This is a genomic window from Streptomyces sp. NPDC007896 (genome assembly GCF_042959425.1).
Classification (GTDB): domain Bacteria; phylum Actinomycetota; class Actinomycetes; order Streptomycetales; family Streptomycetaceae; genus Streptomyces.
Genome location: NZ_JBIBKX010000019.1, coordinates 170,733 through 215,915 on the forward strand (window position 1 = coordinate 170,733; position 45,183 = coordinate 215,915).

At 70.7% G+C, this 45,183-nt stretch carries 38 protein-coding genes and 4 pseudogenes (1 of these 42 cut by a window edge); 27 read left to right on the forward strand and 15 right to left on the reverse strand.

Features of this window, described 5'->3' with window-relative positions; all coding sequences use genetic code 11:
* The 3 genes from ACFZDJ_RS43975 to ACFZDJ_RS43985 all read left to right on the forward strand — a co-directional run.
* Nucleotides 1-1,030, forward strand: partial view of an EAL domain-containing protein gene (locus ACFZDJ_RS43975; protein WP_391067746.1) — the final stretch only. The gene continues 1,106 nt to the left of window position 1, outside the view; only the last 1,030 of its 2,136 coding nucleotides appear in the window; its start codon lies off the left edge, out of view; it ends in the stop codon at nucleotides 1,028-1,030.
* A gap of 102 nt (nucleotides 1,031-1,132) precedes the next feature.
* Nucleotides 1,133-2,371 carry an ATP-binding protein gene (locus ACFZDJ_RS43980; RefSeq protein ID WP_391067749.1) on the forward strand — a complete coding sequence of 413 codons (1,239 nt, stop codon included), beginning with the start codon at nucleotides 1,133-1,135 and terminating at the stop codon, nucleotides 2,369-2,371.
* Nucleotides 2,372-2,540: 169 nt separating this feature from the next.
* Nucleotides 2,541-3,032 carry a hypothetical protein gene (locus ACFZDJ_RS43985; RefSeq protein ID WP_391067752.1) on the forward strand — a complete coding sequence of 164 codons (492 nt, stop codon included), beginning with the start codon at nucleotides 2,541-2,543 and terminating at the stop codon, nucleotides 3,030-3,032.
* A 741-nt stretch (nucleotides 3,033-3,773) separates the two neighbouring features.
* On the opposite strand, the gene ACFZDJ_RS43990 is transcribed toward ACFZDJ_RS43985, so the two are convergent.
* A complete protein-coding gene (locus ACFZDJ_RS43990) occupies nucleotides 3,774-3,998 on the reverse strand; it encodes a cytochrome P450 (RefSeq protein ID WP_390937041.1) in 225 nt (74 codons plus the stop codon).
* Between the two features lie 144 nt (nucleotides 3,999-4,142).
* Between ACFZDJ_RS43990 and ACFZDJ_RS43995 the strand changes: the two genes are divergently transcribed.
* From ACFZDJ_RS43995 to tpg, 9 genes and pseudogenes are all read left to right on the forward strand, one after another.
* Nucleotides 4,143-5,849 carry an MFS transporter gene (locus tag ACFZDJ_RS43995; RefSeq protein ID WP_390936957.1) on the forward strand — a complete coding sequence of 569 codons (1,707 nt, stop codon included), beginning with the start codon at nucleotides 4,143-4,145 and terminating at the stop codon, nucleotides 5,847-5,849.
* Nucleotides 5,850-5,954: 105 nt separating this feature from the next.
* Entirely contained in the window at nucleotides 5,955-6,398 is a 444-nt protein-coding gene (locus ACFZDJ_RS44000; RefSeq protein WP_390936959.1) for an HAD hydrolase-like protein, read from the forward strand.
* Nucleotides 6,399-6,637: 239 nt separating this feature from the next.
* Nucleotides 6,638-7,573, forward strand: coding sequence for a phosphotransferase (locus ACFZDJ_RS44005; protein WP_390936961.1), 936 nt, complete (start codon nucleotides 6,638-6,640; stop codon nucleotides 7,571-7,573).
* A 121-nt stretch (nucleotides 7,574-7,694) separates the two neighbouring features.
* Entirely contained in the window at nucleotides 7,695-9,410 is a 1,716-nt protein-coding gene (locus ACFZDJ_RS44010; protein ID WP_391067755.1) for an AAA family ATPase, read from the forward strand.
* A 249-nt stretch (nucleotides 9,411-9,659) separates the two neighbouring features.
* Nucleotides 9,660-9,851, forward strand: a pseudogene (locus ACFZDJ_RS44015) (transposase); the annotation flags it as partial.
* Nucleotides 9,815-9,982, forward strand: a pseudogene (locus ACFZDJ_RS44020) (histidine kinase); the annotation flags it as partial. The pseudogenes ACFZDJ_RS44015 and ACFZDJ_RS44020, both read left to right, overlap by 37 nt.
* 106 nt (nucleotides 9,983-10,088) lie before the next feature.
* Nucleotides 10,089-10,472 (forward strand): hypothetical protein, encoded by a 384-nt coding sequence (locus tag ACFZDJ_RS44025; protein WP_391067757.1) that lies wholly within the window; start codon nucleotides 10,089-10,091, stop codon nucleotides 10,470-10,472.
* A gap of 18 nt (nucleotides 10,473-10,490) precedes the next feature.
* Nucleotides 10,491-12,701: a telomere-associated protein Tap gene (gene tap, locus ACFZDJ_RS44030; RefSeq protein WP_391067760.1), complete on the forward strand. Its 2,211-nt coding sequence runs from the start codon at nucleotides 10,491-10,493 to the stop codon at nucleotides 12,699-12,701.
* Nucleotides 12,702-12,707: 6 nt separating this feature from the next.
* On the forward strand, nucleotides 12,708-13,265 hold the full coding sequence (gene tpg, locus ACFZDJ_RS44035; protein WP_391067763.1) for a telomere-protecting terminal protein Tpg: 558 nt from the start codon (nucleotides 12,708-12,710) through the stop codon (nucleotides 13,263-13,265).
* Nucleotides 13,266-13,405: 140 nt separating this feature from the next.
* Here the strand turns inward: tpg and ACFZDJ_RS44040 are convergent, their stop codons facing one another.
* Nucleotides 13,406-13,657 carry a hypothetical protein gene (locus ACFZDJ_RS44040; protein ID WP_390936970.1) on the reverse strand — a complete coding sequence of 84 codons (252 nt, stop codon included), beginning with the start codon at nucleotides 13,655-13,657 and terminating at the stop codon, nucleotides 13,406-13,408.
* A 5-nt stretch (nucleotides 13,658-13,662) separates the two neighbouring features.
* On the opposite strand from ACFZDJ_RS44040, the gene ACFZDJ_RS44045 reads away from it, so the two are divergent.
* From ACFZDJ_RS44045 to ACFZDJ_RS44060, 4 genes are all read left to right on the forward strand, one after another.
* A complete protein-coding gene (locus ACFZDJ_RS44045; protein WP_391067766.1) occupies nucleotides 13,663-14,301 on the forward strand; it encodes a hypothetical protein in 639 nt (212 codons plus the stop codon).
* Complete coding sequence (locus ACFZDJ_RS44050; RefSeq protein WP_391067835.1) at nucleotides 14,298-14,450, forward strand: LuxR C-terminal-related transcriptional regulator; 153 nt, start codon at nucleotides 14,298-14,300, stop codon at nucleotides 14,448-14,450. The genes ACFZDJ_RS44045 and ACFZDJ_RS44050 overlap by 4 nt, the downstream gene beginning before the upstream one ends.
* Nucleotides 14,451-14,584: 134 nt before the next feature.
* Nucleotides 14,585-15,409, forward strand: coding sequence for an alpha/beta fold hydrolase (locus ACFZDJ_RS44055; protein ID WP_391067768.1), 825 nt, complete (start codon nucleotides 14,585-14,587; stop codon nucleotides 15,407-15,409).
* Nucleotides 15,410-15,518: 109 nt separating this feature from the next.
* Nucleotides 15,519-16,298 carry an oxidoreductase gene (locus tag ACFZDJ_RS44060; protein WP_391067769.1) on the forward strand — a complete coding sequence of 260 codons (780 nt, stop codon included), beginning with the start codon at nucleotides 15,519-15,521 and terminating at the stop codon, nucleotides 16,296-16,298.
* A 34-nt stretch (nucleotides 16,299-16,332) separates the two neighbouring features.
* Here ACFZDJ_RS44060 and ACFZDJ_RS44065 read toward each other — a convergent pair whose 3' ends face one another.
* Complete coding sequence (locus ACFZDJ_RS44065) at nucleotides 16,333-17,214, reverse strand: LysR substrate-binding domain-containing protein (protein WP_390936977.1); 882 nt, start codon at nucleotides 17,212-17,214, stop codon at nucleotides 16,333-16,335.
* A gap of 119 nt (nucleotides 17,215-17,333) precedes the next feature.
* Here ACFZDJ_RS44065 and ACFZDJ_RS44070 point away from each other — a divergent pair, with 119 nt between their 5' ends.
* The 5 genes from ACFZDJ_RS44070 (at nucleotide 17,334) to ACFZDJ_RS44090 (ending at nucleotide 22,630) form a co-directional block, all read left to right on the forward strand.
* On the forward strand, nucleotides 17,334-18,005 hold the full coding sequence (locus tag ACFZDJ_RS44070; RefSeq protein WP_168498550.1) for a succinate dehydrogenase: 672 nt from the start codon (nucleotides 17,334-17,336) through the stop codon (nucleotides 18,003-18,005).
* 1 nt (nucleotide 18,006) lies between these two features.
* A complete protein-coding gene (locus tag ACFZDJ_RS44075) occupies nucleotides 18,007-19,965 on the forward strand; it encodes a fumarate reductase/succinate dehydrogenase flavoprotein subunit (RefSeq protein WP_390936979.1) in 1,959 nt (652 codons plus the stop codon).
* Nucleotides 19,962-20,711: a succinate dehydrogenase/fumarate reductase iron-sulfur subunit gene (locus ACFZDJ_RS44080; protein WP_168513977.1), complete on the forward strand. Its 750-nt coding sequence runs from the start codon at nucleotides 19,962-19,964 to the stop codon at nucleotides 20,709-20,711. The genes ACFZDJ_RS44075 and ACFZDJ_RS44080 overlap by 4 nt, the downstream gene beginning before the upstream one ends.
* Before the next feature lie 339 nt (nucleotides 20,712-21,050).
* Complete coding sequence (locus ACFZDJ_RS44085) at nucleotides 21,051-21,821, forward strand: GNAT family N-acyltransferase (protein ID WP_391067772.1); 771 nt, start codon at nucleotides 21,051-21,053, stop codon at nucleotides 21,819-21,821.
* A complete protein-coding gene (locus ACFZDJ_RS44090) occupies nucleotides 21,821-22,630 on the forward strand; it encodes a 1-acyl-sn-glycerol-3-phosphate acyltransferase (RefSeq protein ID WP_391067774.1) in 810 nt (269 codons plus the stop codon). The genes ACFZDJ_RS44085 and ACFZDJ_RS44090 overlap by 1 nt, the downstream gene beginning before the upstream one ends.
* A 55-nt stretch (nucleotides 22,631-22,685) precedes the next feature.
* Here the strand turns inward: ACFZDJ_RS44090 and ACFZDJ_RS44095 are convergent, their stop codons facing one another.
* From ACFZDJ_RS44095 to ACFZDJ_RS44110, 4 genes are all read right to left on the reverse strand, one after another.
* On the reverse strand, nucleotides 22,686-25,034 hold the full coding sequence (locus tag ACFZDJ_RS44095) for an ATP-binding cassette domain-containing protein (RefSeq protein ID WP_391067777.1): 2,349 nt from the start codon (nucleotides 25,032-25,034) through the stop codon (nucleotides 22,686-22,688).
* Nucleotides 25,035-25,077: 43 nt separating this feature from the next.
* Complete coding sequence (locus ACFZDJ_RS44100; protein ID WP_391067780.1) at nucleotides 25,078-26,121, reverse strand: MsnO8 family LLM class oxidoreductase; 1,044 nt, start codon at nucleotides 26,119-26,121, stop codon at nucleotides 25,078-25,080.
* 37 nt (nucleotides 26,122-26,158) lie between these two features.
* On the reverse strand, nucleotides 26,159-27,373 hold the full coding sequence (locus ACFZDJ_RS44105) for a glycosyltransferase family 39 protein (RefSeq protein ID WP_391067783.1): 1,215 nt from the start codon (nucleotides 27,371-27,373) through the stop codon (nucleotides 26,159-26,161).
* A 160-nt stretch (nucleotides 27,374-27,533) separates the two neighbouring features.
* Nucleotides 27,534-28,436 carry an NAD-dependent epimerase/dehydratase family protein gene (locus tag ACFZDJ_RS44110; RefSeq protein WP_391067785.1) on the reverse strand — a complete coding sequence of 301 codons (903 nt, stop codon included), beginning with the start codon at nucleotides 28,434-28,436 and terminating at the stop codon, nucleotides 27,534-27,536.
* Nucleotides 28,437-28,778: 342 nt separating this feature from the next.
* On the opposite strand from ACFZDJ_RS44110, the gene ACFZDJ_RS44115 reads away from it, so the two are divergent.
* Entirely contained in the window at nucleotides 28,779-29,747 is a 969-nt protein-coding gene (locus ACFZDJ_RS44115) for an aldo/keto reductase (protein ID WP_391067788.1), read from the forward strand.
* A gap of 134 nt (nucleotides 29,748-29,881) precedes the next feature.
* Nucleotides 29,882-31,120 carry an Ig-like domain-containing protein gene (locus ACFZDJ_RS44120; protein ID WP_391067791.1) on the forward strand — a complete coding sequence of 413 codons (1,239 nt, stop codon included), beginning with the start codon at nucleotides 29,882-29,884 and terminating at the stop codon, nucleotides 31,118-31,120.
* Here ACFZDJ_RS44120 and ACFZDJ_RS44125 read toward each other — a convergent pair.
* The gene (locus ACFZDJ_RS44125; RefSeq protein ID WP_391067794.1) at nucleotides 31,113-32,969 is read right to left on the reverse strand and encodes a glycoside hydrolase family 9 protein; all 1,857 of its coding nucleotides are present in this window, start codon (nucleotides 32,967-32,969) and stop codon (nucleotides 31,113-31,115) included. The genes ACFZDJ_RS44120 and ACFZDJ_RS44125 overlap by 8 nt on opposite strands.
* A gap of 544 nt (nucleotides 32,970-33,513) precedes the next feature.
* Between ACFZDJ_RS44125 and ACFZDJ_RS44130 the strand changes: the two genes are divergently transcribed.
* Nucleotides 33,514-35,436 carry a ricin-type beta-trefoil lectin domain protein gene (locus tag ACFZDJ_RS44130; RefSeq protein ID WP_391067797.1) on the forward strand — a complete coding sequence of 641 codons (1,923 nt, stop codon included), beginning with the start codon at nucleotides 33,514-33,516 and terminating at the stop codon, nucleotides 35,434-35,436.
* Between the two features lie 86 nt (nucleotides 35,437-35,522).
* Here the strand turns inward: ACFZDJ_RS44130 and ACFZDJ_RS44135 are convergent, their stop codons facing one another.
* The 3 genes from ACFZDJ_RS44135 to ACFZDJ_RS44145 form a co-directional block, all read right to left on the reverse strand.
* On the reverse strand, nucleotides 35,523-36,776 hold the full coding sequence (locus ACFZDJ_RS44135) for a hypothetical protein (RefSeq protein WP_248297244.1): 1,254 nt from the start codon (nucleotides 36,774-36,776) through the stop codon (nucleotides 35,523-35,525).
* 330 nt (nucleotides 36,777-37,106) lie between these two features.
* Entirely contained in the window at nucleotides 37,107-37,826 is a 720-nt protein-coding gene (locus ACFZDJ_RS44140; RefSeq protein WP_391067799.1) for a DUF4232 domain-containing protein, read from the reverse strand.
* Nucleotides 37,827-38,043: 217 nt separating this feature from the next.
* Nucleotides 38,044-39,453: a protein kinase gene (locus ACFZDJ_RS44145; RefSeq protein ID WP_391067802.1), complete on the reverse strand. Its 1,410-nt coding sequence runs from the start codon at nucleotides 39,451-39,453 to the stop codon at nucleotides 38,044-38,046.
* Nucleotides 39,454-39,704: 251 nt separating this feature from the next.
* On the opposite strand from ACFZDJ_RS44145, the gene ACFZDJ_RS44150 reads away from it, so the two are divergent.
* A complete protein-coding gene (locus tag ACFZDJ_RS44150; RefSeq protein WP_391067805.1) occupies nucleotides 39,705-41,240 on the forward strand; it encodes an amidohydrolase family protein in 1,536 nt (511 codons plus the stop codon).
* Nucleotides 41,241-41,333: 93 nt separating this feature from the next.
* Here ACFZDJ_RS44150 and ACFZDJ_RS44155 read toward each other — a convergent pair.
* The 4 genes and pseudogenes from ACFZDJ_RS44155 to ACFZDJ_RS44170 all read right to left on the reverse strand — a co-directional run.
* A pseudogene (locus ACFZDJ_RS44155) lies at nucleotides 41,334-41,723 on the reverse strand (L-lysine 6-monooxygenase); the annotation flags it as partial.
* Nucleotides 41,724-41,787: 64 nt separating this feature from the next.
* Nucleotides 41,788-42,345, reverse strand: a complete 558-nt coding sequence (gene ssuE, locus ACFZDJ_RS44160; RefSeq protein ID WP_390937012.1) for an NADPH-dependent FMN reductase — start codon at nucleotides 42,343-42,345, stop codon at nucleotides 41,788-41,790.
* Entirely contained in the window at nucleotides 42,240-42,620 is a 381-nt protein-coding gene (locus ACFZDJ_RS44165; protein WP_390937043.1) for a hypothetical protein, read from the reverse strand. Before ACFZDJ_RS44165 ends, ssuE begins: the two co-directional genes overlap by 106 nt.
* Nucleotides 42,503-43,786, reverse strand: a complete 1,284-nt coding sequence (locus ACFZDJ_RS44170; RefSeq protein ID WP_391067808.1) for an NtaA/DmoA family FMN-dependent monooxygenase — start codon at nucleotides 43,784-43,786, stop codon at nucleotides 42,503-42,505. The genes ACFZDJ_RS44165 and ACFZDJ_RS44170 overlap by 118 nt, the downstream gene beginning before the upstream one ends.
* 151 nt (nucleotides 43,787-43,937) lie before the next feature.
* Here ACFZDJ_RS44170 and ACFZDJ_RS44175 point away from each other — a divergent pair, with 151 nt between their 5' ends.
* The gene (locus ACFZDJ_RS44175) at nucleotides 43,938-44,489 is read left to right on the forward strand and encodes a sigma-70 family RNA polymerase sigma factor (protein ID WP_390937016.1); all 552 of its coding nucleotides are present in this window, start codon (nucleotides 43,938-43,940) and stop codon (nucleotides 44,487-44,489) included.
* 245 nt (nucleotides 44,490-44,734) lie between these two features.
* Nucleotides 44,735-45,183: pseudogene (locus ACFZDJ_RS44180) on the forward strand (hydrolase); the annotation flags it as partial.

Below are 45,183 nucleotides of genomic sequence, written 5' to 3' on the forward strand. Positions count from 1 at the left end.
CACCGAGCGCGAGGTGGACGCGCTCGCCGACCGCATCATGAACGCCCTCGTCACCCCGGTCCGCATCGACGGCCGGGAACTGACGGTCCGCGGCAGCATCGGCATCGTCGAGGGCCCGGCGGGCGAGCGCGGCCCGGCGGAGGTGCTGCGCAGCGCCGACATCACGATGTACCGCGCCAAGTCCGCGGGCGGCAACCGCTTCGAGCTCGCCGACCCCGAGGCCGATGCCCGCGCCATCACCCGGCACGGGCTCACCACGGCACTGCCCGCGGCCCTGGACCGGGGCGAGTTCTTCATCGAGTACCAGCCGCTCGTGCACCTCGGCGACGGCAGCGTGCACGGCGCGGAGGCGCTGGTGCGCTGGCTGCACCCGCAGCACGGGGTCCTCGGCCCCGACCAGTTCATCCCGCTCGCCGAGCACACCGGGCTGATCGTGCCGCTCGGCCGCTGGGTCCTGGAGCAGTCGGTCCGCCAGGCCCGCCAGTGGCAGGAACGACACGCCGACGCGGGCCCGCTGCGGATCAACGTCAACCTGTCACCCTGCCAGCTGACCCACCCGGGCCTGGTCCAGGACACGGTCGACATCCTGGAGCGTGAAGGTCTCGACGCCGAGGCACTCTGCCTGGAGGTCACCGAGTCCGCGCTGATCGGCGCCGACGACGATCTGCTGAAGCCGCTGCGGCGCCTGGCCGAGATGGGCGTCGACATCGCCCTCGACGACTTCGGCACCGGCTACTCCAACCTGGCCAACCTCCGCCGACTGCCCGTGAGCATCCTCAAGCTGGACCGCTCCTTCACCCAGGGCATGCAGCAGTTCCCGGCGGACCCCGTCGACCTCAAGATCGTCGAGGGGATCGTTTCACTCGCCCACAGTCTCGACCTCGCGGTCACCGTGGAAGGCGTCGAAACGGGCGCACAGGCCGAGCAGTTGCGGATACTGGGCTGCGACACGGCCCAGGGCTGGTACTACGCCCGCCCTGGCCCACCGGAGCGGCTGCACGAGCTGGCGCTCGTGGACGCGACAGGCTGATGCATCGGGCGCGGCGTGGTCTCCTGGAACGGAGACCGCGCCGCTGCCCGTGCTCCCGTGACCGGCGGCGGTGTCGGGTGAACTCGGGCGAGGAGTGGGCGCATGGCGGACGAGCGGCCGATCGTGGGCCGGGACGCGGAGCTCGCCGAGCTCTCCCGGCTGGCCGCGTCGCCCGACGGCCGAGCCCTGCTGCTGCGCGGCGAGGCGGGCGTCGGCAAGAGCGTCATGACCTCCCGCCAGGACGTGGCGATGGCCGGCTTGAACACGGGCCGGGCTGCGGTATTCACAGACGGCGAAGACGCACCACTGCTGGTGCAGGTGCCGCACATCAAAGGCGGTTCCGGCAGCTGGCCGACCGACACCGAAGTACGCGAGCACATGCGCGGTCAGGGAATGAGGCCGATGCCGGCGTCGGGCGACTGCGACGCCGGATGCCTGACCGATCCGGCGGCGTGCCAGGCGGCCCGCAGTATCGTCGACGACCCGGGGGCGCTGAGAACGTTCGCGCGGACAGTGCTGTCTGCGGTGCAGACCCCGAACAGCCTGGTACGCACCTGGCCGGACGTGCTCGCCATGGTCTCACCCCGGCTGCCGGCCGGTATGGACGTGCCGGCCGCACTGCGCAGGTTCGCCCGGCACGCCTCCCGGCGGCTCGCCGACACCCGAGGCGCGCGGGCGAGCTGGAGCTACAGCGAGACGGCAACCGTCTCCGACCTCATCGGCCGGGCCGTCGGCGCGCACGTCAACGGGGAACCGACGGACGATGCCGTGGAGGAGCTACGCAGGACGCTGCTCGCCCTCCAGGGTGGCGGCTATGGGCCCTTCCAGGACTGCGGCCGCATCTGGGCAGAGCGGCCGGGGCCATGTCTGTGCCGTGTGCCGGTCGCCGAACTTGTCGCGACGGGCGACTTCGTGGGCGTGTGGGCCGAAGCACGCGCCGCCGACCGCGCCACGAGTACCGGAGGCCGCCCCGCGCTGTGGGACGTCTGCAAGGACGCTGCCTACCAGTTGGTGGAATTCCCTGAAGCGAGCACGGACGAGGAAACGACGGCACGGCTCTGCGATGTCGCCGACCGCACAGCCCTGTGCTTCGGGCAGCAGATGCTCACCGCCGAGACGTGGTCGCATCCGGCGACCGTGCGGCGGGCGGTCTCGGACCTGCTGGCCGAGGCGGAGGGTGGCGTCTCGGCCGCGGCAGAGACGCCACCGTTCGGCACGTTGGCGGCGGACTTCCTGACCGAGCTGCTGCAGGACGACACCACGGCGACGGAAACCGCCGCCACCGAGGGCAACGGAGAAAGCGATGGTCGAAACGCGGGAGCGAGCCCAGGACAGGGATGACAGGCGGTCGGACTCGCCGCGTTCGGGTGCTTCCGACCGAGGTGAATCACCCCGGGACGACAGCCGCGGCGCCAAAGGAGGCGGCCGTGACACACCGGAGCGATGGACGGACGATCACGGCAACGAACACGAGCGGTCCCGTACACCGGACGGGCAGACGAAGGAATCAGTGTCGTCGAATAATCCCAAGGAAAACGACTACTCCAAGAGGACCACGTGGAAGGACGGAAATGGCGATACGACGCGGATCGCCAACGAGCACCTCTACAAGGACAAAGGCGGCAAGTTTCACGAAGACCGCACTGACAGCAAGGGCAGTTACGACGAGAAGACCACCAAGTGGCGATCGGAGGACCACCACATCCACTCGGACTCGACCGTGAAGAACGAGAACGGCACGACCCATACCACGACGGACAGTTACAAGGACTCCAAAGGCGACACCCACATACACCACACGTCCAGCCACACCGACCTCGCAGGCAACACGCGGACCAAGGACTGGGACACGACCGAGAAGGCTGAAGAGAAGCCTTCGCAAGGCGGCGGAAGCGGTTCACACCCGGGCCCCAGTCCGGTTCGGGCAAGCCCGGCTCCGACTCCTCCAAGGATCACAAGGGCGGCGACCACCACTGAGTGTTGGGGAGCCTCAAGCCGGTGATGACGCTGCCCCTGCCCAAGACGGTCTATTGCGGCTCACCTGTAGCTCAAGTCGCTGGGATCAAGGCCAGACAGGGCGAGAGTGACATGAACGCCTGGCGCACGTTCGCCCCCTAGATCCACTCCGCGTCCAAGAGCACCAAGCACCCCGGCCGCCCAGGTCGTGGGCTCTGGCACGAGAGTCGCGCCGCGCAATGGCATTGCGGCGTCGTTGTCGCGGCCCGGACGGGCTCTGCCAGTCGACTCGTTGGTCGGGGTCGTGCACGGGGCGCCTTACGGGTGTGGAGAGGCCGTGTTGGAGCAGGTCGGCCAGCGGCGCCGCGAGGACGGGGACGTCGTGCAGGAAGCGGGATGGTGCCAGCTTCCCGGCGGCCGTGTGCAGGGCGGTGATCCGGGTCTCGACGCCGGTGGGGCCGGTGCCGTCCAGGACGAACAGCAGCCGCGGGAACAGCGGGTAGTGCCGCCGCCATTCGGGTGGTGGACCTCGGTAAGCCAGTCCAGGGGCCGGCACAGCTCGCCGCGGCGGCGGGCGTCTTCGAGGAAGGCGAGCGCGGTCTCGGTCACGGTCAGCGTGTGGTCGGCCTCCACCCCGTACGGCGTGCAACTCGCCTCTGAATGGCCCGGGATTCCCGTCCCACTGCACCAGCACGGCCGGCGTCACCCGGTCTCGCCGCCGCGAAACGACTCCCCAAGTCACCTCGAAATGATTCCCGTCGAAAGTGACACAGCCAGATGGTGCCCGTCACGAAGCATGAGGACGGGTGGGTGAATGGACGCTCGGGTTCGGGTGACGCCTGCACGCTGAGCCGTCGTCGGCGAAGACCAGCGGGAGTTCGAGCTGGTGCAGGGCCCAGGTCAGAGCGCCGGCGGTGGTGTCGTGGCCGGCGATGAGCAGGGTCATGGTGCGGCTGCGGATCTGCTCGTCGCTCTGGACGGCTTCGCTGGGGTCCGTCGGCGGCCGGGTGATGAACGGGGTGAATAACCTTGCGCAGACCCCTAGGCATACCGACTAGTCGGTACTAGCCTCTGGCCACGCTCTCGGAGCCGGGCGCAGCGCGCTCCCGTCGCCCCGACACAAACACCCGGTTTCCGTATCCCCAGGAGGAGCCGTATGTCCGCCACTCCGACGGCGTTCGACGCCGACAGACCCACGCCCGATGGGCCCGCCGTGGACGCCCACGGCCCGCTGGCCTGGCTGTACCGCCGCGACCTGGCGGACTACCCGCCCACCGGTCGCCGTATGGCGTATCTCGCGATTGTGGTCATCACCACCGTCGTCCTGTACTACATGCTGTACATCCAGTACGCGGTGGCGACGTCGATCATCACGCACTTCGACATGACGTACCGCTACTTCGTCTGGGTCTCGGTGATCGGCAACGCGATCGGGGCCTTCGCCTCGCTCGTGGCCGGTCTTGCGGATCGCTGGGGCCGGGCGAATCTGGTGGTCTACGGGCTGCTGATCGCCGCGCTGCTGGTCTTCTTCGGGCTGCCGAACGCGGCGAACAAGACCACCTATCTGGTGCTCTTCGCGCTCGTCAGCTTCATCGAGGGCATCGTGCTGGTCGCCACCCCCGCGCTGATCAGGGACTTCTCCCCACAGCTCGGCCGGGCCACCGCGATGGGGTACTGGACGATGGGCCCGGTCATCGGCTCTCTGGTGGTCACCACCGTCACCAGCAACACCCTCGACAGCGCCACCTGGCAGGACGAGCTGCGTTATTCGGCGATCGCCGGGTTCGTCGTCTTCGTCGTCGCGATCTTCGCGCTGCGCGAGCTGTCCCCGGCGCTGCGCGACCAGACCATGGTGTCGCTGCGGGACCGGGCACTGGTCGAGGCGCGCGCCAAGGGACTGGACACCGAGGCGGTGCGCCGCGGCGAGTGGCGGCAGATGATGCGCCTGGACGTTCTGGGCTCGGCCTTCGCCATCGCCGTGTTCCTGCTGCTGTACTACGCGGCGGTCGGCAACTTCGTCGTCTACTTCGCGACCACCTTCGGCTACAGCGAGCAGCGCACCAACGCGCTGGCCAACTGGTACTGGGGGGCGAACGCCATCGCCCTGGTCCTGGTCGGCCTGCTCTCGGACCGGCTGAAGGTGCGCAAGCCCTTCATGATCGTCGGCGCGGTCGGCTCCGTCGTGGTGACCGCGGTCTTCGCCACCCGCGCCACCCACCTGACGACCGACTACTACACCTTCGCCTGGCTGTTCATCGGCATCGGCGTCTTCAGCGGCATCGCCTACGCGCCCTGGATGGCGAGCTTCACCGAGACCGTGGAGAAGCACAACCCGGCGGCAACCGCGGCGGGCCTGGCGGTGTGGGGCTGGACGGTGCGCATCGTGGTCGCCGTCTCCGCGGCCTTCATCCCGGTGCTGGTGACTTCCGTGACCCCGCTCGTGGAGCACGGCGCCGAGGTCAAGGCCGCCTCGGTGCAGGCTGCGCCGGCGCTGGCCATCGTCAACGCGCACCCTCAGCTCTTCGCCGAGCTGAACAAGTACACCCCGACCACGGTGCCGCCCGCGCTGGGCGCCCGCGCCGTCAAGGAGGTCGGTGCGGAGAACCTGGGTGTCGTGCAGAAGGCGGCGCCGCAGCTGAAGCTGCTGCAGGAGTACGGCCCCGAGGTCCAGAAGGCGTCGAAGGACGGGCCCGGCGAGTGGCGCAACTGGTGGTGGATCTGCGTCGGCGGCCAGGTGCTCTTCCTGCCCTTCGTCTTCGTGATGGCAGGTCGCTGGAGCCCGAAGAAGGCGCGTGAGGACGCCGAGGCGCACCAGCTGGCGGTCGACCGCGAACTGGCCGCCCTCAACGCCGCCGAGGAGTGACCGGACGCGGAGCCGGCCGACCGTGGACGGGCCGGCCGTCTCCGCGGTCGCTTGTATCGGGGCAGCGAAGCCCCGCCCCCCGGGTTGACTGCCCCTGTCGCTGTGATGAATCAGGCCGGAGCCCTTCTTGATGCCGCGCCGCCACAGCGCCATCTCCAGGGCATCCAGCGGGAGTTCGGTGCGCATGTGGGTGGCAAGCCGTCATCCGACGATCATCCGCGAGTACACGGACGAAGGCGACACAGACCCAGCCGGACCAGGTCCGTATACAGGTCGACGGGCAGGAACCCGGCGGGCTCCGCGGCCTGTTCGGCCGGCGGGCCTGACGTCGGCAGGCTGGACGTCCCACCGGAACGCGCGGTGTACGTCGGGGACAGCCCCACCGACATGACCGCGGCCCGCGCCGCCGGAGTCGTCGCGCTCGGAGCGGTCTGGGGCTGGCACCCACCTGCCGCACTTCGTGCCGTCGGGGCCGATCACCTCCTGCCCGAGCCCGCCGGCATCGGGCCGTCCCTGCTGCACCACCTGCCCCTAATCGGCAGCGCGTGACCGAGCACCACCACTACAGTGGAGGGGGCACCACCACTACAGTGGAGGGGCGCCTCTGCGGGTGCCCCTTTGCACTTCTGCACTCAGAGGACACAGGCAAATGCGCGTGATGCGGCGACGAGCGCCCGGCGTCGAGCTGGAGCACTGAGGACCCGTTCCTCAGCCCCGACTCGCGGTCCGGCTCGGCGCGCACCCCATCACCCCGCCACCCGTTTCCTGGACCTCTGAGAGCTGCCCCCATGCCTGTACCGCCCACCAGCGGCCGTCTGCAATGGACCGACGTCCCCACGTCCCTGCGCGCCCGCATCGAAGACGTCCTCGGAGCGCCTGTCACCGACACGGTCACCCCCGCAGGCGGCTTCGGCCACCAGCTCGCCGCCGCGCTTCGTCTGGCCGACGGCAAACGGGCCTTCGTCAAGGCGGCCCCCGACGACGATCCGCTGACCGCCGCCAACGTCCACGAGGCCGCCGTCCTCGGCTCGTTGCCACCCGGCGCCCCGGCACCGGAGCTGTTGGGCATCCACCGCGCCGCCGGCTGGACCGCCGTCGTCATCGCCCACCTGGACGGCCCGCACCCCGACCTCTCCCCGGCCTCCGGCGACGCCGAACAGACCTGGGCGTTGCTGGACAAGCTCACCTCCAGACCCGCCCCGGCCCCCTACACCGCGGCGGTGAGCAACACGCCCTCCACCATGGCGGCCCTGCACGGCTGGGACGAACTGCTCTCCGATCCGCCGGCCGACCTCGCCCCCGCCGCCCGTGCTCACCTGCCGCAGCTCGCCGAACTGGAAGCCGCCTGGCCCGACTTCGCCCACGGCGACCGCATCGTCCACGGCGACCTGCGGGCCGACAACATGGTCCGTGACCACCACTTTGGCGTGACCTTTGTGGACTGGGCACACGCCACCACCGGCCCGGCCTGTATCGACGCTGCCTCCCTCGCTCCGCAGCTCATCCTCGCCGGTCACACGCCCGCAGCCATCGCCCGTCTGCTCCGCGGCCACCCCGCCACCGTCGGCAGTCCCGACACCACCACGGCGTTCCTCGCCGCACTCACCGGCCACTGGCACCGCAACGCCCGCAAGCCCGCACCCCCCGGCGCCCCAGGACTGCGCGCCTACCAGCACCGCGCTGCGGCCGCCGGCCTCGCGCTCCTCGGCTACCGCTTGAGCTGAAACCGCAGCTGTCTCACTCTCGTGTCAGTGGCTGGTCGACCCCGTGTCAGTGACGTGCCGGCCTTGCCCGGTACCGGCACATGGCTCGAAGTGTGGGGTCAAGTAGGAGCAGACTGGTCGGATGCAGCTCACTCAGGTGCGAAGTTGCCTCTTTCGCACCATCGTTGACAGCGGCGACGTCGCTATTGCGCCGGATGTCACGGCGCTGGTCGGCAAGAACGAGAGCGGGAAGACGGCCCTGTTGACGGCGGTCTACCGCTTCAACCCGGTCTATCCCGAGCACTCCTTCAACCGAGGCCAGGACTATCCGCGGTGGCGGAAGGTCCAGGACACCCGGTCGGGGGAGATCGACAAGGCGAAGCCGATCACCTGCTCCTTCGAGCTGGACGACGACGACCTGAAAGCCATCGCCGACGTGCTCGGCCCCGGTGTGGTGACGGGCCGCTCGTACTCCCGGTCCATACCGTATGAGGGCCGACACACGGCCGACCTGCTGGTCGACGAAGGAGTGGCCCTGTCGAACCTCTACGCGGACAAGGACATGCCGCCCGCCCTGCGCAGCGTCCTCGGAACTCGAAGCATGGCTGCGGCCGTGGAGCAGGCCGAAGGCCCGGAGGTCCCGGAGGGCTGCGGCTACACCTCGGAGGACGTCACCGGCTTTGTCGCGGTCGCACGCGAGCGGCTGGCTGACAGTGCAAGTGCCTGGCAGCGCGCGGTGCGCATCCTTCGCGCGCGCGAGCCGAAGTTCTTCTACTTCAGCCTCTACCAGAATCTCCCCGGTCGGATCGCCCTCGCGGACCTCAACGGTCAGGAGGAACAGCCCGGTGCCTCCCCGAAGCAGACCGCCCGGGCGCTTCTGGAGCTTGCCAGCACTACGACCGGGGCGTTGTCGGCCGAGGACTTCGAGGAGCGCAAGGCCGAGCTCGAAGCGGTGAGCAACGACCTCACCCAGCAGGTCTTCGAGTACTGGAAGCAGAACCAGGACCTGTCCGTGGAGATCGACCTGGACAAGACCACGGTCAACACCCCGAACGGGCAGCAGGCCGTCGCTACCCACCTGGACATCCGCGTCAAGGACCGCCGGCACGGGTTCACCAACAACTTTTCCGCCCGCTCCAGCGGCTTCCAGTGGTTCTTCAGCTTCCTCGCCGCGTTCTCCGAGTTCGAGAAATACCCTCACGGCGTCGTCGTCCTCCTGGACGAACCCGGACTGAGCCTCCACGGACGCGCCCAGGCCGACTTCCTGCGCTTCATCAACGAGCGGCTCGCGCCCGTCGCCCAGGTCATCTACACGACCCACTCGCCGTTCATGGTCGAGACCGCCCGGCTCGACCGCGTACGCATCGTCGAAGACCGCGGACCGGACACCGGCGCCGTCGTCACCGACGAAGTCCTCTCCGTCATCGACGACTCGCTCTTCCCGCTCCAGGCCGCCCTCGGCTACGACATCGCGCAGAACCTCTTCGTCGGCGCTGACAACCTCCTGGTCGAAGGAACGAGCGACTACACGTACCTCACGCTGATCAGCGACTTCGTCAAGGAGAAGGACCGCACCCACCTTGATGACCGGTGGCGCATCCTGCCCGCCGGCGGCGCCACGAACATCCCCGCCTTCGTCGCTCTCATCGGCAGCAACCTGCAGGCCACGGTCCTCATCGACAGCACGCCCGCCGCCGTCGCCAAGCTCAAGAACCTCACCGGCAAGGGACTCCTCGCCCCCAAACGCCTCCTGCTCACCGACACGTTCAGCGACGGCGTCAAGGCAGCGACATCGAGGGCCTGTTCTCCCCGGGGGACTACCTCAAGCTCTACAACGCCGCGTTCGGCACAGGGCTGAAGGTCAGCGACCTCAACGGCAACGACCGCATTATCGCCCGGATCGGCCGCGCGACCGGAGCCTCGTTCGACGAACACGGACGCCCCGCTGACGCACTGCTCCGCAAGCGGGACACTCTCCTGCCCAAGCTCTCCGAGACGACCCTCAGCCGCTATGAGCAGCTCTTCAGCGCCACCAACCAAACCCTCGCCTGACCCTGCAGGAAGCACGCGAAACAGCGGGCCGTCAGTCACTGACGGCCTGCCCATGCTCTACTTCTGTGATCCGGCCAGCCCCTGGCAGCGCGGCTCGAACGAGAACGCGAATGGCCTGCTGAGGCAGCACTTTCCCAAAGGCACCGACCTGTCCGTCCACACCCGTGAGCACCTGGCCGTCGTCGCTGCCGAACTCGACGGCCGCCCACGTTGTCCGCTCGTGACGAGGACCTCGACAGCCGGGTGATCGAGCTGACCCGGTCCCGGGCCCGGCTGGCCGACGCCTTCGAGGCCGAGCGCAGCCGTATCGAGCGTGACCTGCACGACGGTGCCCAACAGCAACTGGTCGCGCTCACCATGACGTTGGGGCTTGCCGATCGGTGGGACGGACCAGCGTGTGGGGAGCTGAGCCGACACAGCCCTCCCTGGCGTCAATGAAACAATGAATCGTTGTTTCATTGCCGGCGTGCGCTACGGTGAGGGTATGCCGCGTGATTCCCGTCAGCAGGCCCGTGACCGCCTTTCCGCACTGGCCCCCGCTTCCGGGGACGACACCACGGCCGCGCGCCGTGTCGAGCAGGATGCATCGCTCGTGGGGCGGCTGCTGGCGGCCGCCGGCGAACACAGCAACCACGGGCAGCAGCCGGGCGTGATCCCGGACGACGTGGGCGCCGCTCTGGGCCTGTTCGAGGACATGCGCGAGGAGCTGGACCGGCTGGAGACCCAGGTGGTCATCGAGGCGAGGCGCCGGGGCATGGACTGGCGGCAGATCGCCGTCCATCAGGGCCTGAACTCCTCCCAGGCAGCCTCCCAGCGCTACCAGCGGCTGATGACGCGGCTCGAAGAGATCCGCCAGGGCGTCCGGTAACAGTAGGAAGAAACGCAGATGACGCATCAGCCCGACGAGTTGTTCTCGGCTGTCGACTCACTCCTCGCCGCGGTCGACGGCGGCACCGTGCTGCCCGCTCCGACCGAGCGGGTGCGGTTGCGGGAGGCGGCCGGTCTGACCCAGGCAGCCATCGCCCAGGCGCTGGGTGTGCGCGTACCGAGTATCACCGCGTGGGAGGCGGGCCGGGCCGAACCGAAGGGGGAGCGCCTGGAGGCATACCGCAGACTGCTCGACGGTCTCGCCCACCGCTACCCGCAGCCCGCCTTGCCTCCTGACGGCAATCCCGGCTTCGCGCCCAGCCCGGCGGCCCCGCCCGCACCGGCGGGCATGGGTCCGCAAACCATGCCGGTCGCCGCGAAGCCGGGCGTTTTGCAGCGCTCCGGCCACGCTGCCCGCCCGGCGCGGACCGGGGCGCCGTTGTCCCGGCGGCCGACGGGGAAGGCGGCCGGTCCTGTTTCTGTGGAGGCCGACGACGACCTGCGCTGTGAGAACGGGCCGCTCGCCGTCATCGACGTTGACACAGACGGTCAGGTGCTGGCGTACTGCGTCGGCGGCCTGGTCCTGGACGTTCCCGCCAAGTCCATCCCGTCCCTGGTCGACTGGACCCTCAAGGAGGCCAAGCTCGGGCAGCCCAAACTGTCCGGGCCGGGCAAGGACGCCGACCCGCTGCTGGTGCTCACTGAGGCCGCGCTGGAACGCTACGGCCTGCCCGTCGCCCTCACCGAGGACGAGAGGCTCGCCGGGCGGATCCCGGAGGGCCACAAGGTCATCAGGCAGCTGTCCCGCGCGGAGTGGAAGCTCACCAAGCGCGGGTTCGGACCGTGGGCGCGGATCTACCGCCCGGCGCAGGGCTCCGAGCGGATGTGCGTGCAGCTGTGCATCCCGTCCTGGAACGCGCTCGACACCCGCCACTGGGGCCATGCCGCACAGCTGGCACCAGCGGAACTCGCCCGGCTCCTGGGCACGTTCGCGTCCCGGGTGATGACGCCGCGCGGCTCCACCGCCGTGACCGGCCTTGAGCTGATGACCGCCTTCCACCCGCCGACGCGCGCCTCCGAGCCCGGCGCCGACGGCAAGCGGCACTCCGAGCACAACCCCGGCTCACTGGGCAAGGACCCGGTCGACTGCGCCCCGTGCGAGGCCCCGGACGGGCACCCGCTCCTGGCCGGCCTGCCGCGTTTCCACGTGCGCGGCCCGGCGGAGAAGCTGTTCGAGGAGGCGTACGACTGGGCGCGGCCGATGACCGATGCCGAGTGCACCCTGCGGCACCTGGTCGGCATCGACGTGAACATGGCCTTCGCCGCCGGAGCCAACGGCTTGGTCGTCGGGCTGGGCGAGCCGACACAGGTCAAGCAGCCGGTGTTCGACCCGAAGCTGCCCGGCTCGTGGCTGGTCGACCTGTCGCATGTCGACCTGTCCCGTGTGAAGGTCGGCAAGGACAAGTGGGCGGACCTGGACGCGAGTCTGCTGCCCAGCCCGTTCACACCGAAGGGCGAGCGACCGGAAGGCCCGGCCTGGTACGCCACGCCGACCGTGGCCTACGCGCAGGAGCTCGGCTACGACGTACGTCCGGTCGAGGCGTGGGTGCGCTACGACAACGGCCGCTACCTCGACTCCTGGTACAACCGGCTGCGCGACGCCTACCTCGCCACGATGGCCGACCTCGGCGTCGGCGCGGACCTGTCGCCGGCCGACTTCCTGACGGCGATGGACGGCTACCGGCAGCGTGACCCGGAGCTGGCGCTCGTCGTCTCGGCGGTCAAGGCGACGGTCAAGGGCGGCCTGGGCAAGCTGCGTGAGCGGCCCCGGGGCGAGGGCTGGAAGCCCGGCCAGCCGTGGCGGGCGCTGTCCCGCCCGACGTGGCGGCCGGACATCCGCGCGGCGGTCATCTCCCGCACGCGGATCAACCTGCACCGCAAGATCGTCAAGCACGCGGCGTTCACCGGCCAGTACCCGGTGGCGATCCTCTCCGACTGCGTCGTGTACGCGGCCGACGGCGAGAGCCCGGTGGACTTCCTGCCGTACCGGGAGGGCAAGCCGCTGCCGGGCGGCTTCAAGCTCGGGGTCAACCCGGGCCTGGTCAAGCACGAGGGCACCCAGAGCGTGCTGTGGGGCGAGGGCGTGAGGGAGCAGTTCAACGCCCCGGAGCTCAACCTCGCCCGCTACATCAAGGACGGCACCGTCACTGACCAGGACAGCGGGGAGTAGCAGGCGATGAGCACGTTCGGGGACGGCCTCGACAAGGCGGTACAGAAGGCATTCACCCGCCCCGCGCCGAAGTCAGCCGGCGCCCAGATGCGGTACCTGGTCAAGCAGTACAAGGGCACCAAGGTCGTCGCCCAGCTGCTGCGGGTCTCCCAGCGCACCGTCGAGCGGTACGTGAAGGACCAGATCAAAAAGCCCCGCCCGGACCTCGCCGCCCGCCTGGAGCGCGAGGTGAAGAAGCGGTGGCAGCCACAGATCCGGGCCAGGGCCCGGGAGAAGGCGGCCAACACGGGCGGGATCGTCATCGACACCCGAGCCCGGCTCGGCTACACCGCGCCGATCGGGTCGACGGACCAGGACCGTATCCGCCACCTCACCGTCGCCCTCCCGCCCCGCTACGCCGCGCGCCTCTTCGACGCCCAGGAGCAGGGCGCCAGCGACCAGGAGCTGCGGGAGATCGCGGCCGATGCGCTCAGGGAGGTGTACTTCCAGGACGGCGGCCGCCGCGCCGGACAGCTGGAGGAGGTGCGCCTCACGGACATCGAGCACTTGGAGTTCGATCTTTAGAGGCCGTTGCCCGAACAGCCCGCGAGCCCGGATCAGTTGACGGTCCGGGCTCGCTCGCGCATCCGCGGGGGTCGGATGTTCATGCACGCGGTGCCGTGTTCAACGCACAAGACCGGGGCGGGTCACTGGCCGGCGACCGGCTAGACCCAAATCTCGTGCTCATTGCAGTAGTGCGGCCACGGCCGCCCGGCCAGCCGTGCGGCAAGGACGTGTTTGATGGGCGGCGCCATGCTGGTGATGAGGATCAGATCACTGCCCAGGCCGTCATCGTCGAGCGGATCTTCGCCCACCTCGATCCCGAGTGGCGCGGCAACCTGGAGGAGAGACCGCGAAACAGCCCAGGCCATGGGCGCCGCCGAATTCGTCATCACCGCCTTCACCGCCCAGATCACCGCCTTTGAGCAGGCTCGACCGACGGGCCCGCCCGCGCGGCGTCGGCCACCTCACCCAGCTCGCCGAGGCCATCGGCGCCGCCACGCACCTCATGGCCGGGGACTTCGAAGGGGCGTACGCCTACGCGAGCGGCCTCACCGCGCCGGGCGCCTTCACGCCCTGCTCCCAGCAGGCCGTACGCACCCTGCTGGACCTGGTGGAGTCCGCCGTGCACACCGGGCGAGCCGACCAGGCCCGCGCCCACGCCCTCGCCGCCCGTGACCAGGGCCTGCCCGCGATCTCGCCGCACCTCGACTTCCTCACCGCCGCCGCCCTGGCGATGACCGCCGACGACACGGGAGCCCGGGCCGCGTTCGAACGGGCGGTGGCCCACCCCGCGGGAGTGGAGTTCCCCTTCGAGCTGGCCCGGGTGCGCCTTGCACAGGGGATGTGGCTGCGCCGGGCCCGTGAGCGCGCGGCCGCACGGACGAGGTTGAGGAGGCCGTCGAGACGTTCGAGCGACTCGGCGCGCAGCCGTGGGCCCGGCGTGCCCGGGCCGAACTGCGCGCGGCCGGTGCGGCGGTCGGCAGGGCCGCGGAGAGCGGGGCCGACACGCTCACCGCGCAGGAGCGGCAGATCGCCGAGCTCGCCGCGAGCGGGCTGAGCAACAAGGAGATCGGCGCCCGCCTGTTCCTCTCCCCGCGCACGGTCGGGGCGCACCTCTACCGGGTCTTTCCCAAGCTCGGCATCTCCTCGCGGGCGTCGCTGCGGGACGCGCTGGCGCAGGCGGGGCATTCCATCGAAGGTGGATGAGTCCCGACCCGCACGGACACCGGCCTACGTCGGTCACCGCAGTCATTCGACCGATTCGGCGGGCGTGACTGCCCAGGGAGTCTGGACTCGTCGCGCCACCCCCGGGGCGGCCCCGAGAAGTCCAGGAGAAGGCCATGTCCGACCCGCGCACCCCGCTCGTCCTCATCCACGGCCTGTGGCTGCACGCAGGGTCGTGGCAGCCCTGGGGCGACCTCGCCGAGGAGCACGGCTACGCGCCGCTGGCACCCGGCTGGCCCGGCGAGGCCGGCACCGTCGCCGAGGCCCGGCGCCACCCCGAGGCCGTCGCCGGGCTCGGCATCGACGACGTCACCGAGCGCTACGCCGGGATCGTCCGCTCCCTCGACCGCCCGCCGGTGCTCATCGGACACTCCTTCGGCGGACTGATCGCGCAGAAGCTGCTCGGCGCGGGTCTCGGCCGGGCCGCGGTGGCCATCGACCCGGCCCAGATCAAGGGCGTCAAGGCGCTGCCGCCGGCCCAGTTGCGGGCGGGTTTCCCCGTCCTGGGCAACCCCGCCAACCGGCGCCGCGCCGTCTCCCTGACCGCCGCGCAGTTCCGCTACGGCTTCGGCAACGCGCTGGAGGAGACCGAGTCCGACGACCTCTACGAGCGCCTCACCATCCCCTCGCCGGGGCGGCCGCTGTTCGAGGCCGCGTTCGCCGGCTTCGCGCGGCGTTCCCCGGCGGCCGTGGCCACCGGCAACGCGGACCGCGGGCGGCTCCTGCTGATCTCCGGCCAGGCCGACCACACCGTTCCCGTTGTCGTGACCCGCTCGGCGTACAAGCTCTACGGCGACTCGTCGGCGGTCACCGAACTCAAGCAGTTCCCCGACCGGGGCCACTCCCTGGTCGTCGACCACGGCTGGCGGACGGTGGCCGAGTACGCCCTGCGGTGGCTGTCCGAGCAGGGCATCCAGGGCCGGGACACCTCAGGTGTCTGACCCGGACGTCTGACCCGGGCGCGCCTCGGTTCGTGGCACGCCTCATTTCACCGATCGAAGTAATCGAAGTAGTAAGTAATCGAAGTAGTAATCGAAGGAGCTGAGCTGGATGAGCACGCAACTCCACGGCAGGACCGCCGTCGTCACCGGCGCGAGCAAGGGCATCGGACTGGCCGTCGCCGAGGCGCTGGCCGGAGCGGGGGCGACGGTGATCGCCGGGTCGCGCACCACGACGCCGGGTCTCGACGCGCTGGTCAAGCAGGGCGGTGTCACGTGGGTACCGGTGGATTTGGCCGAACCCGGAGCCGCCGAGCGCCTCGTGACGGCGGCCGACGGCCGGCTGGACATCCTGGTCAACAACGTCGGTGCGGCCCCCGCCCGCATGGGCGGATTCCTGTCGGTGACCGACGAGGACTGGCAGCGCACGGTCGATCTGAACCTCCTCACAGCCGTACGGGTCACCCGCGCCGCCCTGCCCTTGATGCTGACCGCCGGGCAGGGCTCGGTCGTGACGGTCGCCTCGGTCAACGCCACGCTGCCCGACCCGATGGTGATCGACTACAGCGCGGGCAAGGCCGCGCTGGTCGCCTTCTCCAAGGCGCTGTCCAAGGAGGTCGGCCCCAAAGGCATCCGGGTCAACACCGTCAGCCCGGGCCCGGTGGAGACCGAGCTGTGGCTCGGCGGCGACGGGGTTGCGGCCACGGTCTCGGCAGCCGCCGGGATCACTCCGGACGACGTGGTCGCCCAGGCGTCCAGCGCCACGGTCACCGGCCGCTTCTCCCAGCCGAACGAGGTCGCCGACCTGGTTCTCTTCCTCGCCGGCGACCACTCCCGCAACATCACCGGCAGCGACTTCGTCATCGACGGCGGCTTCATCCCGACCTGGTGACGCGGCGACCGACCTTCGAAGCCCCCTGCGCCGGTCAGCGTTCCAGCAGCATCCGCTGGAGTTCGCGGGCCGCGCGGGGCGGAGCCACATCGCTGCGGTGGGCCAGGGCGATGACGCGGTGGAGTCCGGGGCGCGCGAGCGGTGTCACCCGCAGGCCGCGTCCCGAGCGCGTCGCGACCATGCGCGGGACGACGGCCACGCCGAGCCCTGCCCTGACGAAACCCAGCACCGCGTCCATCTCGCCGCCCTCGACGGCGAAGTCCGGCTCGAAGCCTTCGGCGCGGCAGGCGGCGACGGTCAGTTCCCGCAGGTCGTAGCCGTGCCGGAACATCACCAGGCGTTCGCCCTCCAGATCGGGGATGCGCACTGTGCGACCGGTCCCCGGCGCTGGCGCGTCCGGTGACGACACCACGACCAGGTCCTCACGCAGCAGCTCCACCGTATTCAGCGCGGGGGAGGGGGTGGGCAGCGGGAGGACGACCAGGGCGAGATCCAACGCGCCGCGCGCGAGTTCCCGTACGAGATCGTGGGAGCCGCCCTCCTCGATCAGCAGCCGGATACCGGGATAGCGGTCGTGGAAGGCACGCAGGACGTCCGGAAGCAGGCCGGTGCACAGGCTCGGCGTCGCGCCCAGGCGGACCCGGCCGCTGCGCAGCTGGGCCAGTTCCTGCACCTCGTGCCGGGCCGTGTCCGCGTCGGCCAGGATGCGCCGGGCCAGTGGCAGCAGCGCCTCGCCCGCGTCCGTCAGCGTGATGTTGCCCCGCGCGCGGAGAAAGAGGTCCGCCCCCAACTCCCTTTCCAGCGCCTTGATCTGCTGGGACAGGGACGGCTGGGCGACATGGACCAGATCGGCGGCCCGGGTGAAGTGCCGGGTCTCGGCGACCGCCACGAAGTACTGGAGCTGCTGGAACTGCATCCACCCATCATAGGCTCCAGCTATTGAAACGAGCCGGACCATGTCTTGGACCGATCGGCACCCGTGGCCCTAGCTTCTGAGACATGGCTCTGGCAACGCGGACGGACCGACGACCGTCCATGACGCGCACCGTGTGGGACAGCTCCGTCGGGAAGAAGACCGTGATGGCGGTCAGCGGCCTGATCATGCTGCTGTACCTGGTCGTCCACATGCTCGGCAACCTGAAGATCTTCTTCGGTTCGGGCGAGTTCAACCACTACGCCCACTGGCTGCGCACCCTCGGCGAGCCCTTCCTGCACTACGAGTGGGCCCTGTGGATCATCCGCGTGGTCCTGGTCGTCGCCGTCGTCGCCCACGCCACCGCCGCGTACCAGCTCAGCCGCCGTGACATCAGGGCGCGCCCGAGCAAGTACGTCCACAAGAAGCCCAGGTCCAGCTACGCGACCCGCACGATGCGCTGGGGCGGGATCATCCTCGGCCTGTTCATCGTCTGGCACATCCTCGACCTGACGACCGGCACCGTGCACCCCGGCGGCTTCCAGTCCGGACACCCGTACCAGAACGTGATCGACACCTTCTCGACCTGGTACGGCGACGTGATCTACATCGTCGCGATGCTCGCGCTCGGCCTGCACATCCGGCACGGCTTCTGGAGCGCCGCACAGACCATGGGCGCCGGCAGCCGCACCCGCGACCGCGCCCTCAAGACCATCGCCAACGTCCTCGCGCTGGTGCTGACGGTGGGCTTCATCTCCGTACCCGTCGGTGTCATGACCGGATTGGTGAGCTGACATGACCGCAGCCTCTGAATACGCCGCGTACACGACCGGTACGCCCGTCGTCGACAGCAAGGCCCCCGAGGGCCCGGTCAACGAGCGCTGGGACACCCGCCGCTTCGAGGCCAAGCTCGTCAATCCCGCCAACCGCCGCAAGCACACGGTGATCGTCGTCGGAACCGGCCTCGCGGGCGGCTCGGCGGGCGCCACGCTCGCCGAACAGGGCTACCACGTCGTCCAGTTCTGCTACCAGGACTCGCCCCGCCGCGCCCACTCGATCGCCGCCCAGGGCGGCATCAACGCGGCGAAGAACTACCGCAACGACGGCGACTCCGTCCACCGGCTGTTCTACGACACCGTCAAGGGCGGCGACTTCCGCGCCCGCGAGTCCAACGTCCACCGCCTCGCGCAGATCTCGGTCGAGATCATCGACCAGTGCGTCGCCCAGGGCGTGCCGTTCGCGCGGGAGTACGGGGGTCTGCTCGACACCCGTTCCTTCGGCGGCGTCCAGGTGTCCCGCACCTTCTACGCCCGCGGCCAGACGGGCCAGCAGCTCCTGCTCGGTGCTTACCAGGCCCTGTCGCGGCAGATCGCGGCCGGCAACATCGAGATGCATCCGCGCACCGAGATGCTCGACCTGATCGTGGTCGACGGACGGGCGCGCGGCATCGTGGCGCGGGATCTCATCACCGGCCGGATCGACACGTACTACGCGGACGCCGTCGTCCTGGCCAGCGGTGGCTACGGCAACGTCTTCTACCTTTCGACGAACGCCATGAACTCCAACGCCACCGCCGTCTGGCGGGCGCACCGGCGCGGCGCCTACTTCGCCAACCCCTGCTTCACCCAGATCCACCCCACCTGCATCCCGCGCACCGGCGATCACCAGTCCAAGCTCACCCTGATGAGCGAGTCGCTGCGCAACGACGGCCGTATCTGGGTCCCGAAGGCGAAGGGCGACACGCGCCCGCCGAACGAGATCCCCGAGGACGAGCGCGACTACTACCTGGAGCGCATCTACCCCTCCTTCGGCAACCTGGTCCCGCGTGACATCGCCTCCCGCGCCGCCAAGAACGTCTGCGACGAGGGCCGCGGGGTGGGCCCGGGCGGACAGGGCGTCTACCTGGACTTCGCCGACGCCATCGGGCGCATGGGCAGGGCGAAGGTCGAGGAGAAGTACGGCAACCTCTTCGACATGTACGCCCGGATCACCGCCGAGGACCCGTACACCGTGCCGATGCGGATCTACCCGGCCGTGCATTACACGATGGGCGGACTGTGGGTCGACTACGACCTCCAGACCACCATCCCCGGCCTGTTCGCGATCGGCGAGGCCAACTTCTCCGACCACGGCGCCAACCGCCTCGGCGCCTCGGCCCTCATGCAGGGCCTCGCCGACGGCTACTTCGTGCTGCCGTCCACCATCAACGACTACCTCGCCCGCAACCCGCACCACGCCGAGGTGACGGACGAACACCCCGCCGTCCAGGAGGTGCTGGCCGAGACCGAGGACCGGCTGCGGCTGCTGCTGGCCGTCGACGGCGACCGCACCCCCGACTCCTTCCACCGCGAACTCGGCGAACTCATGTGGGAGTTCTGCGGCATGGCCCGCACCGAGACGGGTCTGCGCAAGGCGCTGGAGCGCATCCCGCAGATCCGCGAGGAGTTCTGGCGGCGCATCAAGGTCCCCGGCACCGGTGAGGAGTTCAACCAGTCCCTGGAGAAGGCCAACCGCGTCGTCGACTACCTGGAGCTCGCCGAGCTGATGTGCCTCGACGCACTGCACCGCTCCGAATCGTGCGGCGGCCACTTCCGCGAGGAGTCCCAGACCGAGGGCGGCGAGGCCGCCCGCAAGGACGAGGAGTTCTCCTACACGGCCGCCTGGGAGTTCACCGACACCGGCGCCGCGCCCGTCCTGCACAAGGAAGACCTGGTCTTCGAGTACGTCCACCCCACCCAGCGGAGCTACGCATGAAGCTCACCCTGCGCGTCTGGCGCCAGAAGAACGCCGACGCCGACGGAGCGATGTCCACGTACGAGGTGGACGACATCTCGGCCGACATGTCCTTCCTGGAGATGCTCGACACCCTCAACGAGGAACTCATCCTCAAGGGCGAGGACCCCGTCGCCTTCGACCACGACTGCCGCGAGGGCATCTGCGGCGCGTGCAGCCTCGTCATCAACGGCGACGCGCACGGGCCCGAGCGCACCACCACCTGTCAGCTCCACATGCGGTCCTTCCAGGACGGCGACACCATCGACGTCGAGCCCTGGCGCGCCTCCGCCTTCCCGGTCGTCAAGGACCTCGTCGTGGACCGGACGGCCTTCGACCGGATCATCCAGGCCGGCGGCTACATCACCGCCCCGACCGGCGCGGCGCCCGAGGCCCATGCGACGCCCGTACCGAAACCGGACGCCGACTTCGCGTTCGAGCACGCCGAGTGCATCGGGTGCGGTGCGTGTGTGGCCGCCTGTCCCAACGGGGCCGCGATGCTCTTCACCTCGGCGAAGATCAACCATCTGAACGTGCTGCCGCAGGGGGCGCCCGAGCGGGAGACGCGGGTGCTGGACATGGTGGCGCAGATGGACGAGGAGGGGTTCGGGGGGTGCACGCTGGCCGGGGAGTGCGCCACCGCCTGCCCGAAGGGGATTCCGTTGGTTTCCATCACCGGGATGAACAAGGAGTGGCTGCGGGCGGCTCGTAAGTCAGGGCGTCGCTGAGGCGGTGGTTCGACCGCGGGCCGGTGGGGGCTGATTGCGCCCACGCGGCGGAGCCGCATGATGTCACAGCCCCGCGCCCCTGGCGGGGCGCTCCAGCCGAGGCCCGTTGTTAAGGAAACGTTCGCCGGATCTGTGCGGACGGGCGGGGCCGGGAGGTGGTGCTCATCCCCGGCCCCGTCTCGCATTCGGGGAATCTCCTGGCATTCAACATCCCCACATCCTGGCTCCTGGCACAGGTCACGCGCACGCCAACCTGCATCGGAAGAACAGGAGCGCGCGGGCCGTACCGAACCGGTCTGCCGCCGCTGTGCCGAACCGGCCCGTGACCAGGAGAGTGCCATGACCGGCGTTTCCACCCTCGACAGCCCCCCGCAGCCCCTGGCCCCCACCCGTTACACCGTCTCCCTCGCCCGTTCCGAGGCCGACGTCCGGGCCGCGCAGCGGCTGCGGCACGACGTCTTCGCCGGGGAGATGGGCGCCCTGCTGACCACGCCGCAGCCGGGGCTCGACATCGACGCCTTCGACGCCTACTGCGATCACCTGCTGGTCCGTGACACGCTGACCGACCAGGTCGTCGGCACCTACCGCCTGCTGCCCCCGGAGCGCGCCGCGATCGCCGGCCGGCTCTACTCGGAGGGCGAGTTCGACCTGACCCCGCTCGACGCGATCCGCCCGGGACTCGTCGAGGTCGGGCGTTCCTGCGTGCACCCCGACCACCGCGACGGCGCCGTCATCGGCCTCATCTGGGCCGGGATAGCCCGCTACATGGTCGAGGGCGGCCACGAGTGGCTCGCGGGCTGCTGCTCGATCCCGCTCGCCGACGGCGGCGAGCTCGCGGCCGGAACCTGGGACCGGGTGCAGGCCAAGCACCTGGCACCCGACGAGTACCAGGTACGACCGCTGCTGCCCTGGACCGCGGAGGGTGTTATCCGCCGGCCCCGCACCGAACTGCCCCCGCTCCTGCGCGGCTATCTCCGGCTCGGCGCCTGGGTCTGCGCCGCACCCGCGCACGACCCGGACTTCGGGGTCGCGGACCTGTTCGTGCTGCTGTCGATGCGCCGGGTCAACCCGCGCTATCTGCGGCACTTCCTCTCGCTCGTCCCGGCCTGATGAGCGTCTGGCTGCCCAGCGCGCCCTGCACCCCCAGGGCGTGCGTCGAGGCGACGGGGTCCGCCACGGCCGTACCACGCGCCGTGCTGCGGCTCGCGGCGGTCCTGGTGGTGGTCGCCACCGGGGTCGTGCTGTTGCCGCTCGGCGGGCGGATCCCCGCCGAGCCGGTACGGCGCTGGTGCCGGGCGATCGCGCGGGCCGCGGGCGTCCGCGTACGGATCACCGGCCCCGCCGTCCCCACCGGCGGGCTGCTGATCGTCGCCAACCACATCTCCTGGCTGGACATCCCGCTCCTCGCCGCCGTCCGGCCGGCCAGGATGCTCGCCAAGTCCGAGATCCGGCAGTGGCCGGTGGCGGGACCACTGGCCGCGCGCGGCGGCGTCCTGTTCATCGAGCGCGACCGGCTGCGCGCGCTCCCGGACACGGTGGCGCGGATCGCCGGGCTGCTGCGCGACGGGGCGGCCGTCGTGGCCTTCCCGGAGGGCAGCACCTGGTGCGGCAGGGCGCAGGGGCACTTCCGGCGGGCCGTCTTCCAGGCCGCGCTCGACGCGGGGGTGCCGGTCCAGCCGGTGCACATCCACTACCGGCTCGCCGGGGGAGTGGCGAGCACCGCGCCCGCCTTCGTCGGGAACGACTCGCTGCTCGCCTCCCTGTGGCGGGTGGCCTCGGCACGCGGACTGGTGGCCGACGTCGAGGTACGGCCCACGCTCGCCCCGGGCAGCCACCCGGATCGACGGGAGCTGGCCCGCGCGGCGCAAGGGGGGTTGCATTCCCAGGGCGCACGCGCGTCGGTCCCCGCACATCGCTGACGTATCAGGACGAGGCGACCCGAAGGGACAGGGGCCGGCAGTCGGCGGTACGGGTCTACCGGCCCCGAGCCAGTGCCCGGGTGAGGTACGGAGCCGTCGTGCTCCCCTGCGCCCGCGCCACCTCGGCCGGGGGCCCCGCGGCCACGATCCGGCCGCCCGCGTCCCCGCCGCCAGGACCCAGGTCGATCACCCAGTCCGCGCCCGCGACCACCGACATGTCGTGCTCGACGACCACGACGGTGTGTCCCGCGTCGACCAGGCCGTGCAACTGGCGCATCAGCACCTCGACATCGGCGGGGTGCAGCCCGGTCGTCGGCTCGTCGAGGAGATAGAGGGTGTGCCCCCGGCGGACCCGCTGCAACTCACTGGCCAGCTTGATGCGCTGGGCCTCGCCACCGGACAACTCCGTGGCGGGCTGGCCGAGTCGCAGATAGCCCAGACCCACGTCGAGGAGCGTGGCGAGGCTGCGGGCGACGGGCGGGGTGTCGGTGAAGAACTCCGCCGCGGCCTCCACCGTCATGTCCAGGACCTGCGCGATGTTCCGTCCGCGGTAGGTCACTTCGAGCGTCTCGGGGTTGTAGCGCGCCCCACCGCAGTCCGGACAGGGAGCGTAGGTGCTCGGCAGGAAGAGCAGCTCCACACTCACGAACCCCTCGCCCTGGCAGGTCTCGCAGCGCCCGCCCGCGACGTTGAAGGAGAAGCGCCCCACCCCGTAGTCACGCCTTCGCGCCTCCTCCGCCCCGGCGAAGACCTTGCGCACGACGTCGAAGAGGCCCGTGTACGTGGCGAGATTCGAACGCGGGGTACGGCCGATGGGCTTCTGGTCGACGGAGACGAGCCGTCCCACCCCCTCCAGCTCCTCCGTCACCTCGCCGATGAGGGTGGACTTGCCCGAGCCGGAGACGCCCGTGACGGCGGTGAACACACCGAGCGGGAACGCGGCGCTCACCCCGCGCAGATTGTGGCGGCTCACCGGCCCCACCCTCAACTGGCCTCGCGCGGGACGGACTTCGCGTTCCAGCGCGGGGGAGCGGTCGAAGAGGAAGCGGGCCGTCGCCGATTCCTCCACCCCGGCCAGCTCCGCCACCGGACCGCTGTGCAGCACCCGCCCGCCGTGCTCACCCGCCCGCGGACCGACGTCGACGAGCCAGTCGGCACCCCGTACGACGTCCAGATGGTGCTCGACCACGAACACCGAGTTGCCCGCCGCCTTCAGCCGGTCCAGGACCGTGAGCAGGGCCTCCGTGTCCGCCGGGTGCAGACCCGCGGACGGTTCGTCGAGGACGTACACGACACCGAACAGACCGGAGCGCAACTGCGTGGCCAGCCGCAGTCGTTGCAACTCGCCCGCGGAGAGGGTCGGGGTGGCCCGGTCGAGGCTGAGGTAACCGAGGCCGAGTTCGACGACGGGGGCGATCCGCGCCCTCAGGTCGTCGGTGAGGACGCGGGCCGTCTCTCCCCGGGGCTCCAGGGTCCCGGCCAGCTCGGACAGCGGCAGCGCCGCCAGTTCGGCGATCGTACGGCCCGCGAAGGTCACCGCCAGCGCCTCGGGACGCAGCCGGCCGCCGCCGCACACCGGGCACGGAGCGCTGGTCAGGAACCGCTCGGCCCTGGCCCGCAGCGTCGGGCTCTTCGAATCGGAGAACGTCTTCATGACGTAGCGCCGGGCGCTCATGTACGTGCCCTGGTAGGGGCGTTGGATCCGGTCCGCGTCCCGCACCGGATGCACGGTGACGACCGGCTGCTCGTCCGTGAACAGGATCCACTCCCGCTGCTCCGCGGGCAGCTCGCGCCACGGCCGGTCCACGTCGTACCCCAGCGCATCGAGGACGTCGCGCAGGTTCTTGCCCTGCCAGGCACCGGGCCACGCGGCGATCGCGCCCGCGCGGATCGACAGCGACGGGTCCGGGACCAGCGACTCCTCGGTCGTACGGTGGACCCGGCCGAGACCGTGACACTCCGGGCAGGCCCCGGCGGCCGTGTTCGGCGAGAAGGCGTCCGAGTCGAGGCGTTCGGCGCCCCGCGGATAGTCGCCCGCGCGCGAGAACAGCATCCGCAGGGAGTTGGAGAGGTTGGTGACCGTGCCCACGGACGAGCGCGAGGTGGGCGCCGAACGGCGCTGCTGGAGCGAGACCGCGGGCGGCAGCCCGGTGATGTCCCCCACCTTCGGCGCCCCGACCTGGTGGATCAGCCGTCGCGCATACGGCGCCACCGACTCGAAGTAGCGCCGCTGGGCCTCCGCGTAGATCGTGCCGAACGCCAGCGAGGACTTGCCCGAGCCCGAGACCCCGGTGAAGACCACGAGGACATCGCGCGGAATGTCGACGTCCACGCCCTGGAGATTGTGCTCGCGGGCGCCCCGCACACGGACGTACGCGTCGTGGCGGCGGTGCGGGTCGGACATCGACGGGACTCCTGGCGGGGGGCTCGGGGCAAACCCCACGATTCTAGGCCGCGGTCAGTCCCGCGACCCGGGCGAGCCTCCGGAAGGAGTCCAGCAGGGCCCCGCGGTCGTACGTACTGGTCGTGACCAGCACCTCCTGCGCGCCGGTCTCCTCGATCAACATCGCCAGCTCGTGCTCGACCTGTTTCTCGGTGCCCGCGATCTGCCCCGCGAGCGCCGACTCGTAGAAATGCCGCTCCTTGCCGTTCATCGGAAGGTCCTCGACCCGCTCGGCGGGCGGCAGCGGCGGGAAGGTGCCGTGCGTGCGGGCGTACGCCATCGACCAGGCCTCGGGCAGGAGCAGCCGCATCGCCTCCTCCGGGGTCTTCGCGACCGCGACGGCGCCGGAGACGACGACGTACGGCTCCGCCGCCCAGACGGAGGGGCGGAACGTCGCGCGGTAGTGGTCGATCCCGCGCCGCATCTTCTCCCGGTTCCGGATGTCCCCGATGACCAGGGGCAGACCCGCGCGCGCCGCGATCGTGGCGCCCTCGTTCAGGGCGAGCACGAAGGGCGGCACGGACAGCCCCTCCGAGGGGCGCGCGTGCACCCCCGCCGGCGACGGGCCGCGGAACCAGCCGAGCAGCTCGTCGAGCTGCCCCGCGAAGTCGTCGGCGACGTCCTTGTCCCGCCCCAGCGCCCTGCGCACCCCGTCCGTGAAGCCGACCGAACGCCCGAGCCCCATGTCGATCCGCCCGGGGAACAGGGACTCGAGCACACCGAACTGCTCGGCCACGATCAGGGGCTGGTGATTGGGCAGCATCACCCCGCCGGTACCGACCCGGATCGTCCGGGTGGCGGCGGCGACCGCGGCGGCCAGCACGGTGGGCGCGGACCCGGCGACCCCGGGCACGCCATGGTGCTCCGAAACCCAGATCCGGTGGTATCCGAGCCCTTCCAGCTCCTGGGCCAGACGCACGGTGTCCCGCAGGGCCTCGGCGGCGTCGTGCCCCTCGCGGGTGCGCGAGCGGTCGAGGACGGACAAACGCGTCGCTGCGAGGCGGGAGTCCCGTCCCGGTGGACCCGCGTGATCGTGTGGGCTCGGCATGACTCCTCGGATGATACGGACCTCGCCGCACCGGCTGTCACAGGGCCTCGTGGGAAATGGTCAGCAGATAGGTGCCGTAGAAGAGGGAGAAACCGGCCAGGCCGATGAGCAGGACGACGACCGTGCGCCGTTGGGCGCGGACCAGGGAGAGGGCGAACGGCAGCAGCAGGGGGAAGGCGGGCAGCAGCAGGCGGGGTCTGCTCGTGAAGAAGTGGGCGTCGCCGAGGGCGATGACGAGGAGAATCCCCGAGTACACGAGAAGCGGCAGCGGCTGTCGGTCCAGGACGCCGAGGACGAACAGCAGGAGGCAGCCGAGGACGATTCCGGCGGAGAGGTAGACGACCAGGGTGTCGTGCCCGACGACCAGGTGCTTGAACATGTGCGCGGTGTAGTGACCGAAGTCGAAACGTGATCCCCACAGACTCTGCACCCGGAAGTAGCCGGTCAGGTCGTGTGTGCGCAGCCCCACCCAGACGACGTACCCGAGCCACCCGACGGGCGCCAGGAGCATGGCCACCCAGGCGCGCGGGACCGTGGGTCTCCCGTCGCGGCGGCGCTGCCAGAGATGGGCGGCGGCGGCCGTGATGACGGCGGCGGCCACGGTGAAACCGTTGGGGCGGCACAGCCCGGCCAGCGCGGCCAGCGTCCCGGCGGTCAGCCAGCGGTGGGTCAGCGCCGCGTAGAGCGCCCAGGCGGCGAAGGCCGTCATGAGGGACTCGGTGTACGCCATGGTCAGCACGACGGCGTGCGGCAGCAGCGCCCACAGTGCCGCGAGCGCCAGGCCGACCCGCCGTCCGTGCAGCAGCTCGCCGACCGCGTACACGCCCCAGGCGGCCACGGCGGCGGCGATCCAGGAGATGACGAGCGCCGCGTTGACCGGGCCGATCGGCAGGACCGTGTTCAGGCCGTGGATCAGTCCGGGGAAGAGCGGGAAGAACGCCAGGTCGTTGTAGATGACCCCGTGGCCGGACTTGGCGGCGACGATCGTGCCGTAGCCGTACCGGGCGATGTGCCAGTACCAGCCGCCGTCCCATTCCAGACCGAGCACGTTGCGCGGGTGCCGGCCCAGGTGCAGCGACCAGACGGTCACCATGACCACGCCCGTCAGCCGCGCGGCGGCGAACAGCCACAGCGCGGGCAGCGCCCGCTTCAACTCGGCCCGCCACCGCCACACCTCGGGCGAGGCGGCAGGCGACGCGGGCACGAACTGCCGTGTGGGTCTGCCGCTCACCGTCTGGGGGCCGTCTTCCATGCCGACCTCCTCGTCGCCCTGCTAGAGGGAATGGCCGGGGACGGGGTTCCACCGGTGGGAAGATCCTGACTTCATGGGACACGACGGTCCCGGGCGGCGCATCCCGGCCCGCACGGATGGGTGATGAAGTCGCCGGGTTCGAGCCGCTCGAGCGGCTCGCTCAGTCGTTGAAGTAGTGGCCCGCTTCGAGGTCCGGGACGAGTGCGGGGTGCTCGGGACGCCATCCGAGCAGCTTCCGGGTCAGGACGCTCGAGGTCGGGTTGTCGAGCGGCACGGCGGCGGCGAGAAAGCCGAAGTGCCGGCTCGCGTCCTCGACCGTGATCCCGGCGACCGGCAGCTTCAACCTGCGTCCGATGACCTCGGCGATGTCACGCAAGGGCACACCCTCTTCGGCGGCCCCGTGCAGGATCGAGCCGGCCGGGGCGCCTTCCACCGCCAGCCGGAACAGGTGCGCCGCATCGAGCCGGTGCACGGCCGGCCAGCGGTTCGACCCGTCGCCGACGAAGGCCGACACGCCGGTCTCGCGGGCGATGGCGATCAGGCTCGGGACGAAGCCCTTGTCGCCCTCGCCGTGCACGGTCGGTGAAAGCCGCACGACCGAAGCGCGCACCCCGCGCGCGGCCAGGGCCATGGCCGCGCTCTCCGATGCGATCCGCGGTGCCTGCGACCCGGGATCGGGCGCGATCTCCTCGGTCCCGAGGCGACCTGGCGCCATCATGGTGAGCATCAGCGTTCCCGAGGTCACCACGAGCGGCTTGCCGGTCCCTTCGAGCGCCGCTCCGAGAGCCTCGACGGCACGCAGGTCCAGCTTGCCGCTGGCGACGTAGTCCGAGAAGTCGTGGTGGAAGGCCAGATGGATGACGCCGTCCGCCGCGGCGGCACCCTCGTGCAGGCTGTCCGGATCGTCGAGGGAGCCGCGGCGCGCCTCGGCGCCGACGGCCGTCAGCGCCGAGGCGGCGGCGTCCGAGCGGGCGAGGCCGACGACCTGATGCCCCGCTTCGAGGAGTTCACGGACGACGGCGGAACCGATGAATCCGGTCGCGCCGGTGACGAATACGCGCATGGTGCATTCCTTCGACAAGACGAACAGGGTCCGCCCCGATGCGGCACCGGGGCGGTGATTCCACCCTGCGCACGGGAAGCGGTCCGGGTCCAAGACCTGTTTCGCATCCGGTGATACGTCCGAGGCATCACCACAGCTCAGACCGCGATCCGCATCCATGCCGTCACGGAATCCACCCGGGCCCGCCGACCGTCGTACGAACTCCTCGGCGGCACGTACTGCGCCGCGCCCTCGCGACTAAGCGAACGGCGATCGGGAATGGCTTCCCCGGAGCTCTTGTCGGCGGCTCGCCGCGGCCGGGTCGGCGGGAGCCCTTCCACCCCACGGAAAGCAGGAGTGAACATGCAGTACGTGAAGCTCGGTTCGACGGGCCTGGACGTGTCCCGGATCTGCCTGGGCTGCATGAGTTTCGGGCTGCCCGACCGGGGGCCCCACGAGTGGACGCTCGACGACGAGGGTGCCCGCCCCCTGATCCGCCGCGCGCTGGACGCCGGGATCACCTTCTTCGACACGGCGAACGTGTACTCCGACGGCACGAGCGAGGAGATCGTCGGCCGCGCGCTGGCGGAGTTCGCGCGCCGCGACGAGATCGTCATCGCGACCAAGGTGAACGGTGCGATGCACGACGGCCCCAACGCGCGCGGCCTGTCCCGCAAGGCCGTCATGACGGAGATCGACAACAGCCTGCGCCGCCTGGGCACCGACTACGTGGACCTCTACCAGATCCACCGCTTCGACCCCGCCACTCCCGTCGAGGAGACGATGGAGGCCCTGCACGACGTGGTCAAGGCGGGCAAGGCGCGTTACATCGGGGCGAGTTCGATGTACGCGTGGCAGTTATCCAAGGCCCAGTACACGGCCCGGCTGAACGGCTGGACGCGGTTCGTGTCCATGCAGAACCACTACAACCTCCTCTACCGAGAGGAGGAGCGCGAGATGCTGCCGCTCTGTGCGGACCAGGGCGTCGGCGTACTGCCCTGGAGCCCGCTCGCCCGCGGCCGGCTCACCCGTGACTGGGACGTCACCACCGGGCGCAGCCGCACCGACGAGTACGGCAAGAGGCTCTACCAGCCGGGCGACCGCGAGATCGTCGACGCCGTCGCCCGGATCGCCGCCGAGCGTGACATTCCGCGTGCCCGGATCGCCCTCGCCTGGCTGCTGCGCCAGAGCACCGTGACCGCGCCCATCATCGGTGCCACCAAGGTGGGACACGTCGACGACGCGGTGGCCGCCCTCGACGTGGAGCTCTCGGAGAAGGAGATCGAACAGCTGGAGGAGTCGTACACGCCCCACGCGATCAGTGGGCACTGACGCGCGGCGGGGCGCTGAGTCCACACAGGTTCGCTTTACTTGAAGCTTAAATAAGATCCTTTAGAGTTCAAGTGAAGATGGTCGGGCCTCGCGCCGGTGCGCGGGGCCGACCCGCACGGAAAAGGGATTCCCGCGTGAACGACGATCACAGCCGCCGCACCTCCCGGACAGCGACCGCCCGGCGGCTGGGCAGACGCTCCGTCCTCGCCGTCATCGGCGCGGGTGTGGTCAGCGCCTGTACGTCCGGCAAGTCCGAGCCGAAGAAGACGTCCGACTCGGCTTCCGCGTCGGCCATTTCCACCGCGCGTGTCACGGTCGCGCCCAGGACCGGCGCGGCGAACACGGCGGTCGAGGGCGCGCTCTCCGTCTCCGTCCGCAGCGGCAGCCTCACCTCGGTGACGGTCACGGCCGAGGACGGCACCCGGGTGTCCGGCGGCTTCTCCGCCGACCGCACCCGCTGGACACCGTCCGGCAGGCTCTCCCCGTCCACCAAGTACTCGGTCCGTGCCGTCGCCACCGACAAGAACGGCCGCGAGGCGCTGGCCAACACCACCTTCACCACCATCGCCCCCGAGGCCACCCTCGTCGGCTACTTCACCCCCGAGGACGGCTCGACCGTGGGCGTGGGCATGCCGGTCTCGCTCAACTTCAATCACGCCGTCACCGACAAGAAGGCGGTCGAGCAGGCGGTGACGGTGACCTCCACGGCGGGAGTCGAGATCGCCGCCCACTGGTTCGGCGACACCCGGCTCGACTTCCGCCCCGAGAACTACTGGCCCGCGGGCACCAAGGTCACCCTCGCCCTGCGGCTGCGCGGCGTCGAGGGCGCGAGCGGCCGCTACGGCGTCCAGCACAAGGACGTCACCTTCACCGTCGGCCGCAACCAGACCAGCCTGGTCGACGCGGACAAGAAGACCATGGTCGTACGACGTGACGGCCGCGCGGTGCGCACGATCCCCATCACCTCCGGAGCGCCCGAACACACCACCTGGAACGGCAGGATGGTGATCTCGGAGAAGTATCTGCAGACCCGCATGGACGGCTCCACCGTCGGCTTCGGCGGCGAGTACGACATCCCCGACGTCCCGCACGCCATGCGCCTGACCACCTCCGGCACCTTCGTGCACGGCAACTACTGGTCGTCCGCCGCGACCTTCGGCGCGCAGAACGTCAGCCACGGCTGTGTCGGCCTGCACGACACCCAGGGCGCGAAGGACACCGGAACGCCCGCCCACTGGTTCTACGAGAACTCGCTGATCGGTGACGTCGTGGAAGTGGTCAACTCCCACGACGACACCGTGCGGCCCGACAACGGCCTCAATGGCTGGAACATGAGCTGGACCCAGTGGCGGGCGGGAAGCGCGCTCAGCTGAGGCGCCCCGAGCGGCCTCCCGCGCAGTCGTCCTCGGCGGCGTAGGCGGCCAGCCACGCCAGTGGCGCGTTCCAGTTGATGGCCACCTCGTTCGTCGAGTACGAGCCGATGTCGTCGATGTAGCAGGCCTGGGGCGCGCAACCGGGCAGGTGCTCCTGCGCGACCGGGTCCTGCAGAGCGCTGTTGGGCCCGCCCGCGAGGGAGCCCGCCGGCGGGTGCGGCAGCGAGGGGTCGTACTGGTGCGCCCAGAAGCGGTGGTGCTGGTTGTCGGAGTACCGCTCCCCGTATCCGGTCACGTACGACTGGCCCAGGGCGTTGCGGCCCAGCAGGTAGTCCATCGACTCCAGCACGCCGGCGCGGTAGCGCGGGTCCCCGGTCAGTTCCTGGGCGGTGGCCATGACGATCGCGTTGTCGGTGACCGCGCTGTTGGAGCCCCAGACGTACCCGGTGGCGGGGAGCGGGACGGCGTATCCCTGCCCGGCCATGGTGGACAGATAGCCGTCCGCGGCGGCGGTCACCGAGGTGCGCACCCGCCCGAGGTCGGCCGCGGGCAGTGCGGTGCGCACGGTCGCCAGCGTCAGCCTGCCCAGCGCGGCGGTGTCGGCCCAGCTGAAGCCGCCGGGCGTGAAGGCGTTCGCGGCGGTGTGCCAGGGCGAGGAGGTCACCGCGTCCCGGTAGGCGCGCTCGCCGGTCGTGGCGTACAACTCGGCGGCCGCCCAGTAGAACTCGTCGGTGACCTGGGTGTCGCCGTACGCCCCACCGCCGGTGCTGTCCGCATCCGGCGCGTACATCGCCGGGTTGGCCCGCGCCGCCGTCCAGGCCGTGCGGGCGGCGGTCAGACACCGGTTCGCGAACGCGGTGTCGTAAGGCCCAAAGACACGGGCACACTGGGCCGCCGTCGCCGCCAGGTTGAGGGTGGCGGCGGTGGACGGCGGGTGGAGCTCACGCGGCTGGGCGTCCTGTTCGGGCCGGGTCGGCAGCCCGGTCCAGGCGGCGTCGTGGACTTTGTGGAACGCCATTCCCGCGTACGGTCTGCCGTCCGGCACCTGCATCCGCATCAGGAAGTCGAGCTCCCAGCGCGCCTCGTCCAGGACGTCGGGAACGCCGTTGCCGCGCTCGGGAACGCGCAGCGTCGAGTCGCCGAGCGCGGACGCGGTGCCCGCTCGCTTCGCCCGTTCGAAGGAATTGACGAGCAGCCAGGTGGAAATGCCGCCGTTCACGACGTATTTACCCTGGTCTCCCGCGTCGTACCAACCGCCCCTGACGTCCTGCGTGTAGTCGCACACCCCGGACTGACAGGGCACGTTCGTGTCGCCCTGATTGGGTGCGACTCCAAGATGCCCGGCGGGCCGCGCATAGGCGGAACCCACCAGGGAGGCTTCGATCGGTATGCCGCTGCGCTGGTGATAGAAGAAGGCGAGCGCGTCGGAGCGCAGCCCGTCGTAGAGATCCGCGCGAATGTCGAAGGGGTCGCTGACCATTCCGTCGACCGTCAGAACGTAGCCCGAACCGGTCCGTGCGTACGAGGAGAAGTCGGCGACCTGGGTCGGCTGCCCGGAGGCCGCGTCCGTGCCCCGGCCGACGGTCGACCCCGAGGCGACCACCCTGCCCGAGGCGGCGCGCAGCCGCCAGGTGAGCGGCCGCGCGGCGGAGGTGACCACGGTCGCGCGCTTGGGACCGTCCGGCAGATAGCCGACTTGGTTGACCCGTACGGCGGTTGTCGCCGTGGCGGCGGTGGAGAGCCCCGTCGCGGAGGGGGCGGTCGCCAGGCCGCCGACGAGTAAGGTCCCCGCGAGCAAGGCTGCCGCCAGGTGTCTTTGGCGGCGGCGGGGCAACGGGAATGCGGACATGAGCGGCTCCCAGCGGTGAAGTGAATCCTGTGCCGCGGCCACGAGAGGTGGACGACGGAGTATGGGAGCGCTCCCAATGTGGAGCATTGCATGGGCATGCCAGGCCGTCAACGGGTCGGTGAAGGCCTTTCCGGCCTCCGGAGGCCTGGTCGGGGGCTTGTGTAGGGCTGCTCGGCCGATGGTTGTAGGGGATTCTGAATTTCCTTTGTGGAGACCTCGGCTGACGTTCGGTCAATCCGTCCGCGCTCCACGGAAAGGGGAAGGTGACGAGATCTCTTGTTTCGGCTCGGCGCGCTGTGCAAAGGTGTGCCTTGTTGGCGTGCAGACAATTCGCTTCCTTCTGCGCGCGCACGGCGTGCCCGCGCGCCCCTCGCTTCAAAAGAGCTGCCGGGGGCGATTGCGGTAACAAACCCCCCATGGGTAGTCCCTCCGCTTCGGCGGACGGGCTACATACCCATTGGTATGGACTAATTCCTGCGTTACCTTTGGGAGGAAAGCGGACGTGAATGACGCAGCGCTGTCTCATTCCCCAACGCCCGGTCGCTTGTTCGAAGTTTCGGATGAGCGGCTCGCGGCGGACCTGAAGAAGAGCTCGGGGAACACGCCCGCGCACCATCCCGTCGGGGAACTCCTGGACCGCCACTGGGAAGCGGTCTTCGCCTACGCGCGGCTGTGTACCAACGGTGTGCGTCCCGCCGGAATGCTCACCACGGCCGCTTTCACCCGGCTGTTCGGCGAATCGCTGCGGCAGACCGGGCCGACGGCCGCCTGGCGGCCGCAGTTGCTGGTCACCGTACGGCGTATGACCGCCGAATGGCTCGGGGACCAACGGCGGGAGATGCTCCATCCCGAATTGCTGGCCGATTCCGACAGCCGCGACCGGGTCATGGCGCGGCTTCTGCCGCCGGAGAACAGACGGCAGTTGTCCCGCGCGTTCCAGCGGCTTCCCGAGCCCGCCCGCTGTCTGCTGTGGCACACCGAGGTCGAGGCCGAGCAACTCGCCGTACCGGCCGGGCTGTTGGGCGTCGGCGACGACGACGCCCTGGTGGAACTGCGGCGGGCCCGGGAACGCCTGCGCGAGGGCTGTCTGGAGATCCACCGCGAACTGGCCCCGGAGGAGGAGTGCCGCCGCTTCCACCGGATGCTCGACGTGTCCCTGCGCCGCGGCGGTGGCGACCTCGACGCCGATCTGAGCAGGCACATGGGCCGGTGCCGGCACTGCCGTCACACCGCCGACCAGTTGAGCCGGTTCAACGGCGACCTCGCGCTGCCGCTGGCCGAGGCCCTGCTCGGCTGGGGCGCCGCGGCCTACCTCGACTCCCGCCCCGGACGCGTCGACGCGATCGTGGAAGTGACGGACGTCCCGGACACCGTCCCGGCCGCGCACAGAATCCCTCCCCTTCCCAGCCACGCGCCCCTCGTTCCGAGCGAGCCCCCGCGCCCCGCGCCGCGCAGCCGCGCTTCCGGTGACTCCCGCCCGCCGGCGCACAAGGCGCCCCGGCGCTCCTCCCGCCGCGCCCCGCGCCGCAACAACATCGCGCTGGCCGCGCTGACCGTGAGCGGAATGATCCTGGTCCCGCTGGTCCTGTGGGTCACCCAGAACTCGGACGGCGCACCCGGCATGGCCGATGGCGCCGGACCCTCGGGCTCGCCCAGTTCGGGCCCGGCCAAGGCGCCCGGGTCGAACCCGTCCTGGATAGGCGCCGGCGCCACGTCGAAGGGCGGCGTGCACGGCCGGCTGCGCAACACCGAGACCGGGCTGTGCATCGGCATCGTGGGCAACGAGCCCGCGAAGGGCGTGGAGACCGCGCTCACGCCGTGCTCCTCGGCGGCGAGCCAGGAATGGTCGTACGAGGACGACGGACTGCTGCGCGACCTGGCCGCCCCCGACCTCTGCCTCGACTCCCACCTCGGCTACTCGGTCCAACTGGCGCCCTGCACCGGCGAGTCGCAACCGGGCACCAAGAACGTGCGCTACGACTTCACCCTCCAGGGCACGGTGGTTCCCCGTTGGAACCAGGACCTGGCCCTCACCCCCGCCTCCACCAAGGGCGAGGCGTCCTTGGTCCTCAAGGTCCGCAAGGAGGAGTCCGACCAGCACTGGGCGATGGACACCTCGTCGCCCTCGCTCCAGATGGAGGCGGTCAACTGGGACTCCGCCGGACAGACGAAGACATCGTCGGGGCAGGCCTCTCCCGAGCCGTCGAAGTCTCCGTCGCCGACCGTCCCCAAGTCGTCGCCCCAGCCCTCGGCCAAGCCCTCGACGCCCGCGCCCTCGGCTTCGTCACCCGCCCACACCTGCTCCCCGTACTACTACTGCGCGCCACCGAGCGGACAACACGGCGCACCCGGGTACGACTACGGATATGGCTACGGCGGCTACGGCGGCTACGGCGGTTATGGGTATGGCGGTTACGGGGGTTACGGCGGTTACGGAGACGGCGGCGGCCAGGGCGGCCACCGCTGACCGTCCGGGACTGTCATATCGACCGCGGCCAGGCCACGCGCGCCCGGCCGCGGTCGTGTGCGGAGTTGTAGCCGACGTCCGAGTCGTCAGGAACTCGCCGTGGCCGACTGCGAAGCCGCCGTGCCCAGGAACTCCGCCCAGCCGCCGAGGGGCGACTGCCCGGGGTTGAGGGTGCGCAGCTTGCGCAGTACGGCCGGGTCCTGGGCCTCCAGCCACTGGACGAGCTGGCGGAAGGAGACCAGGCGCACGTCGTCGTGCCCGGCGATCTGCTCGATGGCCTGCTCGACCGCGTCCATGTATATCCCCCCGTTCCAGCGTTCGAAGTGGTTGCCGATGAAGAAGGGGGCGCGGTTGCTCTCGTAGGCGCGACGGAAGCCGGCGAGGTAACTGTCGCGGGCCTGGGTACGCCAGGCGTCGTACATGGACTTGTCCCCGAGCGGGTTGGCGTGGGACTGGTTGGCCATCAGGTTGTAGTCCATCGACAGGACCTGGAAGGAGTGGCCGGGGAAGGGTATGGACTGCAACGGGAAGTCCCAGACCTTGCCGCCCTGGACCTTGCCGGGCCACATCTGCAGGCCGCCGGGGCTGCTCGCGTCGTACTTCCAGCCGAGGGCGGCGGCGGTCGGCAGCAGGTTGGACTGGCCCTCAAGGCACGGGGCGCGGCCGCCGATCAGCTCCTTCTCGTAGTCGAAGGGGAACGGTTCGAGGTCGGTGAAGCCGGTGTTGGTCTTCCACTCGGTGACGAACTTCTTCGCCTGCGCGATCTCACTGCGCCACTCGGCGGGGGACCAGCGGCGCACCCCGTCCGCGCCGCAGAAGTGGCCGTTGAAGTGGGTGCCGATCTCGTGGCCCTCCAGCCACGCGGACCGGATCTGCTGGATCGTGGAGTGGATGTGCCGGTCGGAGAGGTAGCCGATCGCGGAGGCGCCCACGGGGTGCTGGGGCGGGCTGTAGAGGTGCTTCTTCGACTCGGGCAGCGTGTAGATGCCGCTGAGGAAGAACGTCATCGAGGCGCCGTGGTCGGCGGCGACCTTACGGAAGCGGGAGAACAGCTTGTTGCTGAGCTCGCCCGCGCCGTCCCAGGAGAAGACCACGAACTGCGGCGGGCGCTCGCCCGGCTTCAGCCGCTCGGCCTTCGGCTGCTTGGGCTGGGCCCCGGTGTCTGCGGTGGAGCCGTCGCCGATCAGCTTCGGCTTGGGGGACTTGCCGCTCGTGTCCCCCTTGCCGCTGCTGCCCACGGACCAGTCGTTCGCCGAGCAGGCGGAGAGCGAGCCCAGGCCGCCCAGTGCGCCCGCGGTTGCCGTCGCGGCCAGCAGATGCCTGCGTGAGATGCCGGTCATGTTGAACCCCCGATGTCCTTGATCCGGCTCCCACCCGCGGGCGGGAGCTTCCGTTCCTGTGACGCGCCGCTCTGTGGGGTGCGTCAAACGGTGTGATGCGTGGATCGTCGGGAAAGGTCGCCGGGATCGGCACGTGTTGCTGTTCCGTGACAAACCGTTCCCGGCGACTGAGGGGGGAGCCTTGGGGAGCGAGTCCTCGTCGCCGACCTCGCCGACCTCGCCGGCGCTCGCTACAACTCGGTACGCCCGCAGCAGTTCCCCGCCCCGCCGTCTTCGTGACTGATGGCGGGGCGGAGGAAAGCGGGCCGGCGGAGAGCGGGACGGGTGGGGTCAGGCACCGGTGCCTGACTGGACGACCGTCAGGGACACCGAGGAGGCGTTTCCGGACACCGGTACCTCGCCCCCCTGCCACGCCACCTTGAGCGGGTCCCGCTCGTCGGGCGGCGTGACGATCAGCGTGGCGGGTGTCGCCGTCTTCGCGCCGCTGATCTCCGGATTGGAGAACGTCAGCCCCGCCCACGCGCTCCGCCCCGGCGTCAGCGTGACCGTCGTCGGCGTACCGGAGGAACGCTTCGGGTCGGGCCCGAGCTGCTTGCCCGACGCGTTGACGAAAGCCGCCCCGGGGAAGCCGCGCAGGGTGCAGGTGCGGTGGGAGATGTTGGTGAGGACGACGGGGAAGTTCTCCTGACCGGCGCCCGGATTGTTGGCGCCGACCGTCGCGCGCAGTTCCGAGGTGTGGCACCGGGTACTGCCGGACGAGCCGCTCCCGGTCGAGGACGAGTTCGAGGTCGACGACGAGTTCGAGGCCGCTGCCGAGGGCGTGGAGGATCCGGTCGGGGCGGCGCCCGTACCGGTGGTGTCCGTGGTCTTGTCGCCGGAGGCCGGCTCGGCCGTGCCGGAGAGCTTCTGCGGAGGACTGGCGGCGCCGTGGTCGGTGCCGCAGGCCGTGAGCAGGCTGAGCAGCGCGACACCCGCGACCAGCGCTGCCCTGTGGGTGGGGGAGGACGGGCGGCGGACGGGAACCGCGTCGCCGGGCCGGAAGGTCGCCATGTCAACACTCCTTGGAATTCACCGCACGCGCGCTGACTCGGCGTGCGAACGGCGCTCTGTGCTCTGTGCTCCGTCACCAGTGTCCGATGCTCGGGCACGCGAAAAAGTTCGCGGACCGGATGCGCGATTTCCGCGGATCCCGGAACGGCGACCGTGATCCGGGCCTCGCGGGCCCCGGCGCCGCTCGTCAGTCTCCCGCTCGTCAGTCTCCCGCTCGTCAGTCTCCGGCCCGTATGGAGCCGAGTACCCGGTCGGTCGTCGTGGCGTTGCCGGCGGTCTGGCGGATCTGGACGTACAGCTGTGGCTGCTGGTTCCCGCCCGCCGAGCCCGCCGAGCCCGCCGAGGTGAGCCCCGCCTCCGTGAGCGAGCCATGGCTGCCCGGACAGGCGTTCCAGGTCCGGACCAGCCCGTGCCAGCGCGTGCCCGTATAGGTGCGGCTGCCCTCGTAGTGGCAGTCGGTGTGGGCGATCGCCCCGACCCTGCCGCGCACGTCGCCGTGTTCACTCAGGCCGACGAACACCCCGTCCACGCCCGAGCGCAGGTTCTGCCACTTCGCCAGGTCGTCCGCGACGGCGAGACCCGGCTCGTGCGTGTCCGGCAGTCCCACGGTCCGCGGATTCCACCCGGAGTCGCGCAGTTGACGGCCCCACCCGTGCGGAACCTCGACCGAGACCTGTCCGGAGGCGTCCTCGACCGTCACGGGCAGGGCGTCGGACCGCCGGGTCACGAGCGCGGCGGTCACACCGGCCGCGCCGACCACGACCGCGGCGGCCACGGCCACCAGTACGGTCCGCCGACGGCGCCGGGGCACGCGGACCGCCCCCATCGACACCTGTTCGGCCAGTCGTTCCAACTCCACGGCCAGGCTCAGCGCCGTGGGCCAGCGGCGCTCGCGGTCGGGTTCCATGGCGCGCAGCAGCGCCCGCTGCACGTCCGGGGCCAGATCCGTACGGAGGCGCTCGGGTCGTACGACCTTGCCGGGCGGCCCGGGGACCGACCCCGTGACCAGGTGGTAGCCCAGGGCGCCGAGGCTGTACACATCGGCCCGCGCGTCGATGCCCGAACCGGGCTGGGCCTGCTCGGGCGGGGTGTAGCCCGCGGAACCCGCCGCCATCGTCAGCCCGGAGGCCTGCGCCAGGCTCTTGGCGAGCCCGAGGTCGGCGAGCAGGACGCGGTTGGCGCCGCCGGACGAGGTGCGCAGCAGTATGTTGGACGGTTTGATGTCGCGGTGCACGATCCCGGCCTCGTGCAGCGCGGCCGCGCCCCGCGCCGCGAGGGCCGTCAGGCGCAGTGCCTCGGCGATGGGCAGTGGCCCGGCCTCGATCCGGTCGGCGAGGGTGCCTCCGTCGGCGTACTCCATGACGAAGTAGGGCCTGCCGTCGGGGAGTTCACCGATGTCGTAGACCTGGACGACCCGGTTCGAGTCGGCCTTGCGCAGCAGCCGGGCCTCGGAGAGGAAACGTTCGCGGACGTCGAGGTGGTCGGCCCAGTTGTCGGACAGTACCTTCAGGGCTACGACGGCCTCGAGCACCTCGTCGTGGGCGAGCCAGACGACGCCGAAGCCACCCGCGCCGAGACGCCGGTCCAGACGGTAGCGGCCGATCCGATCGAGGGGACCCCTCAGCATGGACGGCCCGCCGGAAAGCCCGTGAGCCGGTGGGTTCGACCACGGTCGAGATGGCCTGGCATCTGTTCACCAGCGGGCATTTGCTCTCCAGGGCGGGGCGGATGCCACGAGCGCGGCGCTGTGGCCGCTGTCCTTGGACAGGTTGCTGCTCCTGGCAACGGTCGGGCAGTTGAAGCCTACCGGTCACGTCGGCAGCCGAGCACGCGCAGGACGGGGGAGGATCAGAGAGGTACGTCGCAGATGGAGGCTTTATGGCGGACTTCGTAAGCGCTCGGCGCGGGCTCCCAGGAGGAGACCTGCCCCCGGCGACCGCGCTGATACTCGACCGGGTGCGGCTCGGCGCGGGTGGACCGCTCGCCCGCCTGCGGGTGGCGGGCGGCAGAGTCACCCATGTCGTCGCGGAGGAGGGCACCGGGGGGCGAGCGATGCCGGCCGGCGGTGAGCGGGTCCTCGATCTGGAGGGACGGGTGCTGCTGCCGGGCTTGTGGGACGCCCATGTCCACATGAGCGAGTGGGCGAGCGCCCGTCACCGGCTCGACCTGTCCGGCACCGCCTCCGCGCGGGCGGTGGCCGACATCGTGCGGGAACGCGGGGCGTCCGACGGCACGGTGCTCTTCGGGTACGGGTTCCGGGACGGGCTGTGGCCCGACGCCCCGCACAAGCGGCTGCTCGACGCGGTCCTGCCCGACCGGCCGGTCGCCCTGGTCAGCGCCGATCTGCATGCCGCATGGCTGAACTCCGCCTGCCTCGCGCTGGTCGGCCGGGGCGACCATCCCAGCGGCCTGGTCAGGGAACACGAGTGCCACGAGGTCCTGTCCGCCCTCCCGGCGGCGCCGGCCGAGGTGGTCGACGGCTGGATCGCGGACGCCTGCGAGGCCGCCGCCGCGCGCGGGGTCACCGGTGTCATCGACTTCCAGTACGGCGACACGGTCGTGGACTGGGAGCGGCGCTCGGCCGAGTCCCCGCCCGCCGTGCGGGTGGCGGCCGCCGTCTACCCGAGCCGCCTGGACGCGGCAGTGGAGCGCGGACTGCGCACGGGAGCCGAACTCGGTGTGGGTGGAGGGCTGCTGCGGGTGGGCCCGCTGAAGCTCTTCACCGACGGCTCGCTCAACACCCGTACCGCCCTGTGCCGCGATCCCTATCCGGGGCTGGCGGGCACGGACGGTTCCCACGGTATCGAGGAGACGTCACCACAGGAGCTGGTGCGGCTCATGCGGCGCGCCGCCGCGCACGGAGTCGAACCAGCGGTGCATGCCATCGGTGACCGTGCCAACACCGTGGCCCTGGACGCCTTCGAGGCGGTGCGCTGCCGCGGCCGGATCGAGCACGCGCAGTTGCTGAGCCCCGAAGACCTCCCGAGATTCGCGCGGTTGGGCGTGACGGCTGGGGTGCAGCCCCGGCACGCGACGGACGACCGTGATGTGGCGGACCGGCACTGGGTCGGGCGCACCGAGCGGGCCTTCGCCTACGCCGATCTGCTGGCCGCCGGGGCTCGTCTGGAGTTCGGTTCGGACGCCCCGGTCTCGCCGCTCGACCCCTGGCTCGCCATCGCGTCGGCCGTCAGCCGTACCGATGACGAGCGCCCCGCGTGGCACCCGGAGCAGCGCCTGTCCGTCCCGGACGCGCTCGTCGCGGCGGCCCGCGGGCGCCGGCTCATCAGGGTCGGTGACCCCGCCGACCTGGTGGTCGTGGACGTGGACCCGCTGAAGGCCGACACGCACACGCTGCGCACGATGCCCGTGCACGCCACGATGACGGACGGCCGCTGGACCCATGGGCCGTACTGACGCCCGGATGCAGGACCTGGGGCGTGTTCGGAGGTGAACCTCAGGGCCCGGACGGAATCGTGCGGTCCGGGGCCCCGGGGGGTTCTGGTGGGGTCAGTCCGCGGTCCGCCCGGTCGGCGCGGAACGGTGGATCTCGTCCGCCCGGACCGCGACGGTCGACAGCAGGGTGCTGGTCAGTCCGTGGGTGTGCTCGGTTCCGCCCTGGAGGTAGAGGCCGGCGGTCACCTCCGGCGCCGTCTCGACCCGGTGGTCCCGGCCCACGCGAATCGCGTCCCCGTCGTCCCTGAGGCAGAGCTTGGCCGCCTCGCCGAGCAGTGGAGCGAGGTCTCGGGGCCGGTAGCCGGTGGCGAGCACGAGCACGTCGGCGGGCAGCACCTGCCGCTCGCCGGTGGGCGGGAACTCGACGGCGATGTCGAGGCCCCCGTCGGTATCGGGGTCGACGGCCCGGACGCGCGAGACGTTGAGGAGGCGCAGTCGCTCGTAGGAGTTGGGGCGAGACCGGGCCAACTGGCCGTCGTCGATGGTGATTTCGGTATTCGGTATCGGATCACCCCGTGGGCGCGAGTGCGGTCGTGCGGCCTCCCAGCGCGGCGGAGAAGTGGTCCGTGACCTGCTCCAGTGCCGTGGCGGCAGCGGGCGCGACGGTCAGTGTGCCGTCGTCGCCGACGGTGACGTCCTTGTCGAGCGTGAACCAGCCGGGCACGATGTGCGAGGCGCCCCTGGAACCCAGCACCGGACGCAACGCGTAGTCGATGGCCAGGACATGGGCCGTGCTGCCACCGGTGGCCAGGGGCAGCACCGTCTTTCCGGTCAGCGCGTACTGTGGGAGCAGGTCGAGGAGCGACTTGAGCAGGCCCGAGTAGGCGGCCTTGTACACGGGCGTGCCGATCACCACCCCGTCCGCCTGTTCGAACAGGGCCCTGGCGGAGGCGATCGCCGGATGCTGGAAGTCGGCGCCGAGCAGCGCCTGCGCGGGGAGGGTGCGCACCTCCAGCGGGGTCACGTCGTGGCCCTGGAGACGGAGCCGGTCGTCGAGGTGACGCAGTAGTCGTGTGGTGCGGGAGGTGGGGGAGGGGCTTCCGGAGACGGACAGGATCGAGGCCATGACGGGACCTTCCGGGATCGGGGTTCACAAGTACCGAGCGGGCGGGCGGTTGCTCCCCAGGTGCTCGACCGCACCGTGATCAGCGGCCGCAGTTCGTTGCGCAGCGTTTCCAGGAAGGTGACGACCTCGGCCGCCACCGAGCGGTGCTGGAGGTCGTTCAGGACATCGTGGTGGGCGCCGTGGACGACCGAAAGGCGGGCACGGGGCAGTGACTTCGCCGTGTGCGCGAGCGCCTCGTGGTCGGCGAGAGGATCGGCGTCGCCGATGAGGAGCAGGGCCGGGACGGCGGCTGCGCTGTCGTGGGCCGCGGTGAGCACCGCGTCCGGTATCGCGTCGTCGAGCGATCCGCGCCGTACCTGGGGGTCCTGGGTGAGCGTGCCCCGGTGGGCGGGGCACGCGGTGCGTACGTCGAGCTCGTCGTCCCAGCTGCCGGCTGTGGCGGCGGCACCGGCGACCTTGGCCTGAGCTGCGCGGCACCCGTGCGCCCGCCCTTCTCGGCGCGGTGGGCGACCTCCGGGAAGGGCGCGTCCAGGTCGTGCGCGCTGAAGTCGTACGCCCCGAAGGAACGGCCCAGCAGAGCCAGGTTGCGGTCGAAGTCGTCGTCCTCCTCGAAGATCTCCCGCTCGCGATGGCGGGCCGCTTCGTCGGTGGCGGCGACGACCGGGCCGCCGTGGATGAGGATCTTGACGTGGTCGGGGTCGCGGCCGTAGGCGGCGGTGCGCTTCTTGATGTCGGCGTAGTAGCCCCGCGCCTGCTCCAGGATGCCCCCGGGCGCGAAGACGCCCTCGGCGACTCGCGCGGCGAGATCACGGCCCTCCTCGGACACCCCGGCCTGGAAGATCACCGGCTGGCCCTGCGGGGAGCGGGAGAGGTTCAGCGGCCCCGCGATCTTGAAGTGCTCGCCCGCATGGTCGAGGTCGTGCAGCTTGGCCGGGTCGAGGAACACGCCCCGCTCGACGTCGGCCGGGAACGCGTCGTCCTCGTAGGAGTCCCACAGCCCCCGCGCGACTTGCACGAACTCCAGGGCACGGCCGTAGCGGGTGGTGTAGTCGAGGTGCTCGTCGATCCCGAAGTTCCGCGCAGTGCCGGTGTCGAAGCTGGTCACGACGTTCCAGCCGGCCCGCCCGCCGCTGATGTGGTCGAGCGAGGCGAACCGGCGGGCGAGGTTGAAGGGCGAGTTGTACGTCGAACTCGCCGTGCCCACCAGGCCGATGTGCCGGGTGTGGGTGGCGACGGCCGACAGCAGGGTCAGCGGCTCCAGGCGGTTGAGATAGTGCGCCGGGTAGGTGGAGTTGATGAACTGGCTGTCGACGATGAACAGGGCGTCGAACAGGGCGTGTTCGGCCGCCTGGGCCAGCCGGATGTAGTAGTTGATGTCGATGCTGGCGTTCTTCGCGACACGGGGGTTCTTCCACAGGCCGTGCTGGCCGGGGCCGCCCACGCCGTAGGGGTGGAGCGCGACGCTGAACTCCCGGTCCGGCCGCTCTCAGGGCCGTTGGGCCAGGAAGCCTCCCGTGCCGCCCGAGAACAGGCCGAGGCAGTCCATGCAACTATGATGCCTGGCCTCTGATCGACACCGAGGGGAGCACCCAGTGCAGGACGCGGCGGCGACCGAGGAGCTCGCGTTGCATGCGGCCTCGGGCGATCCGGAATCCCTTGACCTGCTGCTCCAGGGGATCCGACCGGAGGTCGTGCGGCGCTGCGGGCGCTTCCTGCCCTGTCGCGAGGACGCCGAGGAGGCGGCGCAGGACGTCCTCCTCCAGGTGGCGCGGAAGATCACCTCATTCGAGGGGCGCAGCCGGTTCAGCACCTGGCTCTACACGGTCGTCGCCAACTGCGCCCGTCAGAAGTACCGCGAGCTGAAGCGGCGGGCCGCCGAACAGCCGGACGTCATCGACGCCTCGCAGCACGTCGACCCGCGCACCACGAGCGTGATCGCCGGATCCCGCATCGACCTCCTGGAGGCGCTGGAACGCCTGGAGCGCGAACACCCGCATCTGGTGGCGCCGTTGGTCTACCGGGACATCTGCCAGCTGGAGTACGCCGAGGTCGCCGAGCGCGTCGGCATTCCGCTCGGCACGCTCAAGTCCCGGCTGCACGAGGCGCGCAAGCAGGTCAGGCCCTGGCTGGTCGACGCGTCCTGACGGATCACCGGGCGACTGCCGGGGTCAGTCACCGCGCGAGTCGTCAACTGGCCGGAATTCTGCCCCGGTTGTGGCGCAAGGTAAGAGGTTGATGATAAGTCGCGGCAGGGTCTCCCGGCGGCCTTGATCATGTCTGTACTGTCCACCGTTGTGTCGGACGGCAGTCGTTCAACGGCCGTTCTACGCGCGCAGATCGGCGCCCCGCACCGCCCCTTCCCCCGCCCCCACCCATGGAGGAATGCCGGATGCTCACCCCCACAAGGCCCCGCCACAGACTCGCCGTCGCCCTCACCGCGCTCGGCGTGCTGCTCACGGGAGCCGCGCTCCAGACGACCACCGCCGCCCCCGCGCACGCGGCCACCACCCATCGCGTCCTGTTCGACAACGGCCACGCGGAGACGGCGGGCAACGCCGACTGGATCATCTCCACCAGCCAGCCGAACCCGCTGAACGAGGACTCCTCGCCGTCCTCCGAGACCGACTGGACGGGCGCGCTCTCCTCGTGGGGCGTGGCCCTGCAGAAGACCGGCGACTACAGCCTGGACACGTTGCCTTCGGGCTCCAAGCTGACGTACGGCGGTACCTCGGCCACCGACCTGTCGAACTTCGACACGCTGGTGCTGCCCGAGCCCAACACGCTCTTCACGACCGCGGAGAAGACCGCGATCATGACGTTCGTGAAGAACGGCGGCGG

Coding starts and splice junctions, on each gene's coding strand:
- ACFZDJ_RS43980 (WP_391067749.1), top strand. CDS start 1,133: ATGGCGGACGAGCGGCCGATCGTGGGCCGGGACGCGGAGCTCGCCGAG.
- ACFZDJ_RS43995 (WP_390936957.1), top strand. CDS start 4,143: ATGTCCGCCACTCCGACGGCGTTCGACGCCGACAGACCCACGCCCGAT.
- ACFZDJ_RS44000 (WP_390936959.1), top strand. CDS start 5,955: ATGAATCAGGCCGGAGCCCTTCTTGATGCCGCGCCGCCACAGCGCCAT.
- ACFZDJ_RS44005 (WP_390936961.1), top strand. CDS start 6,638: ATGCCTGTACCGCCCACCAGCGGCCGTCTGCAATGGACCGACGTCCCC.
- ACFZDJ_RS44010 (WP_391067755.1), top strand. CDS start 7,695: ATGCAGCTCACTCAGGTGCGAAGTTGCCTCTTTCGCACCATCGTTGAC.
- ACFZDJ_RS44025 (WP_391067757.1), top strand. CDS start 10,089: ATGCCGCGTGATTCCCGTCAGCAGGCCCGTGACCGCCTTTCCGCACTG.
- tap (WP_391067760.1), top strand. CDS start 10,491: ATGACGCATCAGCCCGACGAGTTGTTCTCGGCTGTCGACTCACTCCTC.
- tpg (WP_391067763.1), top strand. CDS start 12,708: ATGAGCACGTTCGGGGACGGCCTCGACAAGGCGGTACAGAAGGCATTC.
- ACFZDJ_RS44055 (WP_391067768.1), top strand. CDS start 14,585: ATGTCCGACCCGCGCACCCCGCTCGTCCTCATCCACGGCCTGTGGCTG.
- ACFZDJ_RS44060 (WP_391067769.1), top strand. CDS start 15,519: ATGAGCACGCAACTCCACGGCAGGACCGCCGTCGTCACCGGCGCGAGC.
- ACFZDJ_RS44065 (WP_390936977.1), bottom strand. CDS start 17,214: ATGCAGTTCCAGCAGCTCCAGTACTTCGTGGCGGTCGCCGAGACCCGG.
- ACFZDJ_RS44070 (WP_168498550.1), top strand. CDS start 17,334: ATGACGCGCACCGTGTGGGACAGCTCCGTCGGGAAGAAGACCGTGATG.
- ACFZDJ_RS44075 (WP_390936979.1), top strand. CDS start 18,007: ATGACCGCAGCCTCTGAATACGCCGCGTACACGACCGGTACGCCCGTC.
- ACFZDJ_RS44080 (WP_168513977.1), top strand. CDS start 19,962: ATGAAGCTCACCCTGCGCGTCTGGCGCCAGAAGAACGCCGACGCCGAC.
- ACFZDJ_RS44085 (WP_391067772.1), top strand. CDS start 21,051: ATGACCGGCGTTTCCACCCTCGACAGCCCCCCGCAGCCCCTGGCCCCC.
- ACFZDJ_RS44090 (WP_391067774.1), top strand. CDS start 21,821: ATGAGCGTCTGGCTGCCCAGCGCGCCCTGCACCCCCAGGGCGTGCGTC.
- ACFZDJ_RS44095 (WP_391067777.1), bottom strand. CDS start 25,034: ATGTCCGACCCGCACCGCCGCCACGACGCGTACGTCCGTGTGCGGGGC.
- ACFZDJ_RS44100 (WP_391067780.1), bottom strand. CDS start 26,121: ATGCCGAGCCCACACGATCACGCGGGTCCACCGGGACGGGACTCCCGC.
- ACFZDJ_RS44105 (WP_391067783.1), bottom strand. CDS start 27,373: ATGGAAGACGGCCCCCAGACGGTGAGCGGCAGACCCACACGGCAGTTC.
- ACFZDJ_RS44110 (WP_391067785.1), bottom strand. CDS start 28,436: ATGCGCGTATTCGTCACCGGCGCGACCGGATTCATCGGTTCCGCCGTC.
- ACFZDJ_RS44115 (WP_391067788.1), top strand. CDS start 28,779: ATGCAGTACGTGAAGCTCGGTTCGACGGGCCTGGACGTGTCCCGGATC.
- ACFZDJ_RS44125 (WP_391067794.1), bottom strand. CDS start 32,969: ATGTCCGCATTCCCGTTGCCCCGCCGCCGCCAAAGACACCTGGCGGCA.
- ACFZDJ_RS44135 (WP_248297244.1), bottom strand. CDS start 36,776: ATGACCGGCATCTCACGCAGGCATCTGCTGGCCGCGACGGCAACCGCG.
- ACFZDJ_RS44140 (WP_391067799.1), bottom strand. CDS start 37,826: ATGGCGACCTTCCGGCCCGGCGACGCGGTTCCCGTCCGCCGCCCGTCC.
- ACFZDJ_RS44145 (WP_391067802.1), bottom strand. CDS start 39,453: ATGCTGAGGGGTCCCCTCGATCGGATCGGCCGCTACCGTCTGGACCGG.
- ACFZDJ_RS44150 (WP_391067805.1), top strand. CDS start 39,705: ATGGCGGACTTCGTAAGCGCTCGGCGCGGGCTCCCAGGAGGAGACCTG.
- ssuE (WP_390937012.1), bottom strand. CDS start 42,345: ATGGCCTCGATCCTGTCCGTCTCCGGAAGCCCCTCCCCCACCTCCCGC.